Annotated in this window: 61 protein-coding genes; 37 read left to right on the forward strand and 24 right to left on the reverse strand. The window is 71.2% G+C overall.

What is annotated here, in order from left to right:
- The first annotated feature begins 381 nt into the window (after positions 1-381).
- On the forward strand, positions 382-1,689 hold the full coding sequence (locus tag AC0IY1_RS10735) for an MFS transporter (protein WP_082513227.1): 1,308 nt from the start codon (positions 382-384) through the stop codon (positions 1,687-1,689).
- A 103-nt stretch (positions 1,690-1,792) separates the two neighbouring features.
- Here AC0IY1_RS10735 and AC0IY1_RS10740 read toward each other — a convergent pair whose 3' ends face one another.
- Positions 1,793-1,990, reverse strand: coding sequence for a hypothetical protein (locus AC0IY1_RS10740; RefSeq protein WP_055957369.1), 198 nt, complete (start codon positions 1,988-1,990; stop codon positions 1,793-1,795).
- Positions 1,991-2,187: 197 nt separating this feature from the next.
- Between AC0IY1_RS10740 and AC0IY1_RS10745 the strand changes: the two genes are divergently transcribed.
- The 20 genes from AC0IY1_RS10745 (at position 2,188) to AC0IY1_RS10840 (ending at position 21,250) form a co-directional block, all read left to right on the forward strand.
- Positions 2,188-4,140, forward strand: a complete 1,953-nt coding sequence (locus AC0IY1_RS10745; RefSeq protein ID WP_055957366.1) for a hypothetical protein — start codon at positions 2,188-2,190, stop codon at positions 4,138-4,140.
- Between the two features lie 32 nt (positions 4,141-4,172).
- A complete protein-coding gene (locus AC0IY1_RS10750; RefSeq protein ID WP_055957672.1) occupies positions 4,173-5,483 on the forward strand; it encodes an MFS transporter in 1,311 nt (436 codons plus the stop codon).
- 90 nt (positions 5,484-5,573) lie between these two features.
- Complete coding sequence (flgB, locus tag AC0IY1_RS10755; protein WP_055957363.1) at positions 5,574-5,957, forward strand: flagellar basal body rod protein FlgB; 384 nt, start codon at positions 5,574-5,576, stop codon at positions 5,955-5,957.
- On the forward strand, positions 5,957-6,373 hold the full coding sequence (gene flgC, locus AC0IY1_RS10760; protein WP_055957358.1) for a flagellar basal body rod protein FlgC: 417 nt from the start codon (positions 5,957-5,959) through the stop codon (positions 6,371-6,373). Before flgB ends, flgC begins: the two co-directional genes overlap by 1 nt.
- An 8-nt stretch (positions 6,374-6,381) precedes the next feature.
- The gene (fliE, locus tag AC0IY1_RS10765; protein WP_055957355.1) at positions 6,382-6,726 is read left to right on the forward strand and encodes a flagellar hook-basal body complex protein FliE; all 345 of its coding nucleotides are present in this window, start codon (positions 6,382-6,384) and stop codon (positions 6,724-6,726) included.
- Positions 6,727-6,779: 53 nt separating this feature from the next.
- Positions 6,780-7,568, forward strand: coding sequence for a flagellar basal-body rod protein FlgG (gene flgG, locus AC0IY1_RS10770; RefSeq protein ID WP_055957351.1), 789 nt, complete (start codon positions 6,780-6,782; stop codon positions 7,566-7,568).
- Between the two features lie 127 nt (positions 7,569-7,695).
- Positions 7,696-8,178: a flagellar basal body P-ring formation chaperone FlgA gene (flgA, locus tag AC0IY1_RS10775; RefSeq protein WP_082513226.1), complete on the forward strand. Its 483-nt coding sequence runs from the start codon at positions 7,696-7,698 to the stop codon at positions 8,176-8,178.
- Positions 8,178-9,341, forward strand: a complete 1,164-nt coding sequence (gene flgI, locus AC0IY1_RS10780; RefSeq protein ID WP_082513225.1) for a flagellar basal body P-ring protein FlgI — start codon at positions 8,178-8,180, stop codon at positions 9,339-9,341. Before flgA ends, flgI begins: the two co-directional genes overlap by 1 nt.
- Before the next feature lie 380 nt (positions 9,342-9,721).
- On the forward strand, positions 9,722-10,252 hold the full coding sequence (locus AC0IY1_RS10785; protein ID WP_471769737.1) for a MotE family protein: 531 nt from the start codon (positions 9,722-9,724) through the stop codon (positions 10,250-10,252).
- The gene (gene flgH / locus AC0IY1_RS10790; protein ID WP_055957344.1) at positions 10,252-10,968 is read left to right on the forward strand and encodes a flagellar basal body L-ring protein FlgH; all 717 of its coding nucleotides are present in this window, start codon (positions 10,252-10,254) and stop codon (positions 10,966-10,968) included. Before AC0IY1_RS10785 ends, flgH begins: the two co-directional genes overlap by 1 nt.
- A 24-nt stretch (positions 10,969-10,992) precedes the next feature.
- Positions 10,993-11,487, forward strand: coding sequence for a flagellar basal body-associated FliL family protein (locus AC0IY1_RS10795; RefSeq protein ID WP_471769450.1), 495 nt, complete (start codon positions 10,993-10,995; stop codon positions 11,485-11,487).
- Positions 11,488-11,533: 46 nt separating this feature from the next.
- Positions 11,534-12,292, forward strand: coding sequence for a flagellar type III secretion system pore protein FliP (fliP, locus tag AC0IY1_RS10800; RefSeq protein ID WP_055957338.1), 759 nt, complete (start codon positions 11,534-11,536; stop codon positions 12,290-12,292).
- Positions 12,293-12,481: 189 nt separating this feature from the next.
- The gene (locus AC0IY1_RS10805; protein WP_082513224.1) at positions 12,482-13,237 is read left to right on the forward strand and encodes a nucleoside deaminase; all 756 of its coding nucleotides are present in this window, start codon (positions 12,482-12,484) and stop codon (positions 13,235-13,237) included.
- 91 nt (positions 13,238-13,328) lie between these two features.
- Entirely contained in the window at positions 13,329-15,026 is a 1,698-nt protein-coding gene (gene fliF / locus AC0IY1_RS10810) for a flagellar basal-body MS-ring/collar protein FliF (RefSeq protein WP_055957336.1), read from the forward strand.
- Positions 15,026-15,715: a hypothetical protein gene (locus AC0IY1_RS10815; protein WP_471769452.1), complete on the forward strand. Its 690-nt coding sequence runs from the start codon at positions 15,026-15,028 to the stop codon at positions 15,713-15,715. Before fliF ends, AC0IY1_RS10815 begins: the two co-directional genes overlap by 1 nt.
- Before the next feature lie 4 nt (positions 15,716-15,719).
- Positions 15,720-17,132: a MotB family protein gene (locus AC0IY1_RS10820; RefSeq protein ID WP_471769454.1), complete on the forward strand. Its 1,413-nt coding sequence runs from the start codon at positions 15,720-15,722 to the stop codon at positions 17,130-17,132.
- Positions 17,132-18,406, forward strand: coding sequence for a chemotaxis protein MotC (locus AC0IY1_RS10825; protein WP_471769456.1), 1,275 nt, complete (start codon positions 17,132-17,134; stop codon positions 18,404-18,406). Before AC0IY1_RS10820 ends, AC0IY1_RS10825 begins: the two co-directional genes overlap by 1 nt.
- Positions 18,403-20,157, forward strand: coding sequence for a flagellar hook-length control protein FliK (locus AC0IY1_RS10830; protein ID WP_471769458.1), 1,755 nt, complete (start codon positions 18,403-18,405; stop codon positions 20,155-20,157). The genes AC0IY1_RS10825 and AC0IY1_RS10830 overlap by 4 nt, the downstream gene beginning before the upstream one ends.
- The gene (locus AC0IY1_RS10835) at positions 20,111-20,749 is read left to right on the forward strand and encodes a transglycosylase SLT domain-containing protein (RefSeq protein ID WP_471769460.1); all 639 of its coding nucleotides are present in this window, start codon (positions 20,111-20,113) and stop codon (positions 20,747-20,749) included. Before AC0IY1_RS10830 ends, AC0IY1_RS10835 begins: the two co-directional genes overlap by 47 nt.
- Positions 20,750-20,893: 144 nt before the next feature.
- On the forward strand, positions 20,894-21,250 hold the full coding sequence (locus AC0IY1_RS10840; protein ID WP_055957323.1) for a cupin domain-containing protein: 357 nt from the start codon (positions 20,894-20,896) through the stop codon (positions 21,248-21,250).
- A gap of 27 nt (positions 21,251-21,277) precedes the next feature.
- Here AC0IY1_RS10840 and AC0IY1_RS10845 read toward each other — a convergent pair whose 3' ends face one another.
- Positions 21,278-21,496 (reverse strand): hypothetical protein, encoded by a 219-nt coding sequence (locus tag AC0IY1_RS10845; protein WP_146056414.1) that lies wholly within the window; start codon positions 21,494-21,496, stop codon positions 21,278-21,280.
- 501 nt (positions 21,497-21,997) lie between these two features.
- Between AC0IY1_RS10845 and AC0IY1_RS10850 the strand changes: the two genes are divergently transcribed.
- Positions 21,998-22,246: a hypothetical protein gene (locus AC0IY1_RS10850; RefSeq protein ID WP_471769462.1), complete on the forward strand. Its 249-nt coding sequence runs from the start codon at positions 21,998-22,000 to the stop codon at positions 22,244-22,246.
- Positions 22,247-22,419: 173 nt separating this feature from the next.
- On the opposite strand, the gene AC0IY1_RS10855 is transcribed toward AC0IY1_RS10850, so the two are convergent.
- From AC0IY1_RS10855 to motA, 8 genes are all read right to left on the reverse strand, one after another.
- The gene (locus tag AC0IY1_RS10855) at positions 22,420-23,103 is read right to left on the reverse strand and encodes a response regulator transcription factor (protein ID WP_055957318.1); all 684 of its coding nucleotides are present in this window, start codon (positions 23,101-23,103) and stop codon (positions 22,420-22,422) included.
- 356 nt (positions 23,104-23,459) lie between these two features.
- Complete coding sequence (locus AC0IY1_RS10860; RefSeq protein ID WP_245436323.1) at positions 23,460-23,876, reverse strand: hypothetical protein; 417 nt, start codon at positions 23,874-23,876, stop codon at positions 23,460-23,462.
- A gap of 35 nt (positions 23,877-23,911) precedes the next feature.
- A complete protein-coding gene (gene flhB / locus AC0IY1_RS10865; protein ID WP_055957312.1) occupies positions 23,912-24,973 on the reverse strand; it encodes a flagellar biosynthesis protein FlhB in 1,062 nt (353 codons plus the stop codon).
- 26 nt (positions 24,974-24,999) lie between these two features.
- On the reverse strand, positions 25,000-26,067 hold the full coding sequence (locus tag AC0IY1_RS10870; RefSeq protein WP_471769464.1) for a flagellar motor switch protein FliG: 1,068 nt from the start codon (positions 26,065-26,067) through the stop codon (positions 25,000-25,002).
- Positions 26,048-26,449 (reverse strand): flagellar motor switch protein FliN, encoded by a 402-nt coding sequence (gene fliN, locus AC0IY1_RS10875; RefSeq protein ID WP_055957308.1) that lies wholly within the window; start codon positions 26,447-26,449, stop codon positions 26,048-26,050. Before fliN ends, AC0IY1_RS10870 begins: the two co-directional genes overlap by 20 nt.
- A 107-nt stretch (positions 26,450-26,556) precedes the next feature.
- Positions 26,557-26,856 (reverse strand): hypothetical protein, encoded by a 300-nt coding sequence (locus AC0IY1_RS10880; RefSeq protein WP_055957304.1) that lies wholly within the window; start codon positions 26,854-26,856, stop codon positions 26,557-26,559.
- The gene (locus AC0IY1_RS10885; protein ID WP_103710732.1) at positions 26,840-27,772 is read right to left on the reverse strand and encodes a flagellar motor switch protein FliM; all 933 of its coding nucleotides are present in this window, start codon (positions 27,770-27,772) and stop codon (positions 26,840-26,842) included. The genes AC0IY1_RS10880 and AC0IY1_RS10885 overlap by 17 nt, the downstream gene beginning before the upstream one ends.
- 2 nt (positions 27,773-27,774) lie before the next feature.
- Positions 27,775-28,647 (reverse strand): flagellar motor stator protein MotA, encoded by an 873-nt coding sequence (gene motA / locus AC0IY1_RS10890; protein WP_103710734.1) that lies wholly within the window; start codon positions 28,645-28,647, stop codon positions 27,775-27,777.
- 150 nt (positions 28,648-28,797) lie between these two features.
- Here motA and AC0IY1_RS10895 point away from each other — a divergent pair, with 150 nt between their 5' ends.
- Positions 28,798-29,004, forward strand: coding sequence for a DUF3606 domain-containing protein (locus AC0IY1_RS10895; RefSeq protein WP_103710735.1), 207 nt, complete (start codon positions 28,798-28,800; stop codon positions 29,002-29,004).
- 10 nt (positions 29,005-29,014) lie between these two features.
- On the opposite strand, the gene dut is transcribed toward AC0IY1_RS10895, so the two are convergent.
- Together dut and AC0IY1_RS10905 are read right to left on the reverse strand one after the other, a co-directional pair.
- Positions 29,015-29,506, reverse strand: a complete 492-nt coding sequence (dut, locus tag AC0IY1_RS10900; RefSeq protein WP_471769466.1) for a dUTP diphosphatase — start codon at positions 29,504-29,506, stop codon at positions 29,015-29,017.
- Positions 29,503-30,390, reverse strand: a complete 888-nt coding sequence (locus tag AC0IY1_RS10905) for an HpcH/HpaI aldolase/citrate lyase family protein (RefSeq protein WP_471769468.1) — start codon at positions 30,388-30,390, stop codon at positions 29,503-29,505. The genes dut and AC0IY1_RS10905 overlap by 4 nt, the downstream gene beginning before the upstream one ends.
- A 338-nt stretch (positions 30,391-30,728) precedes the next feature.
- Here AC0IY1_RS10905 and pstS point away from each other — a divergent pair, with 338 nt between their 5' ends.
- The 6 genes from pstS (at position 30,729) to phoB (ending at position 36,367) form a co-directional block, all read left to right on the forward strand.
- Positions 30,729-31,766: a phosphate ABC transporter substrate-binding protein PstS gene (gene pstS / locus AC0IY1_RS10910; RefSeq protein ID WP_055957287.1), complete on the forward strand. Its 1,038-nt coding sequence runs from the start codon at positions 30,729-30,731 to the stop codon at positions 31,764-31,766.
- Positions 31,767-32,048: 282 nt separating this feature from the next.
- On the forward strand, positions 32,049-33,023 hold the full coding sequence (gene pstC, locus AC0IY1_RS10915; RefSeq protein WP_055957283.1) for a phosphate ABC transporter permease subunit PstC: 975 nt from the start codon (positions 32,049-32,051) through the stop codon (positions 33,021-33,023).
- A 33-nt stretch (positions 33,024-33,056) separates the two neighbouring features.
- The gene (gene pstA, locus AC0IY1_RS10920; RefSeq protein ID WP_471769470.1) at positions 33,057-33,950 is read left to right on the forward strand and encodes a phosphate ABC transporter permease PstA; all 894 of its coding nucleotides are present in this window, start codon (positions 33,057-33,059) and stop codon (positions 33,948-33,950) included.
- 52 nt (positions 33,951-34,002) lie between these two features.
- On the forward strand, positions 34,003-34,821 hold the full coding sequence (gene pstB, locus AC0IY1_RS10925; protein ID WP_055957279.1) for a phosphate ABC transporter ATP-binding protein PstB: 819 nt from the start codon (positions 34,003-34,005) through the stop codon (positions 34,819-34,821).
- Positions 34,822-34,907: 86 nt separating this feature from the next.
- Positions 34,908-35,633 (forward strand): phosphate signaling complex protein PhoU, encoded by a 726-nt coding sequence (phoU, locus tag AC0IY1_RS10930; protein ID WP_055957276.1) that lies wholly within the window; start codon positions 34,908-34,910, stop codon positions 35,631-35,633.
- A gap of 29 nt (positions 35,634-35,662) precedes the next feature.
- On the forward strand, positions 35,663-36,367 hold the full coding sequence (phoB, locus tag AC0IY1_RS10935; RefSeq protein ID WP_055957273.1) for a phosphate regulon transcriptional regulator PhoB: 705 nt from the start codon (positions 35,663-35,665) through the stop codon (positions 36,365-36,367).
- 57 nt (positions 36,368-36,424) lie between these two features.
- Here the strand turns inward: phoB and AC0IY1_RS10940 are convergent, their stop codons facing one another.
- The 3 genes from AC0IY1_RS10940 to AC0IY1_RS10950 all read right to left on the reverse strand — a co-directional run bounded on the left by AC0IY1_RS10940 (position 36,425) and on the right by AC0IY1_RS10950 (position 39,772).
- Positions 36,425-37,465 (reverse strand): matrixin family metalloprotease, encoded by a 1,041-nt coding sequence (locus AC0IY1_RS10940; RefSeq protein WP_471769472.1) that lies wholly within the window; start codon positions 37,463-37,465, stop codon positions 36,425-36,427.
- A gap of 92 nt (positions 37,466-37,557) precedes the next feature.
- Positions 37,558-38,370, reverse strand: coding sequence for an SDR family NAD(P)-dependent oxidoreductase (locus AC0IY1_RS10945; protein ID WP_471769474.1), 813 nt, complete (start codon positions 38,368-38,370; stop codon positions 37,558-37,560).
- Between the two features lie 73 nt (positions 38,371-38,443).
- Positions 38,444-39,772 (reverse strand): MFS transporter, encoded by a 1,329-nt coding sequence (locus AC0IY1_RS10950; RefSeq protein ID WP_471769739.1) that lies wholly within the window; start codon positions 39,770-39,772, stop codon positions 38,444-38,446.
- Between the two features lie 300 nt (positions 39,773-40,072).
- On the opposite strand from AC0IY1_RS10950, the gene AC0IY1_RS10955 reads away from it, so the two are divergent.
- Both AC0IY1_RS10955 and AC0IY1_RS10960 read left to right on the forward strand, forming a co-directional pair.
- The gene (locus tag AC0IY1_RS10955; RefSeq protein ID WP_471769476.1) at positions 40,073-41,092 is read left to right on the forward strand and encodes an alpha/beta fold hydrolase; all 1,020 of its coding nucleotides are present in this window, start codon (positions 40,073-40,075) and stop codon (positions 41,090-41,092) included.
- Between the two features lie 42 nt (positions 41,093-41,134).
- Entirely contained in the window at positions 41,135-42,004 is an 870-nt protein-coding gene (locus tag AC0IY1_RS10960; RefSeq protein ID WP_471769741.1) for an NAD(P)-dependent oxidoreductase, read from the forward strand.
- 13 nt (positions 42,005-42,017) lie between these two features.
- On the opposite strand, the gene AC0IY1_RS10965 is transcribed toward AC0IY1_RS10960, so the two are convergent.
- The gene (locus AC0IY1_RS10965; protein WP_055957258.1) at positions 42,018-42,377 is read right to left on the reverse strand and encodes a hypothetical protein; all 360 of its coding nucleotides are present in this window, start codon (positions 42,375-42,377) and stop codon (positions 42,018-42,020) included.
- A 152-nt stretch (positions 42,378-42,529) separates the two neighbouring features.
- Complete coding sequence (locus tag AC0IY1_RS10970) at positions 42,530-42,814, reverse strand: hypothetical protein (protein WP_471769478.1); 285 nt, start codon at positions 42,812-42,814, stop codon at positions 42,530-42,532.
- A 223-nt stretch (positions 42,815-43,037) separates the two neighbouring features.
- Here AC0IY1_RS10970 and AC0IY1_RS10975 point away from each other — a divergent pair, with 223 nt between their 5' ends.
- Positions 43,038-43,220 carry a hypothetical protein gene (locus AC0IY1_RS10975; RefSeq protein ID WP_471769480.1) on the forward strand — a complete coding sequence of 61 codons (183 nt, stop codon included), beginning with the start codon at positions 43,038-43,040 and terminating at the stop codon, positions 43,218-43,220.
- A 227-nt stretch (positions 43,221-43,447) separates the two neighbouring features.
- Here the strand turns inward: AC0IY1_RS10975 and AC0IY1_RS10980 are convergent, their stop codons facing one another.
- The 6 genes from AC0IY1_RS10980 to AC0IY1_RS11005 all read right to left on the reverse strand — a co-directional run bounded on the left by AC0IY1_RS10980 (position 43,448) and on the right by AC0IY1_RS11005 (position 45,775).
- On the reverse strand, positions 43,448-43,768 hold the full coding sequence (locus AC0IY1_RS10980; protein WP_471769482.1) for a hypothetical protein: 321 nt from the start codon (positions 43,766-43,768) through the stop codon (positions 43,448-43,450).
- A 40-nt stretch (positions 43,769-43,808) separates the two neighbouring features.
- Positions 43,809-44,027, reverse strand: a complete 219-nt coding sequence (locus AC0IY1_RS10985; RefSeq protein ID WP_103710754.1) for a hypothetical protein — start codon at positions 44,025-44,027, stop codon at positions 43,809-43,811.
- 16 nt (positions 44,028-44,043) lie between these two features.
- Entirely contained in the window at positions 44,044-44,229 is a 186-nt protein-coding gene (locus AC0IY1_RS10990; RefSeq protein WP_055957244.1) for a hypothetical protein, read from the reverse strand.
- A 92-nt stretch (positions 44,230-44,321) separates the two neighbouring features.
- Positions 44,322-44,501 (reverse strand): hypothetical protein, encoded by a 180-nt coding sequence (locus AC0IY1_RS10995; protein WP_471769484.1) that lies wholly within the window; start codon positions 44,499-44,501, stop codon positions 44,322-44,324.
- A 37-nt stretch (positions 44,502-44,538) separates the two neighbouring features.
- Positions 44,539-44,868, reverse strand: a complete 330-nt coding sequence (locus AC0IY1_RS11000) for a hypothetical protein (RefSeq protein ID WP_471769486.1) — start codon at positions 44,866-44,868, stop codon at positions 44,539-44,541.
- A 418-nt stretch (positions 44,869-45,286) separates the two neighbouring features.
- Positions 45,287-45,775 carry an Lrp/AsnC family transcriptional regulator gene (locus AC0IY1_RS11005; protein WP_055957238.1) on the reverse strand — a complete coding sequence of 163 codons (489 nt, stop codon included), beginning with the start codon at positions 45,773-45,775 and terminating at the stop codon, positions 45,287-45,289.
- Positions 45,776-45,917: 142 nt separating this feature from the next.
- On the opposite strand from AC0IY1_RS11005, the gene AC0IY1_RS11010 reads away from it, so the two are divergent.
- Positions 45,918-46,856, forward strand: coding sequence for a DMT family transporter (locus AC0IY1_RS11010; protein ID WP_471769488.1), 939 nt, complete (start codon positions 45,918-45,920; stop codon positions 46,854-46,856).
- A gap of 172 nt (positions 46,857-47,028) precedes the next feature.
- On the forward strand, positions 47,029-47,742 hold the full coding sequence (locus tag AC0IY1_RS11015; RefSeq protein ID WP_471769490.1) for a GntR family transcriptional regulator: 714 nt from the start codon (positions 47,029-47,031) through the stop codon (positions 47,740-47,742).
- Between the two features lie 112 nt (positions 47,743-47,854).
- On the opposite strand, the gene AC0IY1_RS11020 is transcribed toward AC0IY1_RS11015, so the two are convergent.
- Positions 47,855-48,256 (reverse strand): nuclear transport factor 2 family protein, encoded by a 402-nt coding sequence (locus tag AC0IY1_RS11020; RefSeq protein WP_471769492.1) that lies wholly within the window; start codon positions 48,254-48,256, stop codon positions 47,855-47,857.
- A gap of 190 nt (positions 48,257-48,446) precedes the next feature.
- Here AC0IY1_RS11020 and AC0IY1_RS11025 point away from each other — a divergent pair, with 190 nt between their 5' ends.
- The 3 genes from AC0IY1_RS11025 to AC0IY1_RS11035 are packed head-to-tail and all read left to right on the forward strand — an operon-like array spanning position 48,447 to position 52,988.
- Positions 48,447-49,631: an ABC transporter substrate-binding protein gene (locus AC0IY1_RS11025; RefSeq protein ID WP_471769494.1), complete on the forward strand. Its 1,185-nt coding sequence runs from the start codon at positions 48,447-48,449 to the stop codon at positions 49,629-49,631.
- A 13-nt stretch (positions 49,632-49,644) separates the two neighbouring features.
- Positions 49,645-50,514: a branched-chain amino acid ABC transporter permease gene (locus AC0IY1_RS11030; protein WP_055957225.1), complete on the forward strand. Its 870-nt coding sequence runs from the start codon at positions 49,645-49,647 to the stop codon at positions 50,512-50,514.
- Between the two features lie 5 nt (positions 50,515-50,519).
- A complete protein-coding gene (locus tag AC0IY1_RS11035; protein WP_471769496.1) occupies positions 50,520-52,988 on the forward strand; it encodes a branched-chain amino acid ABC transporter ATP-binding protein/permease in 2,469 nt (822 codons plus the stop codon).
- Positions 52,989-53,012 lie beyond the last annotated feature (24 nt).

Raw genomic sequence — 53,012 nt, forward strand, 5'->3', positions numbered from 1 at the left:
AGGGCAACGCCAACCAGCAGAACTTCCCCACCCAGCAGTACGGCCAGACCTCGGGCGGTAACCGCTGCTGATCGGACCCGCGAAGGAGACTCACATGCTGCTGAAAGGCTTCTCCTACGCCATGGTCGCGGCTTTTGCCGGCGGCCTCGTCTTCACCATCGTCGGCTCGGCTCAGGCCTATCTCAACCTGTAAGCCGTCTCGGACCGACGGACATCCTCACCGACCCGCCCGGCCTCCGCCGCGGCGGGTCGCGCCGTGTCCGCCCCGACGCGGCGATGTCCGACCGCCTCGCCCTCGTGCCGATCGCCGGCCCGGGAACACATTGACCGCAGGGACGTCACACCCGGTCACAGCGGGACCGGAACGGGCAACACAGAGCGATGGCGCACAGGGCGGGGCGAGGCGAACGGCAAGGTGACCGGCAAAGTGACCGGCAAGACGGTGAACCGGTCGGCGGACGAGGCGACCGGCAAGAGGCGGGGCACGACGCGGACGGCACCGCGAAGGACCTGCATCCGCGCAAGTTCGATCTGCTCAACCTCAGCCTGGTCGACGTGAACGGGGGGCTGCGGCCCTACCTCAACGTCTTCCTGCTGGTACACCGCGAGTGGAGCGCGACCACCGTCGGCCTCGTGACCACCTTGGCGGGCCTCGTCGGCGTCGGCCTGCAGGCACCGCTCGGGGCCGTGATCGACCGCGCGCGCGACAAGCGCCTGGCCATCGTGGCCGCCCTGATGGCGGCCTCGGCCGGAGCGGTGGTCATCGCGCTCTGGCCGCAATTCTGGCCGGTGCTCCTGGCCTTCACGGTCCTGACCGCGGCGGGCAGCAGCTTCACCCCGACCATCGCGGGCCTCACCCTCGGCATCTTCCCGAAGGCCCGCCTGTCGCGCCGGATGGGCCGCAACAGCGCCTGGTACCGGGCCGGCAACGTCGTCATCGCAGTCCTGATCGCGCTGGTCGGCTACGGCTTTCCCGACCGGGCGGTGTTCTTCCTCGTGCCCGCCCTGTCGTTCGCGGCTGCCGCGGCCGTCCTGTCGATCCCCCGCGACATCGTCGGCCGCGAGCTCGCCGAGGGGGTGAAGCCGAAGCCGCGCTCGGGCGCGGCCTTTAAGGTGCTCCTCGACAACCGCCCGCTCCTCGTCTTCGCCGCGTCGATCTTCCTGTTCCAGCTGGCCAACGGGCCGATGGCCTCCCTGGTCGCGCAGAAGATCTCCCTGGCGCACGAGAACTGGTCGGCCGCCATCACCTCGACGACCATCGTGGCGGCGCAGGCGGTGATGCTGCCCATGGCCATCCTGGTCGGACGCTTCGCCGACGGCTGGGGGCGCAAGCCGATCCTCCTGTTCGCCTTCGCGATGCTGCCGGTGCGGGCGCTGCTCTACACCGTGTCGGACGACGCCCTCTGGCTCTTCGCGGTGCAGGCCCTGGAGGGCGTGAGCACCGGCCTCTACAGCGCCATCAAGCCCCTGGTGATCGCCGACCTGATGGAGGACAAGGCCCGCTACAACCTCGCCTCGGGGGTGGTGGCCACCGTCCAGGGCGTCGCCATCGCCCTCTCGAACGTGCTGGCCGGCAGCCTCGTCGATGCCAGCGGCTTCACGGCGGCGTTCCTGGTGTCGGCAGGCATCGGCCTCGGCGCGGCCCTGCTCCTCACCCGCATGCCGGAGCCCTCGGGGCAGCGGGCCTGACGCGGTCCCGTCGCCGCCGGGGGCGATGCGCCAAACCTCCGGGACGCGAGCCCCGGGGACGCGAGCCTTGGAGACGCGAGCCCCGGGGACGCCGCGGCGGGGCTCAGCGCAGGGTCGCCGACTCGCCGGGCTCCAGCGGGCGGTCCTCGTCCGGCCCGCTCACGGCGTTCAGGCGCTGGAGATGCTCGAAGACATGGGCGAAGGCGTCCGTGACGGCCTTCTCGAAGCTGCCGTCGGACCGCCCCTGGGCGGCCTTCAGGGCGCTGAGCAGGGCTTGATGCGTTTCGGTGTCCCGCGACATGGCTGTCCTCCCGGCCGGACGGATGACCCGTCCGGGAGTGCAAGCGCCGGCATGGATCGCCGGTTCCGAGGGCCCGGACGCGCGCGGTCCCGAAGGCCCGATCGGCGCGGCGCGGCGCCTCGCGCAACTGTCATCGAACCTTGACCGTCGGCACCCGTTATCCGCCGGCCCCTGCAGGCCGGAGACACCCCCTCGGCATGCGTTCCCGTTCCCTTCTCCTCGGCACCGTCGTCATTCTCGCCGCCGGGGCCGGCCTCGCCGGGTTCGGCCGCGTCAGCTATGCGCCGACGCCGTCGCGCGAGGCCCTCGCGAATCCCGACCGCTACCCGATCTCGACGGCCTACGACGTCCTCGGGCGCCGCATCGGCCGGGAGGAGGCCGCGACCCTGCGCACCACCGAGGCGGGGCGCCGGACGCTGTCGCCCGAGGCCGGCGCCTTCGCCATCGACGAGGCGGTCATCGCCCGCGGGCGGGAGGCCTTCTACACCGAGACCTTCGGGAACGAGGTCTTCCTCACCGACGTGATGGGGATGCTCGACGGCGCCCTGACGCCCTACGAGGTCGCCCGCGCCGTGCTGCTGCTGGGCGGGAAGGCCACCAACAACCTCCAGGTCCGCGTCGCCCAGGACGTGCGGATCGGCGAGCGCCAGTGGCGCAAGGGCGACCTCGTCTCGACCGGGCTCGACGTCGAGGCGGGCGGCCTCGGCATCATCGGCCTGAAGACCTTCTACGACCGGGGCCACCTGCGCCTCGGCATCACCTGCGCCCTCTGCCACGCGGCCGTCGACCCCCAGTCCGGCAAGGTCGTGGAGGGCGCCCCGAACGCCGACCTGAATGCCGGGCTGCTCCTCGCCCTCTCGGCCAACGCCTCCGCCTACTTCATGCACGGCAGCATCGACCTCGCGGCCCTCGCGGGCGATCCGTCACGAACCGTTCCGACCGCCGGCGGAGGGAGCGCGGTGCTGCCCGACCGGGACAGGCTCGAGGCGGCGGCCAAGGTCGAGGTCGCGAGCTGGCCGCCGGGCAGCTTCGATTCCTCCGCCGACCGGGTGACGAACCCGACCTCGATTCCGTCGAGCTTCTCGGCCTACGGCGAGCCCTACAGCTGGAGCGGACGCGAGGCGGTCGGGCCCTTCCACGGCCTGTCGTCGTTGAACAACAACGTGCACGCGGCCAATTCGGACACGACGCAGCTCGCGGCCGCCGCGCCCTGGCTGTTCGGCATCGATCCGGACCTCTACCTCGGCATCCTGCTCCAGGGGGCGGCGAACCCGGCCCTGCGCTACGATCCGCAGGCGGCCCAGCGGCCGAGCGCGATCCTGGCCGCCTTCGACCCGACGCCGGCTTCGCCCGGCCTCAACCGCTACGCCGTCCTGCCGAGCTTTCCGGCGACGAACTACATGACCGATAACGGGCTCTTCGCCTCCGCGGCCGGGGAGCCGGCGAACTTCGCCAACAACGCCATGTCGGCCTTCCAGAACCTCCTGCGTCCGCCGCCGGCGCCGAAGGCACAGGCCGAGGCCGGCCGCGCGGTGTTCGCGCGGGCCGGCTGCGGCGGCTGCCATGCCGGCCCGGCGCTGACCAACAACCGGATCGTGCCCGTGGGCGAGATCGGTACCGAGCCGACCCGGGCCCGCGCGGGGGCCAAGATGGAGGCGCACCTGTCCGCCCCCGCGATGTTTGCGACCGACACGCCCTTCCCGCTGCCGGCCGACCCCAGGATCGTGCCGATCCCCCTGGAGGGCGAGGCCCTGAAGCAGGTCCAGCTCGGCTGGGCCCATGCCGGGACCGAGGGCGGCTACAAGGTCCCGAATCTCGTCGGCCTCGCCTGGTCGGCGCCCTACCTGCACGATGGCGGCGTGGCGGCGGGGACCGACCTCGCCGGCGCGCTCGGCGTGCCCGGCACCCTGGAGCGCGGTCGCGCGCCGGACCCGCGCAACAGCCTGCGCGCCCTGGTGGACCGGGATCTGCGCGGGCGGGTCGTGGCCGCCAACCGCGCCTCCGCCACGGCGCGCACGGCGCGGGTGACGGGAGAGGGGCACCGCTACTGGGTCGATGCCGCCGCCGGCTACGGCCCCGCCGACCAGGACGCGCTGCTGGGCTACCTGCTCTCCATCGACGCCCTGACGCAGGACGTGCCGGTGCCATGAGCCTGGCCGGGGACGCGCAACGGGAGACCACCATGCAGACGGCCGGGACCACCGAGGGGGCCCCGCGCCTCGAACGCAAGGCGGTCGCCGCCGTGGTGCTGGGCAACGCCCTCGAGTTCTACGACTTCACCATCTACGCCTTCTTCGCGAAGCCCATCGGCGAGGCGTTCTTCCCCTCGGCGAACGCCACCGACAGCCTGCTCGCCTCCCTGGCCCTGTTCGGCATCGGCTACGTCATGCGGCCCGTCGGCGGCATCCTCATCGGGGCCTTCGCCGACCGGGCGGGGCGCAAGCCCGCGATGCTGATCACCATCGCGCTGATGGCCATCGGCATGGTGATGCTGGCGGCCGCCCCCGGCTACGCCACCCTGGGGGGCTGGTCGCAGGTCATCGTCATCGTGGGCCGGCTCATCCAGGGGCTGGCCCTCGGCGGCGAGGTCGGCCCCTCCACCGCCTATCTCCTGGAGGCCGCCCCGGGACAGCACCGCGGCTTCGTGGCGAGCTGGCAGATCGCCAGCCAGGGCTGCGCCGCGCTGATCGCCGGCCTCGTGGCCTCGGTCCTGACCTACGCGGTCGGCGACGACGCCATGGCGAGTTGGGGCTGGCGGGTGATGTTCGCGCTGGGCATCGGCGTCGTGCCCGTGGGTCTGATCATCCGCAGCCATCTGCCCGAGACGGCCGGCGCGCGCGCCGACCCGGCCGCGGCCGAGTCCACCCTCGCGGTGGTCCGGCGCCTGGTGCGCGAGCACGGCCGGATGCTGGTCCTGACCTTCCTCATCATCGCGGCCTCCACCGTCTCCAACGCGGTGGGCACCAACATGCCGGTCTATGCCCAGGCCACCCTCGGCCTCACGGAGACGATCTCCACCGCCGTGCCCATCGCCCTCGGCCTCGCCTCCATCGCCTTCCCGCTCCTCGGCGGCTGGCTGGCCGATCGGTTCGGCCGGCGCCCGGTGATGATCTGGCCCCGCGCGCTCATCGTCGTGCTGACCGTGCCGGCCTTCGCCTGGCTCGTGCGCGACCCGACCGGCCCGTCGGTCTACGCCGTGACCTTCCTGCTCTCGGCCCTGTCCTCGATCAACGCGGCGGCGATCATCGTGGCGATTCCCGAGGCCCTGCCGCGGGCGGTGCGCAGCGCGGGGCTCTCCATCGTGTACGCCTTCTCGGTCTCGATCTTCGGCGGCAGCACGAACTACGTCGTGAACAAGCTCATCGCCCTCTCGGGCGACAAGCTCGCCCCGGCCTACTACCTCGTGGCCTTCAGCATCGTGGGCACGATCGCGGCCTTCCTCATGCCCGAGACCCGCGGCCGGGACCTCGAGGCGAACGCGGAGGCGCGCTGAGGGGCGGCCCCGGCGCGCCGCCCCCGTCAGCCTCGGACAAGATTGGCTCCCTAAAGCTTCGGTCATGAATGATCGGGACCGGAGCCGACCGTGACAGGCGTCTACCTCTTCGACTTGGCCTCGCAGCAGGCGCGCTACCTCGCGGTGCGTCAGTCGACCATCGCGAGCAACGTCGCGAACGCCAACACGCCCGACTACAAGGCCCGGGACGTGGTGCCGTTCTCCGAGGTGATGGCGCGCACGGCCTCCGCCGGCATGACCATGACGGAGAGCGCCCACGTCACCTCCGGCGAGAACCGCATCCCGACCAAGCCGGTCGCCGCGGCCGACGCCTGGGACGCGCTCTCGACCTCGAGCTCGGTGAGCCTGGAGCAGGAGATGCTCAAGGCCGGCGAGGTCAGCCGCGACCACAACCTGAACATGGGCATCGTCAAGGCCTTCGACCGGATGCTCAAGGCGGCGGTGAAGTCCTGATGATCGACCCCCTCGCCGCCTCCACCCGTCTCGCCAGCGCCGGCATGGAGGCGCAGTCCCTGCGCCTGCGCATCGCCGCCGAGAACGTCGCCAACGCGCAATCCGTCGGCGACGCCCCCGGGGCGGACCCCTATGCCCGCAAGACCGTGACCTTCCGGGCCGCCCTGGACCGGGCCGCCGGCGGCCCCACGGTGGCCCTGCGCAAGATCGGCACCGACGACGCACCGTTCCGCATCGAGCGCGACCCCGGCAATCCGGCGGCCGATTCCGACGGCAACGTGAAGATGCCCAACGTCAACGTGCTGGTGGAGATGGCCGACATCCGCGAGGCCAACCGCTCCTACGAAGCCAACGTCCAGGTGATCAAGCAGGCCCGCGCCATGGTCGCCAGCGTCATCGACCTCCTGAGAACCTGAGACCCGCGATGATCGAAGCCCTCACCTCGCTCGCCGCCTTCGACCGGGCCGCCGGCATCACCCGCACCGACTCGGCCGCGCCGCTGGCGCGCACCAGCTTCCCCGTGAGCCCGCCGACCGCCACGGCCGGTGCCGGCACCGATTTCGGGGACGTCATGGCGCAGCTCGCCAGCGGCCTGCGCACCTCCCTGCGCACCGGCGAGGCCACCGCCATCTCGGGCATCCAGGGCAAGGCCTCGACGCAGCAGGTGGTCGAGGCGGTGATGTCGGCCGAGCAGAGCCTGCAGACCGCCATCGCCGTCCGGGACAAGGTGGTCGCCGCCTATCTCGAACTCAGCCGCATGCCGATCTGACGATCCGATCGCGTGAAACCCCCTGCCAAACGCTTCGACGGGACCGTGACACCATGAGAGCGCTCGCCATCGCGGCCACGGGCATGAACGCCCAGCAGATGAACCTCGAGGTCATCGCCAACAACATCGCCAACCTGAACACCACCGGGTTCAAGGGCGCGCGGGCCGAGTTCACCGACCTGCTCTACCAGGCCGAGCGCCAGCAGGGCGTGCCGAACCAGGCCGGCCAGGAGCCGGTGCCGGAGGGCGCGATGCTCGGCCTCGGCGTGCGCACGGCCGCCATTCGCAACCTGCACCGGCAGGGGCCGCTCGCCAACACCGCCAACCAGCTCGACCTCGCGGTGAACGGCCGGGGCTACTTCCAGATCACCAACCCGAACGGCGAGATCAACTACACCCGCGCCGGCTCGTTCAACCGCAACAACACCGGCCAGATCGTCACCCTGGAGGGCTACGCCCTCGACCCGGCGATCCTCATCCCCAACGGGGCCGTCGACGTGGTGATCAACCAGTCGGGCCAGGTCTTCGCCAAGGTGGACGGGCAGGTGCAGGCGCAGAACCTGGGCCAGATCACGCTGGCGAACTTCGCCAACGATGCCGGCCTGGAGCCCCTCGGCAACGGCCTCTACCGCGAGACCGCGGCCTCCGGCGCCCCCGTCACCGGCGTGCCCGGCGACCCGAGCTTCGGCAAGCTGCAGCAGGGCTACCTGGAAAGCTCGAACGTCGATCCCGTCAAGGAGATCACCAACATGATCACGGCCCAGCGCGCCTTCGAGATGAACTCGAAGGTGATCCAGGCCGCCGACGAGATGGCCGGCACGATCTCCAAGGGCATCCGCTAAGCGCGTCGGGCGGCGCCGCCGCCTGAGCCCCACACCCCCACCTCCGCGCGGCGGCTACGGGCGGCATCGGCTCTCCGCCGGGGCCGCGGCCGCCCGTCCGGGCATTCTCCAAGGGCGCGACCACGTCATGGGTATTCACCTTCCGGGCCTGTCCCCGCGCAGCCGGTGCCGCCTCGCCGCCGTCGGGCTCGCGCTGCTGGCCGGGCCGGCCGCGGCCGAGGACCTGCTGCTTCCGGTGCCGACGGTGACGATCTATCCCGGCGACACCATCAAGCCGTCGATGCTGCGGATGCAGGCCTATCCGGAGACCTTCAAGGCCCGGACCGCCGTGGTCGACGCCGCCCTGGCGATCTCCGGGCGCGTCGCCAAGCGGATGCTGCTGCCGGGCGAGCCGGTGCCGGTCAACGCCATCGACGATCCCCGCCTCGTCAGCCGGGGCACGCCGACGCAGATCGTGTTCGAGGAGCACGGCCTGCTCATCACCGCCGTCGGCGCGCCGCTCCAGAACGGCGGCCTCGGCGACGTCATCCGCGTGCGCAACACCGACACCAACCGCATCGTCCTCGGCACCGTGATGGCCGACGGCCGAATCCGGACCGGGGACCATTGATGCGCCGCCACCTTCCCAAGATCCCGGCGAAGATCCCGGCCAAGTTCGCGGCCAAGTTCGCGGCCAGAATTCTGGCGCTCGTCGCAGCCCTCCTCCTCGCCCTGCCCACGCCCGCCCTGGCCGGAACCCGGATCAAGGACATCGCCACCCTCAAGGGCGTGCGCGACAACCAGCTCGTGGGCTACGGCCTCGTCACCGGCCTGCAGGGCACCGGCGACACCCTGCGCAACGCCCAGTTCACCGAGCAGTCGCTGCAGTCGATGCTGGACCGCATGGGCATCAACGTCCGCGACGCCCGCCTGCGCACCCGCAACGTCGCCGCCGTGATGGTGACCGCCGACCTGCCGCCCTACACGGGCACCGGCTCGCGCATCGACGTCACCGTGACCTCGCTCGGCGACGCCACCTCCCTCAAGGGCGGCACCCTGCTGATGACGCCCCTGATGGGCGGCGACAGCCTGACCTACGCGGCCGCGCAGGGACCCCTCGCGGTCTCGGGCTTCAGCGTCGGCGGCCAGGCCGAGACCGTGACGCAGGGCGTGCCGACCGCCGGGCGCATCCCCAACGGCGCCCTGATCGAGCGCGAGGTGCCGGGGACCTTCCGGGACCTGCCCGAACTGGTGTTCGAGTTGAAGAACCCCGACTTCAAGACCGCCACCATGGTGGCCGACGCCATCAACGCCTACGCCCTCGCGCGCTTCAACCGCCGGGTCGCGTCGCCGCGCGACCAGCGGGCCATCACGTTGCTGCGGCCGAGCAACATCGCCCAGACCCGGTTCGTGGCCGAGATCGGCGACCTCACCGTCAACCCCGACACCCCGGCCCGCGTCGTCGTCGATCAGCGCACCGGGACGGTGGTGATCGGCCGCAACGTCCAGATCTCCACCGTGGCGGTGACGCACGGCAACCTCACGGTGCGGGTGACGGAGGCCCCGGAGGTCTCGCAGCCGGCCCCGTTCTCGAACGGGCAGACGGCCGTGGTGCCCCGCACGGAGGTCGCGATCAACGAGCAGCCCGGCCGGATGGCGATCATCGGCGGCTCGGATCTCCAGACCCTGGTGCGCGGCCTCAACAATGTCGGGCTGAAGCCCAGCGACATCATCTCGATCCTCCAGGCGGTGAAGACCTCCGGGGCGCTTCAGGCGGAGCTCGTGGTGCAATGAGCGCGGTGACCGACCTGCCCCTGCCGCGCGAGGCAACCCGCCTCGTCGTGCGCCCGCCCGGCCCGACGCCGCCCACCCGCTGGCTCGCCCTGATGGCGCTGCGGGTCCTGCTGTTCGTCGGCCTTCTGGCACTCGCCTCCTTCGGCCTCGGTCCGGCCGGCGCCCTCGAGGGCGGCCGCCCGGCGATCTCCGGGCTGAACCCCGGCCCGCTGCCGAAGGCCGCGCCGAAGCCGGCCGCGCCCCGCCTCGCCGTCGCGGCCAAACCCGTCGCCGGGGTGGCCGAGCCGGTCACGGTCGTGTCCCAGCCGATCGAGACCACGGGGGCGATCGAGGCCAAGGCGTCCGACAAGGTGTCCGAGGTCAAGACGGCCGAGCCCAAGATGTCCGAGCCGGCACAGGTCGCCGAGGTCCGGGCTCCCGAGCCCGAGTTGGCGAAGCCCGCGCCGAAGCCGCCGGCCTATTGCGCCAGCATCGCGGACGCCGCCGCCGATGCGCGCTTCGCCTGGCAGAAGGAGCAGCTGGCGATCCTGGAGAAGCAGGTCGAGGAGCGGATCGCCGCCCTGGAGGCCAAGCGCGCCGAGTACGAGACCTGGCTCGCCCGCCGCGACGCGTTCCTGGCCAAGGCCGACGAGGGCGTGGTGGCGATCTACACCAAGATGCGGGCGGATGCCGCCGCCCTCCAGCTCGCCAACATGCCCGACGAGGGCGCCGCCGCGATCCTGACCAAGCTCAACGCCCGCACGGCGAGCGGAATCCTGAGCGAGATGGAGGCCGCGCGCGCCGCACAGCTGGCCCGCATGATGACCGAGATGGGCAAGACCGGCGCGTCCAGGACCGACCCGAGCGGCAAGACCGATCCGAGCGGCAGGACCGACCCGAACAAGAAGCCCCGCACGAGCGAGAAATCCTGATGCTTCCCAACACGTTCCGGGCCGGCCTGATCCTGGTGCTGGCGGCGCCCGCCCTCGGCGCCTGCAACACGCCGGTGGACCGGATCGGCCAGGCGCCGCTGCTGACGCCGATCGGTACCGGCCTGCAGCCGCCGCGCGAGGCCCTGCCGACCACCTACGGGTCCCTCGGACGCCGCACCTATCACTCGACCTGGGCGCCGGGCAGCGCCGAGATGTTCCAGGATCCGCGCGCCCGCAACATCGGCGACGTGATCACGGTCTCGATCCTCATCGACGACAAGGCGCAGTTCGGCAATTCGAGCGATCGCTCGCGCAGCCAGAAGTCGGGCCTCGGCTTCGATTTCGGCTACGGCGTCTCGGCCCTGAAGGACACGGCCACCGCCGATGCCGGCATCCGCTCCTCCACGGAGACTAAGGGCGCGGGCAACATCGACCGCTCCGAGGTGCTGCGCCTGCAGGTCGCCGCCATCGTCACCGAGCAGATGCCCAACGGCAACGTCGTGATCAGCGGTTCGCAGGAGGTGCGGGTGAACAACGAGGTCCGCGTCCTCACCGTGGCGGGCATCGTCCGGCCGCGGGACATCTCGCGCAAGAACACCATCGACTACGACAAGATCGCCGAGGCGCGCATCTCCTATGGCGGGCGCGGCCGCATCTCGGACGTGCAGGCGCCGACCTTCGGCCAGCAGGTCTTCGAGACCCTGGCGCCGTTCTGAGATCGGGCGAGGGGGAGCGGAACCATGGCAGCCAAGGACGACAAGACGGGGGCGAAGAAGGGCGGCGGCAAGGGCTGGATCCTGGCCCTCGCCCTGACCAGCCTCGTCGCCATCGGCACGGGCGGTGGCCTGGGCATGTACCTCCTGTCCACCGTCGAGAAGGCGGTGGACGTGAAGAAGAAGGACGAGGACGACAAGGCGGTGAAGGTCCTGAAATACACCGGCGACGTGGCCCTGCGCAGCGTCGGCTCGGTGGTGACCAAGCTCGCCGACAGCAACGATGCCTGGGTCCGCCTCGAATCCTCGGTCGTGTTCAAGACCGGCTCCGTGCCGAACCCGGACGTGGCGCTCGCCGAGATCCGCTCCGACATCGTCGCCTACCTGCGCACCGTCTCCCTGAAGCAGCTCGAGGGCGCCAGCGGGCTCCTGCACCTGCGCGAGGACCTCAACGAGCGGGTGGCCCTGCGCACGAAGGGGCAGGTCCGCGAGCTGATCGTCGAGATGCTGGTGGTGCAGTAGGGCGCCGTCGCCGGAGCCTCGTCACCCTCGGCCGCTGGGAAGAACCATGAAACCGCTCACCACCGCAGGCCTCGTCCTCGCCGCCGGCCTCGCCCTCACGGGGCCGGCGCTGGCCCAGTCGGCCACCGGCCTGCCCGCCCTCGATGCGCTGCTGCCGGCCGGCAACGGGGCGGCGAGCGGGCGCATCCTGCAGCTCGTGGCGCTGCTGACCGTGCTGTCGCTGGCCCCCGGCCTCCTCGTCATGGTGACGAGCTTCACCCGGTTCGCCATCGCGTTCTCGTTCCTGCGCTCGGGCCTCGGCCTCCAGAGCACGCCGGCCAACATCTTCCTCGTCAGCCTGTCGCTGTTCATGACCTTCTACGTCATGGCGCCGACCTTCGACCGCGCCTGGAACGAGGGCCTGCGGCCGCTCACCGAGAACCGGATCTCCGAGACGGAGGCCATCCCCAAGCTCGTCGAGCCGTTCCGGGAATTCATGACCCAGCACGTCCGCCCGAAGGACCTGCAGACCTTCACGGACCTGGCCAGCCGCAACATCCCGAAGGCCGAGGGCGGGGAGAAGATCGACCTGCGCATCCTGATCCCGGCCTTCATGATCTCGGAACTGCGCCGCGGCTTCGAGATCGGCTTCCTGATCGCCCTGCCGTTCCTGGTCATCGACATGATCGTCTCCACCATCGTCATGTCGATGGGCATGATGATGCTGCCGCCCACCGTGATCTCGCTGCCGTTCAAGGTGCTGTTCTTCATCCTGATCGATGGCTGGAACATGCTGGTCGGCGGCTTGGTGCGGTCGTTCTTCTGACGAGGCGCTCGTCCGCCGGTCATGACCTGCGGAACGACTTGTCGCTCCAACCCAATAAGGGATCGATTTGTTCCCTTAACAAGACTGAAACGCTGATGACCAGTACAGGGCCGACGCTCTGTTTTTCGTACTCCAAATCACCGGGGTCCTGTATCGTGCACCCGTGCGGTTGGATTGCGGAGATGTTTGATGTTTCAGTCCTGTTCCTGTTCGGCGAACCATTCCGGCGACTGCACGGGACCGGGCGACAGCACCGGACCGGGTGACTTCACGGGACCGGACGACCTGGGCCGGCGCGCCTTCCTGGCCAGTGCCGTCGGGGTCGGGATGTCCCTGGCCGTGGCACCCGGCGCCGTCGCGCAGGCGGCCCCGGTTCCCCCCGGCCGGACGGCGTTCATGGAGGAGGCGACCCGGCTCGCGATCGAATCCGTCGCGAAGGGGTGGGGTGGGCCGTTCGGCGCCGTGATCGTCAAGGACGGGGAGATCATCGGGCGCGGTCAGAATCGCGTGCTGCTGACCGGCATTCCGGTCTTCCACGCGGAGATCACCGCCATCATGGATGCCTCTGCCCGGCTCAACCCGAAGGCCTTGCTCGGCAGCGATTACGGCGCGGGCACGATCCTGGAGATGATCCCGCGTGAGCCCGGTTCGCCCGATCCGGTGGCCGAACGGGCCAAGATGCTCAAGGGCTGCGAGATCTACATCAACGGTGCGCCCTGCCCGATGTGCATGAGCGCCATCTACTGGTCGCGCATCGACCACGTCTACTTCGCGGCCAGCCTGGAGGACACGAGCAAGATCGGCTTCGACGACGCCTTTCAGTACGAGGATTTCGCCAAGCCCTGGGATCAGCGCCGCATCCGGGTCAGCGAGAACTTCGAGCGCGAGACGGGGCTGAAGGCCTACGAAGCCTGGATGAACAAGGCGGACCGCCACCCCTACTGATCGCGCGGCGGCGACGGCGCAATCTCCGCGCAAGGCTGGCGGGCGATGGGACGCTATCGGATCGCGGATCCGTAGCGGAGCAGCCCACCGAATGTCCGGTCTTCAGCACGCCGAACGGCTCTGGAACAACATCCTCGCGCTCGGCGGCCGGCGGATCGCCGCCCTGTCGCTGATCGGCGTGGTGGTCTTCCTCGCCGTCGGCCTCGGCGCCTTCTACCTCAGCCGGCCCGCCCAGGAGACGCTCTACACGGGGCTGAGCCGCGAGGATGTCGGCCGCATCGGCAGCGTGCTCAAGGACGCCAACATCCCCTTCGACGTCAGCGCCGACGGCGCGGCGGTGCTGGTCGCCTACGGCCACACGGCCCAGGCCCGGATGCTGCTCGCCGAGAAGGGCCTGCCGCAGAGCTCCAAGGCCGGCTACGAGCTCTTCAACGACCTCGGCTCCCTCGGCATGACCTCGTTCATGCAGGAGGTGACCCGCGTGCGCGCCCTGGAGGGTGAGATCGCCCGCACGATCCAGGGCATGAAGGGCGTCAAGGCCGCCCGCGTGCACATCGTCCTGCCCGATCGCGGCTCGTTCCGCCGCGACCAGCAGCCCCCCTCCGCCTCGGTGGTGGTGCGGACCGAGCCCGCCGACGACGTCAGCGGCGCCCAGTCGATCCGCCACCTCGTCGCCTCCGCGGTGCCCGGCATGAAGCCCGACCGCGTCACCGTGATCGGCTCGGACGGCTCGCTCCTGCTCTCGGGGGACGATGCCAATGCGGTGCCCACCGGCAAGATGGCGACCCTGGAGAAGACCATCGGCCACGAGGTCCAAGACAACATTCGCCGGACCCTGACTCCCTATCTCGGCGTCGGCAACTTCGAGGTCAGCGTCGCGGCGCGCCTGAACACCGACAAGACCGTGCAGAACGAGACGATCTTCAACCCCGACCAGCGCGTCGAGCGCTCGACCCGGGCCGTGCGCGAGACCGAGAACTCGCAGAACCGCAACGCCGCCCAGCGGCCCACCACCACGCAGCAGAACCTGCCCGACCAGCGCGCCCGCTCGGATGGCGGCGACACCGCCAGCAACGAGACGCAGAAGCGCGAGGATCTGACGAACTACGAGATCTCCTCGAAGACGATCCAGACGGTGAGCGACGGCTACAACATCAAGCAGATCTCGGTGGCGGTCCTCGTCAACCGCGCCCGCCTCACCGCCCTGGCCGGGCCGGATGCCAGCAAGGCCGCCATCGACGCGCAGGTCGCCGAGATCGAGCAGCTCGTCGGCTCCGCCGCGGGCTTCAACAAGGAGCGCGGCGACAACGTGAAGGTCGCCGCCGTCGGCTTCGTCAACGACGGGCAGCCCCTGGAGCCGGTGGCCCCCCTCAGCCTCACCGACGTGCTGATGCGCCAGTCGGCCACCCTGATCAACGCCGGGACCATCCTGCTGGTCGCGGGCCTGCTGATCTGGTTCGGCCTGCGCCCCGCCATGCGGGCCATCCTGGAGATCCCGGCCGCCCAGCAGGAGGAGGCCCGCGCCCTGGCCGCGGCGGCAGAGGCCCAGGCCCTCGCCGCAGCCGCGCCGAATGCGGCGCTCGCCGGTCCCAACGCCGCCCTCGGCGCCGATCCGGACGCGGTCCCGAGCCTCGCGGCGCCCGGCCAGAGCCCGGTCGCCAGCATGATCGAGGACCTCACCGAGAAACTGAATCGTTCGCCCCAGAAGAGACTTGAGCAGATGATCGAGGCCGACGAGGCGCAGGCCGCCGAGATCCTGAAGCGCTGGCTCCTGCGTGAGGCCGCGTGATGGCCCCCGCGATCGCCCGCCTCCTTCCCGATTTCTCCGACGCCGTCGTGCCGGTCCGCGGCGCTCCGGCCCCCCGCGCCGCCGCGCCTGCCGCTGCCGCTGCCGCGGCGCCCCGTCCCTCCGAAGGCCTCGCGGCCCTGCTGCGCCGGCCCGTGGAACCGCCGGAGGACCGCGAGGCCCTGCTCCGCGCCGCCGAGGCAAGGGGCCTGGAGCGCGGACGCGAACTCGGCCGGGCCGAGGCCGCCGCCGAATCCGCCTCGGTGATCGCCTGCCTGCAGGCGGATCACGAGGCCCGCCTCGTCGAGATGCGCCAGGCTTGGTGCGTGGACGAGGGCGACCGCCTCGCGACCGGTTTCTCCGACGCGCTCCAGGCCCTCGGCGCCGGGCTCACCGACCGGGTCGGGCATCTGCTCGTGCCCGTGCTGACCGAGGCCCTGCGCCGCCAGGCCGTCGACGAGCTGGCCCAGAGCCTCGCCCGCATCCTCGGCGATGCCCGTGCGCCCGTGCGGGTGAGCGGACCGGCCGACATTCTCGACGCCGTGGCGGGCAAGCTCGGCCCCTTCGAGGCCACCATCGCGTTCCAGCCCTCCGACGCCGTCGACGTCTCGGTGCAGGCCGACCAGACCGTGATCGAGACCCAGCTCGGCGCCTGGGGCCGCCTGATGACCGCCGCGGTCCAGGGAGCCTGACCCGATGGCGGACGAGGGCCACCACGAGATCATCATCATCAAGCGCCACGGCGACCACGAGGACGGTCACCACGGCGGCGCCTGGAAGATCGCGCTCGCCGACTTCATGACCGCCATGATGGCGCTGTTCCTGGTGCTGTGGCTGATCGGCTCCACCACCAAGGAGACGAAGTCGGCCATCGCCGAGTACTTCAACCCGGTGAAGCTCGCCGACGTGAGCTTCGATCGCAAGGGCCTGCGCGATCCCCAGAACAAGCCCGGCGAGCCCACGCCCGAAGAAGGCAAGCCCGACGGCGGCACCGGCGACAGCAGCGCCGAGGGCAAGGGCGGGAAATCCGACGCCAAGTCGGACGCCAAGACCGACGGCAAGGGCGCGTCCGGCCCGCCGGGCAGCCGTGCCCGCGAGGCGGCCCTGTTCCAGGATCCCTACGCGGTCCTGGCCAAGCTCGCCGCCGAGCTCGAACCCGGCCCGGAGACGGCCTCGGCCGACGCGGTGGTGACCGAGACCGGCGAGCCCGGCATCAAGGGCGGCGAGGCGGCCCGCGATCCCTTCGATCCGCTCTACTGGCAGGTGGCGCCGCTCGCCAAGACGCGCACCGAGCAGGCCGGGTCCACCGGCACGGTGACGCCCCTGCCGCAGGAAACCCGCCCCGACGTGCGCGCGGCCGCCCCCGGGGCGAAGCCCGCGGCGATCAAGGTCGCCTCGGCCCTGCCGGGCGAGGCCGACGCCAAGGTGATGGCCCTGCTCGCCAAGGCCGAAGCGCCCAGGGACGCGAAGGCGGAGGCCAGATCCGCCGCCGACAAGTCCGCCGTCGACAAGTCCGCCGCCGACAAGGCTGCCGTCGAGAAGGCTGCCGCCGACAAGGCCGCCGTCGAGACGGTGCCGGCGGGAGCCAGATCCGCCGAGGCCAAATCCGCGGATGCGGCCCGGCAGGCGGCCGATGCCGCCGAGACCGCGACGATGGCCGAGATCAAGGCCGAGATCGCCAAGGCCCTGCCGACGCAGGGCGGCGCTCCGGCGCCCCACATGGAGGTCCGCCGCACCGGCGAGGGCATCCTCATCAGCCTCACCGACGAGGTGAACTTCGCGATGTTCAGCGTCGGCTCGGCCGAGCCGCAGGCCAAGGTGGTGCGGGCCCTGGAGCAGGTCGCCCGCATCCTCAAGGACCGGCCCGGCCGGATCGTCGTGCGCGGCCACACCGATGCGCGCCCCTTCCGCTCCGAGGTCTACGACAACTGGCGGCTGTCCTCGGCCCGGGCGCAGATGGCCTCCTACATGCTGGTGCGCGGCGGCGTGCCCGATGCGCGCCTGGAACGCATCGAGGGCTATGCCGACCGTCAGCCGCGCAATCCCGCCGATCCGAAGGCGGCCGAGAACCGGCGCATCGAGATCCTGCTGCGGGCGCGGCCCGAGTGATGCGGGCCGCCGGGCTGCGCCGCGCGCGGATCGCCTGCCTCCTGCTCGCCGGCCTGGGCTTCGTCCCGGCCGCCTGGGGGGCGGAGTCCCACGGCGGGGGCGATCATGGCGCGGGTGGCGATCAGGGAGGCGGGCACGGCGCCGCCCCGGCCGCCCCGATCGAGCCCCTGCCGGTGGCCCCGCGCCCGGTTCCGGTGGAGCTGGTGCGCACGCTGCAGCTGCTCCAGGACCGGATCGCCCAGGGCTCGGCCCAGGCCCATCACGGCCAGCGCGCCTTCCTGTCCCTGGCGGAATCGCGCATGGTCGGCCTCGATCCCGAGGTCTGGGCCGACCCCGTCAGCGTGCACGCCGCGGTGACCTTCGGGCTCGGCGGCGGCGGGCCGGCGCTGCTGCGCCACCTCGTCGCGTCGGGCAAGGTGCCGGAGGCCGAGCGGCCGGTGGTGTTCGGCGCGCTCGCCTATCTCGAGGGACGCGAGAAGGAGGCCCGCGCCCTCCTCGTGAAGATCGACCCGCTCGTGGTTCCGGTGAGCCTCGGCGCGCAGCTCGCCCTGGCGCAATCCGCCCTGGTGGTGCGGGACGACCCCACCCAGTCGATCCGGCTCCTCGACCTCGCGCGCCTGCTCGCCCCCGGGACCCTGGTGGAGGAGGGGGCGCTGCGCCGCGAGATCTTCGTGCTGGCCCAGGCCAACGACCTGGTGAAATTCGAGACCCTGGCGGTGCAGTACCTGCGGCGCTTCCGCCACTCGGTCTATGCGGGCAACTTCCGCCAGCGCTTCGCCGCCGCGCTCACCCGCCTCGACTTCGCCGGCGACGACGTCCGCTTCGCCCGCCTCCAGGCCATGCTCGACGAGATCGAGCTCGAGGGGCGGCGGGAACTCTACCTCCTCCTGGCCCGGGCCGCCCTCGATCAGGGCAAGACCACCACGGCGGTGTTCTCCGCCGAGCGCGGCGTCACCCTGGCGGAATCCGGCTCGCCGGAGATGGTGCGCGCGCGCCTCTACCGGGCGGCGGCCCTCCTCGTCGTGGAGGGGCGCTTCGACGAATCCGTCGAAACCCTGCGGATGACCGACCGCGCCGTGCTGGACGCGGCCGACCGCGATCTCCTGGACGCCGCGCTCTCGACCGCGCGGGAGATCCGGGCCGGCCCGCCCGCCCCGATGCCGGTCCGGGCGGAACCGACGGGTCCCCGCGTCCTGCCGGTCGCGCCATCCATCGCCCGGGCGCAGGACGCCATCGGGCGCATCGACGAGATCATGCGCAGGAGCGAGCGTTGAATACCCTCGGTGCCACCTCTCCCGGTCCCCGCGCTCTGCCGGACGCGCCTGGCCCCCGCAGCGCGGGCGCGGAGACGCCGGAGGCGAGCCGCGACGCCTTCGGCGCCGTGCTCGGCGCCCTCGCGGGTGGACGCAACGCCGACGCGACGACCACGCCCGAGCCCGACCGTCCGGGACGCCGCCGCGACGACGAGGCCGCCCCGGCACCGCCCGGCGAGGAGACGGATCCCCTGGCCCTGCTCGCCCTCGTGGTTCCGACGGCCGTCCCCGCCGGCGCCCCGGCTCCGAAGCCGCAGGCGATCTCCCTCGAGACCCTGGTCGCCCGCGCCCTGCCGGCTCAGGCCCCGGGGCAGGCCGTGACCGCCGGGCCGGCGACCCCGCCCGCGGGAGCCGACGGCTTGGCCGGGACGGACCTGTTAGCAGGGACAGACCCGCTGGCCGGGACGGACCCGCTGGCCGGGCCGAACCCGCTGGCCGGGCCGAACCTGCTTGCCGGAACGGATCCGCGCGCGGCCGGCCTCGTGCCGCAGGCCGCGAGCGCCGAGGCGCGGCCCCGGATCGCCGTGCTCCAGCGCGAGACCCACTTCGCGCCGGTGCTCCCGAGCCTCGTCGGCGGATCGCCGGCGGCCGTCCCCGCGCCGAATGCGTCCGGCCTGCCGACTGCCGCGGCCCTCTTGCCCGATGCCGCGGGGGGCCAGGCCCCCGGCGGAGCCGCCGCTGCGGCCGGCCCGGGGCCGGGTCCCATCCTCCCGATACCGGCCCTGCCGTCGGCCGGCCCGGCGAGCCTGCCCGCATCGAGCGCTCCAGTCCCTCCGGAACAGCCCGCCGCGCCGCCGCCAGCCCTCGCGGCTCCGGTATCAGCTCCGGCGCCGGTCGCGCTCGCCTCCGCTGCCGCTTCGGCCACGGTTGCCTCTGCTGCTGCCGCTGCCTCTGCCGCTCCCCCGCGCGCACCTGGGTCGCCCACGGGCGACGGCGCGGCGCCCAGGCGCGATCCGGTCCGTGGCGGCGAGGGACCGGTCGCGGCCGAACGGCCCGCCGCGACGCCGTCGCCGATCCTGCGCGTCGAACCGGTCGCGGCGTCCGTCGAGGCCGGCACCGCGGCCGCGCGCGCGGCCCGGGGCGGTCTCGAGCCGGCCCTCCCGGGCGCTGCCGAAGCGAACCTGTCCACCACCCCGTCCCTGCCGGCCGGGGCCCTGTCCGGCCCGGCCGCCGCGCCGGCCCAGCAGGTGGCCGCGGCCGTCCTGGCGGAACTGCCGCGCGGACCGGCCGGGGCCGTCCCCGGCGCGTTGCCCGGAGCTCCGGCCGGGGAGGGACCCCTGAAGCTCCTCACGCTGCAGCTTCACCCGGCGGATCTCGGCACCGTGCTGGTGCGGATGCGCCTGCGCGACGGGCAGCTCGAGATGAACCTGCAGGCCAGCCGCGAGGATTCGGCGCGCCTGCTCCGCGAGGGCGGCGAGGTCCTCAACGACCTCCTGCGCCAGGGCGGCTACCGGCCCGAGAGCGTCACCGTCACCGTCACGTCGGCCTCGGCCGAGAGCCGGGGCGCATCGGGGAATCCAGGCTCGCAACAGGGACAGGGTGCACAGGGCTTCCCGGGTCAGGGCGAGTCCGGCGCGAACCAGGGCCGCCCCACCCAGGATCAGGCCGGGCGCCGGTCCTCCCCGGGCGGCGATCCGGCCGCCTCCGACCTCCACGAGCGGAAGCATGAGAGCCTTTCGAGCAGCCCTGATCGCAGCGGCGTTTACCTCTAACCCGGGCCTGGGCATCCCCGGGCTGGCCGTGCCCGGACCGGGCGCGGCCCTGGCCAACAGCGCCCCCCCGGTGCCGGGAAAGGCCGCGGCGCTGCCGGCCTCGGCCAATATCTGCGAGCGCGAGATGGCGGGGGCCTCGGCCAAGCACGGGGTTCCGCTCGGCGTCCTCTACGCCGTCGGCCTCACGGAGAGCGGCAAGCGCGGCTCGCTGCAGCCCTACGCCATGAACATCCAGGGCCGGGCCTATTTCGGCACCAGCGCCGCCGACGTGATGAGCCAGCTCGCCCAGGCGCGGGCGAGCGGGATCAAGCTCGTCGACCTCGGCTGCATGCAGATCAACCATCATTATCACCGCGAGAAGTTCACCAGCCTGGAGGCGATGATCGACCCGCGCCAGAACGTCGAGTACGCGACCCTGTTCCTGAAGCAGCTGAAGGCGCGCGAGGGCAGCTGGACCCTGGCGGTGGCGCGCTATCATGCGGGTCCGAACAACAATCCGGCCCAGAAGCAGTATGTCTGCCGGGTCATCACCAACATGGTGGCCACGGGCTTCGGCGCCTGGACGCCGGCCGCGCGCAGCTTCTGCCAGTAGGCCGCTGCTGACGGTCGCGCGCGCTCGCGAACGCCGCCGGACCGTCCCTGGCGACATGTCCGAGACCCCGGGGGGCCGGACGGCCTCCGGGCCCTGCGAAGTGGCTCCGACTTTGCGAGCGCCCCGGTTCAGGAAGGAACCCGAATGGCCTTTGTCTGCACCATCCCGGCGGTCGCCACCCTCCAGCAGGACGACGCGACCCTGCGCATCACGCGCTGGGATTTCGCCCCCGGCGCGGTCACCGGCTGGCACGAGCACGGCTGGCCCTACTTCGTCGTGATGCTGGTGGCCGGAACCCTCAGGGTGCATGACGGCGACCGGGTCACCGACAGCGCACTGGAGGCCGGACAGGCCTATAGCCGCCCGGCCGGCATCCGGCACGATGTGATGAATGGCTCCGACCACCCGATCGCCTTCATCGAGATCGAGGTGAAGCGTCCCGAGGCCCTCGTGACGCGCGCGGCGCCCGGCGCGGAGCCGTCCCTGCCCGCACGATCCTGAACGCTCGTCCCGGGCCCGGCCGGCCCGCTAGGCGGACGCGGCCCATCGCTCCTGCATCAGCTGCATCGACGGCGGCAGGCCGAGGACGCGGCGATAGACGGCGATGCGCCTCAAGGCCTTGCGCTGTTCCTCACCCGGTTGGGCCAGGTACAGCCGCTCGGCGGAGCCCAGCAGCATATCTGCGTCGCGGGCTGGCAGGACGGCCAGGGTATGTAGCGCGGGGAGAGCCGACTGGGACATACGCATGAAGGCGGAACGTCCGTCGTCGTCGCTTGAGACCGTCACGGATGTGTGAGCGGGGCAACATGGTGAACGAGTTCTCCAGCCCATCGGCGTTCGGGGCCGACGATGCGTCCGTGCCTGTCGGCTGAATCACCGCGCAGGCGCCGCGAGATCAGCGGCCGGTGCTCGAGGCCCCCGATGCAAGCACGGGGCGGCGCAAGACGCGGTGGATGCTGAGTAAAGCCGGGGCGTGTGCTGTTTCTCACCGGCAAACATCAAAATACAATTGATGCGCGCGAAAATTAAATTTGGCCGGCGGATTCCTCAATTTGACGACCATGCGTCCATGACATGGCTCCGGGCCCATATCCCCGGCGACCCCTCCTCTGGAGCATGCGCTATAGTGGCTGGACTTCTCAAGGCGCGCATTATGGTGCGTTGCAAAATCAGCAAGTCGCAGCGCACAAAAATGTGGTTCTATCTCCTCAACGGCAGGCACGTTGCCAGCCAAACCGGAGATTTCAGATGCGCGCGACCCGCCTCTTCGCCTTGACCGTCCTCGCCTCCGCCACCTTCGCCACGGGCGCGGCCATGGCGGGTGAGGCCCTCTACCTGACGCCCCCGCTGTTCCGCGAGCAGGCGCGCGACACCCAGCAGGTGCGCAGCCTCGGCGACCTGACCACCACGCCTCAGCCCGTCGCTCCGACGAAGTCCGGCACCGCCGCGCAGAGCGCGCAGGCCGGCAGCGAAGTCGAGACGACCGGTTCTTTCTGAAGCCGCGACCGACGGCCTGGACCCTGCGGTCCGTCCGCTGACGTCGTCGAACACGGGCTCACTGAGCGATCCCCCCGGGATCCGCCTCGGTGGGCCCGTTGCGTTGCAAACCCAGGTCGCGCGGGCGCCCTTGATGCGCGCGGGTCAGGCGCCGGTCGCTCGCCGCGCCGGCCTCAGCCGACGAAGGTGTAGCCCATGAAGCGCTTGGCTTCGATCGGGTCGTAGCCGAGGCGCTGGCTGAGCTTCTTGCGCAGCTTGCTGACGTGGCCCTCGATGACGCTCTCCTCGACGCCGTTGCTGTAGACGCCGTAGACGATGTTGTAGATCTGCGACTTGGTCATCCGCCTGCCCCGGTTGCGCACCAGGCACTCGAGGATGTGGCGCTCGCGCCGCGGCAGGGGCAGCACCTCGCCGTCCACCTCGGGGTCGCGGCCGTCGAAATGCACCTTCAGGCGCTCGGGCTCGGGCGGCGCCTCGCGGACCGGGCCCGCCTGGGCATTCACCCGGCGCCAGATCGCCTCGGAGCGTGCCAGGATCTCACGGATATGGACGGGCTTGGGCAGCACGTCGTCGATGCCCGCCTCGAAGAGTTGCAGGGTCTGGTCGAGGGAGCGCACGTCGCTCAGAGCGATGATGGGCGCGCGCGACAGCTTGCGGATCAGGGTGGCGCACTTCGCCCGGCCCTCGAAATCGCCCAGGAGGAAGCCCTGGATCGCCTCGCGGTCGACCCGGGAGGAGGACTGGAACCAGTGGGTGAATTCCTGCGGGTCGAGGCCGAGGGAGGAGATGCCCTCGCGGTCGAAGCTCGCCTTGTAGCCGGAATTCACCGAAGGCCGCTCGTCGACCAGGACATACATCGGCAATCTCCGGATGATCTTGCGACGGTCAGGGTGTGTGCTGGGTTACGGTCGGGAAGCGAAACAATCAGGGGTCGTTGCGGAGCCTGCACTTCACTCCGCAAGTTCACTCCTCAAGTCCAGCCCGACTGATCGAGTCGCCCATCATTCAGCAATGTCGGGCATCGCCGGCGCCGTCAATGACGTTCGGATCACACGCAGATGTGATCGCGCGATCGGCGCGTCGGCAAACTGTCGCGGTGCGGGTGAGGGGCGGCGCGGCCGGACCCGTTCGGTCCTGCCAGGTCGATTCTGCGGGGTCGATCCTGCCGGGTCGATTCTGCGGAGTCGAACCAGGCTGTCCGCCCGGTCGTCGCTCAGGCGGCGGCGCGGGTCAGGCGGGCCTCGGCCAGGGCCGTCTCGAAGCCGTCGAGGCAGAAGCTCGGGCCTTGGTCGGCCAGGATCCGCTGGATCGCGACGCCGACGTAGACGCCGTCGAGGATGAGCTTGAAGAACACCGTCACGGGTTCGCTGACGAACTCCATGTCGAGCACCACGGTGAGCGAGCGGCCCCAGTCGAACCGGACGTCGGCCCCATCCGCGTAGGCGATGGTCGCTTCCTTGAAATACGGCTCGGCGGAGGAGGCGACGAGGTCAGCGATGTTCCCGTGCCGGGCGGCCTGCACCCAGCCGATCAGGATGCCGCCGTCGAGGAGGCACAGCTCGGCGATGAAGTCCCGGATCGCGTTGGCGAACACGCGCTCGGCATCGGCGAGCACGTCCGGGACGTCCACGGAGAGGGCTCCGGGGGAAGAGGACGCTTCGGTCATCAGCGAGCCTTCGAGAACAGGAAGAACAGGATCTGAGCCACTGCGCTGTAGAACTCCGCGGGAATCATCTGGTCCACCTCGACACTGTCGTACAGGGACCTTGCGAGAGGCTTGTCTTCCACGACCGCAATGCCGTTCGCTTCGGCGATTTCTCTGATGCGGAGCGCCACGAGGTCCTTCCCCTTGGCGAGAACGAGAGGCGCAGGTTGCTCATCTCGCGCATACCGGAGTGCGATAGCGTAGTGCGTCGGGTTCGCGATGACCACAGTGGCCTGCTTCACGTTCGCAAGCATCCGCTTGCGGGAGCGGTCCTGGGCCAGGGAGCGCAGGCGGCTCTTCACCAGGGGATCGCCCTCGGTCTGCTTGTGCTCGTCCTTGAGGTCCTGCTTCGACATCCGCAGCGAGCGCTGCCAGCGCAGGCGCGACCAGACCAGGTCGATGGCCACGATGACGATGGTGGCGATGCAGACGACCGAGACCAGCCGGATCGAGACGGTGAGGATGAGATCCGGGATCTGGCTCGGGTCGGCGAACATGGCACTCACGGCTTTGCGGCCCTCCGAGCGCAGGAGCAGCAGGCAGACGAGACTGATGCCTAAAAATTTAAGGACCGATTTCAGGAACTCGACCTGACCCGATTTTCCGAAGATTCGTCCCCAGCCCGCGGCCGGCGAGATGCGCGACCATTGCGGACGGATGCGTTCGCCCACGAGGCTCGGCACGTTCTGGATCAGGGCGGAGACGAGGCCGCAGAGTCCGAGAATCAGGACCACAGGGATCAGGAAGCGCGCGGCCGCCATCGCGGTTCCTTCGAGAATCCGGGCGACGTCCTGGTTGTTCTCCAGGGCGAAGTCGCGGGGATGGTCGAGGAAGGGCGCGAGCGACTGCAGCAGGGGCGTGACCGCGTCGCGCACGACGAAGCTGAGGACGATGAGCAGGCCGAGGATGGAGGCGAAGATCGGGGCCTCCCGGGAGAACGGGACGTCGCCCTTCTCGACGGCCTCCCGGATCTTCCGCTCGGAGGCGGCTTCGGTCTTGCTCTCCTGATCCTCGTCGGACATCGCGGTGCCGGGTCAGGCCTCCGTCCCTAGCGGACGAGGGCCTCGACCTCGTCCCCGGAATTGATTTCCAGCTCGCCGCGCCCGGCCATCTCGAGGGCGAGGTCGGTGATGCTGCGGCGGGCCTCCGTCACGTCCTTCTGCGCCGCCGGCTCGCCGCCGTTCAGCTCGTGCTCGACCATGCGGCGGACGCGGGCGGAGAGGGCGCTGAGGATGACGCTGCGGAACTCGGCGTCGGTGCCCTTGAGCGCCAGGATTAGGCGGTCGTTGGGCACGGCGTCGAACAGCGTGGTCCGGGCCCGGGGCTGGAGCTTGACGATGTCGTCGAAGGTGAAGAGCAGGCCCTTCAGGATCTCCACGGATTTCGGGCGCGACTCGGACAGGCTGGTGAGCACCTCGTCGATCTGGGTCCGCTCCATCTTGTTGATGATGTCGGCCATCTTCGCGTGGGTGTCGGCGCCGCCGTTGCGGGCGCCGCTGGCGAGCAGGTCCTCGTGCAGGGCGCGCTCGACGGTGGCGATGACCTCGTCGCAGACCGGCTTGAAGCTCAGCATCCGCCGCATCACCGTGTTGCGGGTGGGCTGGGGCAGGTGGGCCATCACCTTGGCGGCCGCCGCGGGCTTCAGGCGGGACAGCACGAGGGCCGCGGTCTGGGGGTGCTCTTTGATCAGGTAGCTCGCGATCACGCCCTCGGAGACCGTGGTCAGGCGCTCCCAGACCGAGCGCGTGGCATCGCCCCGGACATCGGCCAGGATCTCGGCGACCTGGTCGGCGGGGAGCAGGCCGGTGAGGAGCTTCTCCACCTCCGACGCGGTGCCGACGAGGCGCCCATCCGCGGCGAACTCGTGCGAGAACATCTCGACGATGTCGTCGAGCTGGTGGGCGCTGACGGTGCCGAGCTGGGTCGCGGAGCGCGTGATGCGCCGGATCTCGTCGGGATCGAAGTATTTCAGCAGGCGTCCGGCCGCCGGCTTGCCCATGGCGAGCAGCAGGGCCGCGACCTCGTCCACGGGGTTGAGGTGCCGGAGGACGCCCTGCGTCCGGTGGGGGATCGGCACGCTCGCCACGGGTTCGTCCTCAGCCGTTCTGGCCGGCATCGGCCGGGCCGACGATCTCGGTCAGGGAGACCCCGAAGCGGGAATTGTCCTCCTCGACCACGACGATCTCGCCCCGGGCCACGACGCGGCCGTTGACGGTGACGTCCACGGGCTCGCCGACCCGGTGGTCGAGGGGCACGATGGCGCCGCGCCCGAGCTTCATCAGGTTGGCCACCGGCATCGTCGCCGAGCCGAGGACCACCTGGATCAGCACCGGGATGCGCAGGATCGAATCGAGGTTGCGGCCATCGCCGATCCGCGCGTCGCCCGCCTCCGGCCCCGCGGAGGCGACGCCGGGTGAGACGGTCGGCGAAACGGTCGGAAAGACCGGGGCGGTGCCGGTGGACGCGAGGTCCGCATCGTCGAAGGGGCTGTTGCTCATCGTCCGCTCGTCAGGGGCTGCAATCGAACGTCAGGGGAAGAGTCGTCTGGCAGCGGAAGGGAAAGGATCGGGGAAAGTCGGCCGGGGCGCAAGCCGATCGGCCGGCCTCAGCCGAGTTGGGTGGCGCGTGTGGCCGCAAGATCGCGTCGGCTGGCCTCCAGCTCGGCGAGGGTCTGGCGCGCCTCGCCGATGCGCTGGTCGAGGGCCTCCAGGATCTCGCGTCCCTCGGTGCTGAAGTTGCGGACCGCATCGCCCGCCTGGGCCAGGGCCTGGCCCGACTGCGTCAGGATGCGGCCGTACTCGGCCTGGGTCCGGTCGAGGCGCTTCAGCTTGAGGTACATCGGCACCACGCAGGCGCTCGTCGCCACCAGGGCCACGAGCAGAATGGTGTCAACCCACGGTGTCATCGGGTGTGCCTTCCTTGTCCTGTGCGATGGCCTCGTCGACCCGCAGCACGTAGGAGCCCTGGGCCTGGCCCATGTGGCACCAGAACAGCGGGCGGTCATTGCCCTCGAGCTTCACCCGCGTCGACGGCGTGGCGTCGAGGCCGATGATCTGGCCGACCTTGAGATCGGCAATCTCGCCCAGCGTCAGCAGGCGCTCCTCGAGCACCGCCCGCAGGGTGACCTCCGCCTTCTGGACCTCGGCGGCGATCTGCTGCGTCCATTTCGGGTCGCGGGCGGCCGTGTCGCCGGTGAGCACCTTGGACAGGGCCGGCCGCATCGGATTGATCACCGACTGGGGCAGGATGAGGAACATCTCGCCGCCGCGGTTGAGCGCCTGGATCGTGAACTTGGCCTCCACCGCCTTGTTGTTGCGTCCGCCGATCACGGCGAATTCCATCCGGGTCTCGGTCCGCTCCAGGCGGAACGGCGTCGCGGAGACCAGGGAGAACGACGATTCGAGCGCGCGGCCGACCTGTTCGAGGATGGTCTGCGCCAGCCGGATCTCGAGGCTGGAGAAGGCGCGCTCGTCCTCCACCGGCGGCTCGCCCCCGTCGCTGCCGAACAGGGCCTCCACCATGGTGAAGAGGAAGTCCCGGTCGAGGCCGACCAGGATGTGGCTGTCCCATTCGGGGGCGTGGAAGATGCCCGCCACCGCGTTGTTCTCGTAGGCGTCGAGCATCTCGCCGAAGCGGCCGCTCGCGAAGCCGTTGAAGGCGAAGTAGACCGGCGAGGCGACGAGGGGCTTGAGGTTGTCCGAGCAGCCCGAGGTGAGCCGGTCGAACACCACGTTCAGCATCGGCATCCGGTCGAGGGACAGGCCCCCGGCCTCGATCAGGCGGGCGCGGATGTCGGCGGCGTTCCCGGTGGGGCCGTCCATGCTCAGGCGGCCTCCCGCTGCGCGCCGCCGGTGACGGTGGCGTTCTCGACCTCGTCGATGGTCGGACGGTCGCCGAGCGAGATGCCCTTGCGTCCGTGCTCGACGGCGATCTGCGGCACCGCTCCGCTCATGTAGGCGATCAGGCTCTGCTTCACGATGATGTAGACGTGGTTCTGCTTCTCGCGAATGGTCTTGATCTTGATCGCGAACGGGGCGAGCACGCCGTAGGACATGAACACGCCGAAGAATGTCCCCACGAGTGCGGCGCCGATGAGGCCGCCGAGGATCTGCGGCGACTGGTCCAGGGCGCCCATCGCCTTCACGATGCCGAGCACCGCCGCCACGATGCCCAGCGCCGGCATCGCCTCGGCCACCGTGGTCACGGCGCCGTAGGGCTTGAGGCGGTCCTTGCGGTAGCCGCTGATCTCCTCGTCCATCAGCGCCTCGATCTCGTGGGCGCGGGCATTGCCGATCAGGATCAGGCGGGCATAGTCGCAGATGAACAGCACGAGGTCGGCGTTCTTGGCCACGTCCGGGTAGGCCTTGAAGATCTCCGAATTGGCCGGGTCGTCGAGATGCGGCTCGACCTCGTTGCGGGGCTTGGTCTTCAGCTCGCGGATCAGGGCGTGCAGCAGGCCCAGGAGGGCGAGGTAGTCCTTGCGCTTGGGCACCTTGCCGGTGAGCGCGTCGAGGCTGGCCTTGCCCGTATCGACCACCGTCTTCATCGGGTTGGCCATGACGAAGGTGCCGGCGCCCATGCCGCCGATGATGACGAACTCCCAGGGCTGCCAGAGCACGACGAGGTGGCCGCCCATGGCGACGAAGCCGCCGAGCATGCAGCCGATTGCGATGACGAGGCCGATCAGAACGCCCAAGGCTCAAAGCCTCCGATGGGGATGTGGAATCCGATGCCGTCGACCTACGCAGGATGGCTTGCGCGGGGCTGGATGGATGAGGCGCGGGAAAACGCACCGTCGGCCGGGCCGCGCGTTAGGGAGGGACCCGACACCGCAGCGAGACACGCCATGAGCAGCAGCGCGACCCCCGACAACGACCACGAGCCCGCCACCGTCAACGTCTCGGAGCCCTGGACCCTGGCCTACTGGGCCCGCCGCTTCGAGGTGCCGCGCGAGGAGGTCGAGGCCGCCGTGGCCGCGGTCGGCCACGAGCCCGAGAAGGTCGCCGCGCGGCTCGGCCGGCCCTGGCCGTTCGAGGGCAGCGGCATCGTGTGAGGCGCAGGCCTCAGCGGCGCCCGGTGGAGCCGAAGCCGCCGGTGCCGCGGCTGCCGGCTTCCCCGGGCGCCGCCGCGTCATCGGCGCCCTCGCGAATCGTCAGCGTCGGCCGGGTCACGCGGGTGAAGACGAGCTGGGCGATGCGGTCGCCGGGCGCGATGCGCAGGCCGGCCCCGCCGGGATTGCGGTTCCAGGCCGAGATCATCAGCGGCCCCTCGTAATCGGCGTCGATCACGCCGGTGCCGTTGCCGAGGACGAGGCCCTCGCGATGGCCGAGCCCGGAGCGCGGGAAGACCAGTCCGCACCAGCCCGGGTCGCGGATGGCCAGGCTGAAGCCCGCCGGGATCAGGGCTGGCGGGCCCTGGGGCGCCAGCTCGAGCCCGGTTTCGAGGCAGGCATGCAGGTCGAGGCCCGCGGCGGCCGCCGAGCCCCAGCGCGGGAAGCCCCAGCCGGAGAGGCGTCCGTCGAGGAGGCGGATCTCGACGGCGAGGGCCGCGCTCACGCCGTCCGGGCCGCGATGGCGTCGGCCAGGGCCACGGTCCGCGTCGCCTCCGCGGCGTGCAGGCGCTCCACCATCTTGCCGTCGAGGCCGATGACGCCGCGGGCGCGGTTCTCCGGCTCGGCGAAGGCGGCGAGGATGCGCCGGGCCCAGGCGATCTCGGCCGCGTCGGGGCCGAAGGCGGCGTTGGCCGGGGCGATCTGGTCGGGATGGATCAGCATCTTGCCGTCGAAGCCGCAATCGCGGCCCTGGGCGCACTCGGCTGCGAAGCCCTCCGCATCGCGAAAGTCGTTGTAGATGCCGTCGATCACGTCGATCTCGTAGGCGCGCCCGGCGGCGATCACGCTCATCAGCCAGGGCAGCAGGGCCGGGCGGCCCGGCACGCCGAGGCGCAGCCGGCTGGCCTTGGCGAGATCGTTCGGCCCCACCATGAGGCAGGCGAGCCGGGTGTCGACGTCCCGGGCCGAGCTGGCGATGTCGGCGAGGTGCAGGATCGCCATCGGGCTCTCGATCATCGCCCAGGTCCGGGTCCGGTCCGGGGCGCCGAGGCGGCGCAGGCGCGAGCCCACGGCCACCAGGGCATCCGCCCCCGTCACCTTCGGCACCACGATCGCGTCCGGCCCGGCCGGCGCGATGGCGGCGAGGTCGTCCTCGCCGTAGGGCGTGTCGAGGGCGTTGATCCGCACCACGACCTCGCGCGGCCCGAAGCCGCCCTCGGACACGGCGCGGGCCACGGCCTCGCGCGTCGCGGCGCGGGTCTCGGGTGCCACCCCATCCTCGAGGTCGATCATCACCACATCGGTGGGGAGCGTGCGCGCCTTCACGAGGAGGCGCGGGTTCGACCCCGGCATGGCCAGGACGCTGCGGCGCGGGCGGATCTCGGTCATGGGGCATCCCTTGAGGCACGGTCGGGGATCGGGCGCCGCACGTCCGCACCCGGCGGCGCGCCGTCCCGATCGAGGCCTCGACCGGCAGCGACTCGCCCGCGGCCCCGGCGATAGCCCCCGGCGAACCCCGATTCAAGGCGGCGACGCCGGCCGGTCGCCGGCCCGTCATCCCCGGAAAACCGCGCCGGCCGCCGCCGTCCCGCCCGCGTCCCGGGCTTTGTCATCGAACTGTCGTGCAATCGTCATACCGCCTTGGTCCAACCGACCGTATGGCGCAGTGCACAACGGCTCACGGGCACCGCCCGCAGGCCGATGCGCGCTCCTCGAGGAGACCACAGATGAAGTTTACGACCCTCGCCGCCCTCGTGGGCCTCGGCCTCGCCACCCTCGCCCCCGCGCAGGCGGCCGAGATCACCGGCGCCGGCGCCACCTTCCCGTTCCCGATCTACTCCAAGTGGGCCGAGGCCTACCGCAAGGAGAGCGGCCTCGGACTGAACTACCAGTCCATCGGCTCGGGCGGCGGCATCAAGCAGATCCAGGCCAAGACCGTCGATTTCGGCGCCACCGACGCGCCGCTGAAGGGCCCCGCCCTGGACAAGGACGGCCTCGTCCAGTTCCCGACCGTCATGGGCGGCGTGGTCACCGTGGTGAACATCCCGGGCATCGAGCCCGGCAAGCTGAAGCTCACCGGCGAGGTCATCGCCGAGATCTATGCCGGCAAGATCGCCAAGTGGTCGGACGCCAAGATCGCCAAGCTGAACGAGGGGCTGAAGCTCCCCGACGCCAACATCACCCCGGTCTACCGTTCGGATGCCTCGGGCACGACCAACATCTTCACCACCTACCTGTCCCAGGTCTCCGAGCCCTGGAAGAAGGACTACGGCGCGGCCACCACGATCAGCTGGCCGGTGGGCCAGGGCGGCAAGGGCAACGAGGGCGTCACCGCCACCGTCAAGCAGGTCCCGAACGCCATCGGCTACGTCGAGTCGGCCTACGCCAAGCAGAACAAGCTGAGCTACGCCCTGATCCAGAACAAGGCCGGCAAGTTCCCGCAGCCCGACGACAAGGCCTTCCAGGCCGCGGCCGCCAGCGCCGACTGGAAAGCCGCCCCCGGCTTCGGCATCTCGCTGACCAACGAGGGCGGTGAGGGCGCCTGGCCGATCACCGCCGCCACCTTCATCCTGGTCCACAAGGACCCGGCCGACGCGGCCCGCACCGCCGAAGTGCTGAAGTTCTTCGACTGGGCCTACAAGAACGGCGACAAGCTCGCCACCGACCTCGACTACGTGCCGCTGCCCGACAACGTCGTCAGCCAGATCCACGACGCGTGGAAGGAGATCAAGGGCAAGGACGGCAAGCCCGTCTTCAACATGTAAGCCCGTCTTCAACAGGTAAGCCCGTCTTCACCCTGTAAGCCCGTCCTCGACGGGTGAGGCCGAACCCCGCGGGCGCTCCGCCCGCGGGGCCAGGGGGGCGACCCACCGCGCCCCCGTGACAGCGACCGACGTACCCGGCGTCGCGATGCCGGGCTCCCCCTTCGCCACCCCCTTTCGCCACCCCCTCCGTTTCGCCACCCCCTGGCAACGAACCGGTGATCCCCTCTCGCGCCGGCGACCGGCGCAGGGTAGGACGCCGCCCGGTGAAGAGAAGACATTCGGATGGCCGCCTTGACTGACCAGATCGCCCTGACGCGGGACCGCGCCTCGGCCCGCAAGACGCCCGGCGGCCTCGGCGACAGCCTGTTCCGCGCGGCCTCCTACGGCGCGGCGTTCCTGGTGCTCCTGGTCCTCGCCGGCATCCTGGCCTCCATCGCGTACGGCGCCTGGCCGGCCTTCCAGCAATTCGGCTTCGGCTTCATCACCTCCACCGTCTGGAACATCGGGCAGGAGCAGTATGGCGGCCTCGTGGCCATCGTCGGGACCCTGGCCTCGGCCGTCCTCGCCCTGCTGATCGGCGTGCCGCTCTCGCTGGGCATCGCCATCTACCTGACGCAGCTCTGCCCCGGCTGGGCCCGCAAGCCCGTCTCGATGACCATCGAGCTCCTCGCCTCGGTGCCGAGCATCATCTACGGCATGTGGGGCCTGTTCGTGTTCGCCCCGCTCTTCGCCCGCTTCGTGCAGGTGCCGGTGTCGAACCTGGTCGAGGGCATGCCGATCGTCGGCACCCTGTTCTATGCCCGCGTCCCCTCGGGCGTCGGCATCCTCACCGCCGGCATCATCCTGGCGATCATGATCGTGCCCTTCGTGGCCTCGATCACCCGCGACATGCTCGATCAGATCCCGACCGTGCTGCGGGAGAGCGCCTACGGCATCGGCTGCACCACCTGGGAGGTGGTGCGCCACGTGCTGGTGCCCCAGGCCTCGGTCTCCATCATCGGCGCCATCATGCTGGGCCTCGGCCGGGCCCTCGGCGAGACCATGGCGGTGACCTTCGTGATCGGCAACGCCAACCGCCTCTCGGGCTCGGTCTTCGACCCGGGCTCCACCATCGCCTCGCGCATCGCCAACGAGTTCAACGAGGCCGACGGCCTGCAGCTGAACTCCCTGATGGCGCTCGGCTGCATCCTCTTCGTCATCACCTTCTTCGTCCTGATCATCGCGCGCCTCCTCACCCGCCGCGCGAAGGTCGCCTGAGGCCAGCCTCACCGAGACGTCAGGAGCCGCATCATGGACGCCGCGAACCCCCTCGCCACCACCGCCGCCCCGGTCCGGGTCAGCCGGGTCCGTTCCGGTCGCCGGATCGCCGACCGGGCGCTGATCCTGGCGAGCACGATCGCCACGCTGGTGGGCATCGTCGTGCTCGGCTCGATCCTGTTCATGCTGGTGGTCGAGGGCATCCAGGGCTTCTCGCCGACCCTCTTCACCGCCCCGACGCCGGGGCCCGGCTCCGAGGGCGGCGGCATCGCCAACGCGATCCTCGGCAGCCTGGTGATGACCCTCCTGGCCATCCTGGTGGCGACGCCCGTGGGCGTGATGGCGGGGACGTTCCTGGCCGAGTACGGCCGCAACTCGAAGGTCGCCGACGTCATCCGCTTCCTCAACGACATCCTGCTCTCGGCGCCGTCGATCCTCATCGGCCTGTTCGTGTACACGCTGATGGTGCGCCCGATGGGCTCCTACTCGGGCTGGGCCGGCGCGGTGGCGCTGGCCATCATCGCGACGCCGGTGATCGTGCGCACCACCGAGGACATGCTACGCCTCGTGCCCTCGACCCTGCGCGAGGCCGGCGCGGCCCTGGGCGCCCCGCCGTCGATCGTCATCAAGAGCATCACCTGGCGCGGCGCCAGCGCCGGCATCGTCACGGGCATCATCCTGGCGCTGGCCCGCATCGCCGGCGAGACCGCGCCGCTGCTCTTCACCGCGCTCAACAACAACAGCTGGTTCGCCCCCAACCTGATGGGCGGCGTGCCGAACCTGCCCGTGATGATCTACCAGTTCGCCCTCTCGCCCTATGCGAACTGGCAGCAGCTCGCCTGGGCCGGCGCCCTCCTGATCACCGTCACGATCCTCGCCCTCTCGATCGTGGCCCGCTTCGTCATCAAGACCGAGCGGTCGCGCTGACCACCCGCGCGCCGCCTGTCCCCGCTCCTTCGACTGATAGGATCTTGAACCGATGAACGCCGCCCCCGGGATCACGTCCGCGCAGCTCACCGGACGCCACAAGGCCGACGAGTCCTCACCGGTCCGCATCGCCGTCAAGGACCTGAACTTCTATTACGGCAGCTTCCACGGCCTGAAGTCGGTCAACCTCAACTTCCACGACCGCCAGGTCACGGCGCTGATCGGCCCGTCGGGCTGCGGCAAGTCCACCCTGCTGCGCACTTTCAACCGGATCTACAGCCTCTATCCGGACCAGCGCGCGGAAGGGGAGATCCTCCTCGACGGCCAGAACGTGCTGGATTCCAAGGTCGACCTCAACGAGCTGCGCTCGCGCATCGGCATGGTGTTCCAGAAGCCGACCCCGTTCCCAATGTCGATCTACGACAACGTCGCCTTCGGCCTGCGCCTCTACGAGAAGCTGCCCAAGGCCGACCTCGACGTGCGCGTCGAGGAATCCCTGCGCAAGGCCGCCCTCTGGGACGAGGTGAAGGACAAGCTCAAGCAGTCCGGCATGGGCCTCTCGGGCGGCCAGCAGCAGCGCCTCTGCATCGCCCGCACGGTGGCCCAGCGCCCCGAGGTGATCCTGTTCGACGAGCCGACCTCGGCCCTCGACCCGATCTCCACCGGCCGCATCGAGGAGCTGATCGAGCAGCTGCGCTCGGAATTCACCATCGTCATCGTCACGCACAACATGCAGCAGGCGGCGCGCATCTCGCAGTTCACCGCCTTCATGTATCTCGGCGAGCTGGTGGAATTCGGCCCGACGACGCGCATCTTCATGAACCCGGAGAAGCGCCAGACGCAGGACTACATCACCGGCCGCTTCGGCTGATCCTCCGCCGGCCGGGATCGGCCCGCGCCCCACATCACCGCCAGGGCGGGCACCGGACAGGCGGGCCCGATCGAGGAGCGAGACCCATGCCCGACCACATCGTCAAATCCTACGATACGGACCTTGAGGACCTGCGCCGCTCGATCTCCGAGATGGGCGGCATCGCCGAGAAGATGATGACCGAGGCCGGCGAGGCCCTGGTGCGCCGCGACGCGCCCCTGGCCCAGGCGGTGATCGCCGCCGACACCCGCCTCGACACCCTGCAGCGCGAGATCGAGGAGCGGGCGATCCTGCTCATCGCCCGGCGCCAGCCCCTGGCCATCGACCTGCGCGAGACCGTGACGGCGATCCGGGTGTCGAACGATCTCGAGCGCATCGGCGACCTCGCCAAGAACGTCGCCAAGCGCGTCGTGGCGATCGCCGACCAGATCCAGCCGCAGAAGATCGTCATCGGCGTCCAGCACATGAGCGACCTGGTGCAGGAGCAGCTCAAGGACGTCCTCGACGCCTATGCCAGCCGCGACATCAAGGCGGCCCTCGGCGTCTGGGAGCGCGACGACGCCATCGACGCCCTCTACAATTCCCTGTTCCGCGAGCTCCTGACCTACATGATGGAGGATCCGCGCAACATCTCGTTCTGCACGCACCTCCTGTTCGTGGCCAAGAACATCGAGCGCATCGGCGACCACACCACCAACATCGCCGAGACGATCCACTACCTCGTCACCGGCGAGAACCTGCTGGCCGAGCGCGAGCGCCCGAAGAACGACGCCTCCAACTACGCCACCGTGGACATGCCCGGCGCGGCCTGACCCCGTGCCGGTCTGATCGAAAGCGCACGATGAGTACGCGTATCCTGATCGTCGAGGACGAGGAGGCCCTGACCCTTCTCCTCCGCTACAACCTCGAGGCCGAGGGGTTCATCGTCGACTCGGCCGCCCGCGGCGACGAGGCGGACCTGCGCCTGCAGGAGCAGGTGCCCGACCTCGTCCTGCTCGACTGGATGCTGCCCGCCCTGTCGGGGATCGAGCTCTGCCGCCGTATCCGCGCCCGGCGCGAAACCGAGCGGCTGCCGGTCATCATGCTGACGGCGCGGGGCGAGGAGGGCGACCGCATCCGCGGCCTGGGAACCGGCGCCGACGACTACATCGTCAAGCCGTTCTCGGTGCCCGAGCTCCTCGCCCGGGTCCGCGCCCTGCTGCGCCGGGCCAAGCCCGCCCACGTCGCCAACCTGCTGGTGGCCGGCGACATCGAGCTCGACCGGGTCAGCCACCGCATCCGCCGGGAGGGCCGCGAGATCCATCTCGGGCCGACCGAGTTCAAGCTCCTCGAGTTCCTGATGCAGAGCCCCGGCCGGGTGTTCTCCCGCGAGCAGCTCCTCGACGGCGTCTGGGGCCACGACGTCTACATCGACGAGCGCACCGTCGACGTCCATGTCGGGCGCCTGCGCAAAGCCCTGAACCGCCCGCGCCAGAGCGACCCGATCCGCACCGTGCGCGGCTCGGGCTATTCCTTCGACGAGATGTTCGAGACCGAAGCCGAGTAGCCGGGCCGAGTCGCTGGGCTGAGCCAAGTCGCCGAGCCGAGTGGCCGGCCCCGCCGCTCAGGCGAACATCATCGTGTCGGTGGGCAGGTGGACGGTGAAGGCCTTGCCCTCGTCGACCCAGCCCGGACCCGCGACGCCGTGATTGATGCCGTTGGCCTCCTCGGCGCTGCCGGCGAAGTGATGCTGGCCGGTCTGGGTGTTGTAGAAGCGCTCCAGGGTCAGGCCGCCGGGGGCGCTGGCATCGGCGTAGGCCTCGAAGGCCACGCCCTCGTACTTGTAGCTCGGCGCGGTCTTCAGGACCTGGTCCCGCTCGGACACGCTTGTCGTGAAGAAGTGGGCGTTGGAGACCGTGTCGAAGAACCGGAACACGTCCACCGTGTCGGCGCCCTTGGCCGGGGCCGCCCAGGCAGTGCCCTCGTAGTTGAACCACGGCAGCGTCTGCTGGATCTGCGCCTTCTCGGCGGTGCTCGTCGTGTAGAAGTGATCCCCCGTATGGGTGTCGTAGAACCGGTACACCGCCGTGACCGCCGGGGCGGTGGAGGCGGCGACCGGGCTCGACGGTGCGGCCACGGCCACCACCGGAGCGCTCGGCGCGCCGTACAGGGCCTGGATTCCGGCGAGGTCGCCGGCCGCCAGGGTCTTGATGCTGGTGTTGAGGATGGCGTTCATCACCTCGGGCTTGGTGTTGTAGTGATCGAGGCCGAGCGCGTGGCCGATCTCGTGCAGCGCCACCAGGGAGAGATCGACGTTCTGGGTGCTGACCACCCGCCCGCCGGAGGCGGCGTGCCAGCCCTCGCCGCTGTCGAAGGTGATCTCCACCGACTGCATGCGCTGGCCGCTATAGGTATAATGGGCATAGCCCAGGGTGTTGCCGAGCCCGTCGATTCCCCCGAGGGTGACGTCGATCTGGGCGCTGGCCGTCGTGGCCACCTGCTGGAACGCGATGTTGGCGGCCGCCGCCCAGGTGGCGAAGGCGGCCTGGAGAAGGCTCACGAAGCTGGTGGGAATCGTGCCGTCGACGGCCCAGGTGACGGTACCGCCGCTCGTGCCCGCCGCGCCCGTGCCCCAGCGCGGACCTTCCAGCGCATAATCCCCCATCGCTTGGCCCTCCCGTCTCTTCGGGCCAGGGTCGGCGGCAGAGGTTGCGAAATCCTTACCGCACCCGCCGCCGCGCACCGGGCGGCGCGTCCTCAGACGATGCTGCGCACCACGCCGCCATCGACCCGGAGGGCCGCGCCGCTGGTGGCGCTGGCGGCCGGGCTGCAGAGGTAGGCGACCATGCTGGCCACCTCCTCGACGGTGGCGAGACGACCGATCAGCGAGGTCGGGCGGTGCTCGGCCACGAAAGCCCTTCCGGCGGCGTCGAGGTCGACCTCGCCCCCGGCTCCGCCGTCCTGCCCCTGGGCCATGCTCTTCATGAACTCGGCGACGCCCTCCGACAGGGTCGGCCCCGGCAGCACGCTGTTCACGGTGACGCCGCTGCCCGACACCGTCTCGGCGAGTCCCCGCGCGACCGCGAGCTGGGCGGTCTTGGTCATTCCGTAATGCACCATCTCCACCGGGATGTTCACGCCGGATTCGCTGGAGATGAAGACCACCCGGCCCCAGCCGCGCTGGACCATGCCGGGGGTGTAGGCCCGGGCGAGGCGCACGCCGCTCATCACGTTGGTGTCGAAGAACCGGTGCCAGTCCTCGTCCGAGATCTCGAAGAAGGGCTTCGGCTCGAAGATGCCGGTGTTGTTCACCAGGATGTCGATGTCCGGCAGGCCGGAGACCACCCGGGCCGCCCCGTCCGGGTTGGCGACGTCGCCGGGTGCCCCGATGAAGCCGGCATGGCCGGTCTCGCGCTTGAGGCGCTCGACGGCGTCGCGCACCCGCTCCTGCGTCCGCCCGTTGATCGCCACGTTGGCCCCGAGCTCGCCCAGCGCTTTGGCGATGGCGTAGCCGATGCCGCTGGTGGAGCCGCTGACGAGGGCGCGCTTGCCGGACAGGTCGAGGTTCATGGGATCGTCCTTGGGAGAGGCTCTGCCCGGGTCAACGCGCAGGACGGGTCCTGGTGCGATCGCGGCGGACGCGTCAGGCGCCGGGCTGGCGCCGCAGCACGCTGGTCACCGCCCCGAGGCTCGCCAGCGCGACGGCGCACCACAGGGTCGCGGTCACCGGTCCCGCCGGCGGGCCGCCCTGGTGCAGGCCGAAGATCACCGCCACCAGGGCCGCGCCGAAGGATTGCCCGGTGAGCCGGGCGGTGGATTGCATCCCGCTCGCCCCGCCGCTCCGGTCCCGCGGGGCGCTGGTGATGATGACCTTGTTGTTGGGCGACTGGAACAACCCGAAGCCGAGGCCGCACAGGGTCAGGCGCCAGGCGATGTCGGGATGCGACGCGCCCGCGGGGAGCAGGGCGGTCGCCGTCAGGCCGGTGGCCATCAGGGCGAGGCCGAGGCCGCCGAGCAGCCCCGGGGCGTAGCGGTCGGCGAGGCGCCCCGAGATCGGGGCCATCAGGGCGATGGCCAGGGGCCAGGGCGTCATCAGGAAGCCGGTCTGCGTCTCGGAGAGGTGCAGCACGTCCTGGAAGTAGAAGGGCAGGGCGACGTAGGCCATCATCTGGGCCGCGAAGGAGGCGACGGAGCTCGCCATCGACAGGGCGAAGGCGGGGATCCGCAGGAGATCGACGGGCAGGAGCGGGCGCGCCAGCCGGGTCTGGGTCCAGACGAAGACCGCGCCGATCGCCAGGGCCGCCCCGATCTCGGCCAGCGCCACGCCCCGGGTCGCCGGGTCGCCGAGTCCGTCGACCCCGATGATGAGCAGCCCGAAGGTTACGGCGTTCAGGAGGGCGCTGCGGATGTCGAAGCGCCCGCCGTTCCGCGGCGTCACCGGCAGGGTGCGGGCGCCCACCGTCAGGGCGATCAGCCCCACCGGCAGGTTGACGAGGAACAGCCACGGCCAGCTCGCCACCGACAGGATGGCGGCCGCCACGGTCGGACCGGCGGCGGAGGCCATCGCCACCACCAGGGCGATGTTGCCGACGCCGCGCCCGATCATCCGCTGCGGGTAGATGAAGCGCACCAGGGCGGTGTTCACACTCATGATGCCGGCGGCCCCGAGCCCCTGCGCGATCCGTGCGGCCACCAGCGCCTCGAAGCTGGGCGCGAAGGCGCAGGCGACGGAGGCGGCCGTGAACACGGCGAGGCCGGCGAGATAGATCCGGCGATAGCCCAGGATGTCGCCCAGGGCGGCCAGGGGCAGCAGGGCGGCCGTCACCGCGATCTGGAAGCTGTTGGTCACGAAGATCGCCGCGGAGGGCTCGACCCCGAGGTCCTTGGCCATCACCGGCAGGGCGACGTTGACGATGGCCCCGTCGAGCACCGCCATCGTCATGGCGAGGCCGATGGCCAGGAGCGCCAGCATGCGCTCGCGCACCGGAATCCCGTCCGTCCCGGGCTCCGGCGCGGTCTTGTTCGGGAGATCCCGGCTCCCGGATGGGTCTCGGCCCTGGGTTGGGGCTTCGTCCAGGCGGGAATGTCGGCCGCGCGGATCCTGGCCGGGAGCGTCGGTGGTCATGGCCGAGCCCTGGGACGCTGCGTCGGAAATCGCAAGGGCCGGGGAAACGCGGCGTGTCCTTTGTCACGGGGAGCGAGCGACGCCGGGGCGGAACCTGCGCTATGTCAGCTCGGTGCGTAAGACTGCGCGCCGTTGCCGGGATCCCACATGGACGCGCTCCTCAAACTCTCCGCCCTGCTGCTGGCCGCCCAGCTGTCCGTGGCGCCCGCCACGGCGCAGCCGACGTCCAACGAGACGGCGCCCCTGGGCATCGCCCTGGAGGGCTTCGCCTACCCGTATCCGGTGTTCTACCTCGAGCGGATGCGCGACGGCGAGCGCCAGCGCCTGGCCTACATGGACGTGCCCGCGCAGGGCCAAGCCAACGGCCGGACCGTCCTGCTGCTTCACGGGCGCAATTTCCCCTCGAGCTACTGGCAGCCGGTGATCCAGGCGCTGACCCGCACGGGCTATCGGGTGCTGGCCCCGGACCAGCTCGGCTTCGGCAAGTCGGCCAAGCCCGTGGGACCCTACACCTTCGACGCCATGGCGGCCGACACCGTGGCGCTGCTCGACTCCCTCGGGCTGGCGCGGGTCGACGTGGTGGCCCATTCCATGGGCGGGATGCTGGCGGTGCGCCTCGTGCGCAATGCCCCCACCCGGGTCAACAGCCTCGTCCTCGAAGCGCCGATCGGCCTGGAGGATTACCGCTTCACGGTGCCGCCGGTCTCCGACGCCACCCTGCTGCGCCTGGAGGGCGATGCCACGGCGGAGTCCTACCGGCGCCAGCTGATGACGAACTACGCCCTCTCGCTGCCGGCCTCCGCCGTCGAGCCCTTCGTGTCGCTGCGCGAGCGGGTGAAGGGCTCGGGCGAGTATCCGCGCTGGCTGCAGTCCTTCGTCAATTCCTACCAGGCGATCTGGGGGCAGCCGGTGGTGCACGAGATCCCGCTGATCCAGGTCCCGACCCTCTTCATCATGGGCGAGAACGATCACAACGCGCCCGGCAAGCCCTTCGCGCCGGAAGCCCTCCGGGCTGGCATGGGGCACAATGCCGAGCACGCGCGGACGCTGGCCGGCCAGATGCCGAGCGGCCGCGCCGTGGTGCTCCCGGGGATCGGGCACCTCGTCCACATGGAGGCGACGGACCAGTTCAACACCCTGACGCTCGAATTCCTCGACGGTCACTGAGCGCCGGGCCAACCCGACGGGAGAGACGACATGAGTGTGAGCATGGATGTCGGCGTGATCGGCCTCGGCCGGATGGGCCGCGGCATGGCGGCGAGCCTGGTCCGGGCCGGGCACAGGGTCCGGGTCTGGAACCGCTCGCCGGGCGCGGCCGAGGGGCTCGCCGGCGTGACGCCGGTGGCGCAGGCCGCCGAGGCCTTCGCCGGAGACGCGGCCATCACCATGCTGGCCGACGACGCGGCCCTGCGCGCGGTGATCGTGGAAGGCGGCCTCCTCGACGGCGCCGCCCGCCCGGGCCTGCATCTCTCGATGAGCACGATCTCGGTGGCCCTGGCGCAGGATCTCGCCGCCATCCACGCCCGTGCCGGCGTGCCCTACATCGCCGCTCCGGTCTTCGGACGTCCGGACGTCGCCGAGGCCGGAGCCCTGAACATCGTGGCGGCGGGCGACCCGGGAGCCATCGACCGGGCCGAACCGCTCCTCGCCGCCATGGGCGCCCGGACCTGGGGCTTCGGACCCGAGCCGCACCGCGCCAATGCGGTCAAGCTCGCGGGCAACTTCATGCTGATCGCGGCGATCGAGGCGATGGGCGAGGCGGCGGCCCTGGCCGAGGGCCACGGCGTGACGGGGGCGGACCTGCTCGACCTGCTCACGAACACCCTGTTCGCCTCGCCGGTCTACAAGAACTACGGCCCGCTCATCGCGGCGCGGCGCTACGAGCCGCCGGGCTTCAACCTCAAGCTCGGGGCCAAGGATGTGGGCCTCGCCCTCTCGGCCGCGGGCGCGGCCGGGGTGCCGATGCCCTTCGCCAGCGTGCTGCGCGACAACCTCATCGAGGCGATGGGGCACGGCGACGCCGAGAAGGACCTCGCCGCCCTGGCGGAGGTCGCCCGCCGGCGGGGCCGGACCGCCTGAGACGAAGGCCGCCTCAGCGGTTGAAGACGAACAGCGACACGCCGACCACCACCGGCACCAGGGCGGCGAGGCCGATGAACAGCGGCATGATCCAGCCGCTGCCGTTCTCCGGCCTGGCGGCCTCCCGGGCCTTGGGCGGCGCGGCCTCGGTCTTCCGGGCGAGCGCCACGCGGTCCGGCGTGGGAGCATTGCCGGCCGCCTCGTCGTCGGTGCCGAGCTGCGACAGGCCGGGGTCGTAATGGGCGACCTTGTCCCCGGTCCGGCCGCTGTCGATGTCGGCCTTCAGCATGGCGGTGGTGGGCCGCTCGGACTCGGGCGGCGTCTCGACCGCGAGGTTGCCCGGGGTCGGGGGTGTTTCGGATCGTAAGGTCATGGGGGGCTCCGTGTCGGGGGCGTACCTGTGGGGGAGCAACGCGCCATGGCGTCACCCGTTCGCCGCCCGCTCTGACGCAGGACCGCTCGACGCTTCGGGGCCCCGGACCGTGTCCGGGGCCCCGCTTCGGGAAGAGCCGGGTGGGTCTTCGCTCAGCGCCCGCCGCCCCCGCCGCCGGCGCTCCCGTTCGGGATCGCCCGCTCGGGCAGGTTGGCGTTGCCGCCGGCGGCCGAGTCCGTGGTGATCGTGTCGGCCCCGTTCGCGCCGCGGGCGATCACCACGTCCGGGTCGTTGCCGGTGGTGTTGGACTGACCTTCGACGATGACGCCGCGGCCGCCGGGGCCGCGCTCGGGCGCCAGCCCGGTCTGCGCCGCGGCCGGCAGGGCCAGGGTCGATACGAGGCAGGCGGACGCGATCAGGGGCGTAAAGAACTTCATCACTCTCTCCGTGGCTGGGATCTGCAACGGCAACCCGGCCTGATGCACCCCGTTCCGAAGTAAATGCCTCGGTGAAGACCTTCGTACTGATCCGTACGTTCGCCAAAGCGCCTTTCAAATGCTTGTGGGGAACAGCCGTCGACGGACGGACTTCTTCCCAGAAGCAAGCATTTTCCAAGAATTTTCCAAGACGCGAGCATTCTCGACATCGCAGGAGCGAGCCATGGCCCAGGACGAGCCCACCACGCCCGGTGACACGAAGCCCGGTGACGAGGCGACGCCCGGCACCCCGGGGACCGGCGAGAACCTCTGCCGCCGCTGCCACGGAACCGGAGCCCTGGAGGCCAAGCCCTGCCCGGACTGCCGGGGCACCGGCAAGATCACCAGCGGCATCGGGGGCGGCTAGGAGGCGCCGCACCCGCGCGACGGCGCCGCCGAAAGGCTCGACGTAACGCGTGAGCGGGCGCCGCGTGATCCGGTTCGGACCGCGCGGCGCCCGCTCGGGCCGTTACTGGAGCAGGCCCGTGGGGCCGACCGTCGCCCCGGCGCCCCTGCGGGCGGGAACGACGAGGCTGCCGACCTCATCGACCGGGTTCACGGTCGCCCCAGTCCAGCCAGGGCAGGCTTGCCCGGCTAGGACTTTTCCGGGCTGGCAAGGCTGCTCTGGGCACCCGACAGGTCGGTCTTGCTGCTGGCGAGCCCGGTGGTGTTCCCGGCCGGACCCGACTCGATCGCGTCGGCCGGAACCTCGCGGTTGGCGACGTGGTCCTGGTACTGCTCGGTCTGGACCATCTTGCTGTCGAGCCCGCGCGCGTCGTTGTGCCGGGACTTGTCGCGATTGCTCAGGACCATGTTCTCTTCCAGGATCCCGTCCGGCAGGTCCGTCATCGCGCCGCTGCCCGTGCCCTTGCCCTGCGCGGCCGAGCCCATCTTGTGTCGATCGGCATTCGCCATCCTGGCGTCTCCTTGGCTGTGTCTCCGACGGGAATTCGGCTCAGTGCGAGCGATCGGCGGACTTGCCCGCCGCATCGTGGGCGTGATGGCGGTCGCGCTCGCCCCCGCCGCCGGAGACGTGCGAGCGGGTGTCGCTGGTGGGGCTGCCCGGCGCCGGGCCGTCGTGGTCCACCGCCTGCGGCTTCGACGCGTCCTGGTGGCTGGAGCCGGGGCCGCCGTGGTGACGGTCGGCCGCGGGCGTCTTCTTCGCCGTGCTCATCAGCGATCCTGGCTCATCAGCGATCCTGTTGGTAGCCCTGGTTGGTGGTGTTCACCTTGGAATTGCCCGCCTGACCGACCTTGTCGGGGTTCTGGGTCTGGCCCGAGCCCTTCGGACCCGTGGCGAGGGGTGCCTCCGGCGTGCTGCCGGGGCCCTTGTGGGACTGGTTGGCGGGGGGAACGGGCGGTGCCTTCGCCGTCATGCCGGGCTCCTAACAGTGATGTCGAATGGGTCAACAAACAATCTCGCCGGATCACATCTGTTCCGGGTCGGTCAAACTTTGGCGCTGGCAGGCTACAGCGTCCGAATTTTCTCCTCGATACGCTGCGCTTCCTTGTCGTCGATCTCGACCGGACGGCCGCTGTCGTCGGGAATACCTTCGCCGGTCTGGGCGATGGTGGTGTCGCGCGGTCGTGAATTGGGGCCGGTCGAGTCCGGTTTCTCCGAACTCGGCGCGCTCGTGTCACGCTCCATGGTACGCTCCTGCCTGTGCGATGGGTCGCCGTCCGGTTCAGGCCTTCCCGGGCGTGTCATCCTTCCGGGTCGGGCTCGGATCCGAGATCCGGCGCAGGTTCTCGGGCGGGGTCGCCGCCTCGACCTCCTCGACGCTGGCGATCGATCCCCCCGAGACCGCATCGAGGCGCGGGAAGTCGGAGGCGATCCGCGCGGCTTCCGCCTGGCCGCCCGGGTCCGATTGCAGCGTGTGCTGCAGGCGATCCGGCAGGCCGAGATCCCGGGGGTCGTCCTGGCCCAGATCCTGGCCGTTGCGGTCGGTATAGGGGTCGAAGTCGCGCAGGTTCGGTCGGGAGGGGGCGTCCGACGGCTTGCGGGTGTCGTTCATCGCGGGTCTCCGAAGAAAGGGACAGGACAACAGGATCCCAGGATCACAGGACGGAAACGATCTCGGGATCGGATGGCTGCCGGTGACCGTGCGGGTCGCACCGGAGCCGGGTTTCAAGTTTGCCGGCGTGTCGCGAGGGGGGCTTCGGGCCTTCCATCATCGCCAAGCTCCCTCCGTGACTGGCCTGGGCCGGGTCGCGCGAGACCCGTGCGCGGTACGCGTCCGCATCCGTGTCGACGTGGCGCCGCGCGACGGCGGTTCGAACGCCCGGTCGCACACCCTCGGTCTCACGGGGCGGTTCCGAGGGGACAACCCCGGCGGGATCGCTTTGTTTCGCCTGCGTCAGCCGGGCCCCGTCCGCGAAGACCCGTCGGGTGTCCACCGCGACGGCGTCGCGTTCCCGAAGACGGAGCCTTCCTCAGCGCCGGAGGTGGCCGAGGGGCAGGGCGGTCGTGTACTTCACCTGTCCCAGGGCGAAGCTGGAGCGGATGCTCGCGACGCCGGGGATGCGGGTGAGGTAATCGAGCACGAGCTTCTGGAACTGGCCCAGATCCTCCACCACGACGCGCAGCATGTAGTCGGCCTCGCCGCTCATCAGGTAGCACTCCATCACCTCGGGACGGTGTCGCACCGCGTCGTCGAAGGCCTTCAGCGCATTCTGGGTCTGTTTCTCCAGCGTGACGTGGACGAAGACGTTGACCGCCAGCCCGAGGGCGATCGGATCGGCCACCGCGACGGAGCGCTGGATGATCCCGCTGGCCTTCAGGTCGTTGATCCGGCGCCAGCAGGGCGAGGTCGAGAGCCCGACCTCCTGGGCCAGCTCGGCGACGCTGATCTCGCTGTCGCGCTGCAGACGTTCGAGGATGCGCAGGGAAGCGTCGTCCAGCGTGATCGACCTTGGCGGCATAATCTGTCCCCGAACCGAGGAGAGCGGCATGTCTGTCCGATCTTCCCGCTCTAACCGGAAAACCAAGACGAAAATACCGGGTGTTCGGTCATAAACATCCTGGGCCGCGGGCTCGTCCGCGCTCTGTCCGCGGACCCCCGTCATGGTCGATTCCTACGCGCCGCTGTTGGCCTCGCCGCCCATGGCGCCCGCCCGTCCCCGCCTCGCGGTGCCGACGGGGGTCTGGCTCGGCCTGATGGTCCTGCTCTGGGGCCTGAGCTGGCCGGCGATGAAGCTCTGCCTCGACGCCGCTCCGCCCCTCTGGCTCGCGACCCTGCGCTTCTCCAGCGCCGGCGCGGTCCTGTTCGGGTTCCTCGCCCTCAAGGGCCGCCTGCGCTGGCCGCCCCGGGCCGACTGGCCGGTGCTCGCCAGCGTCGGGTTCCTGCAGATGATGGCCTTCACGGCGCTGGGCCTGATCGCGATGCGCCACACCGATGCGGGCCGGGCGGCGCTGCTGGCCTACACCACACCGGTCTGGGTCCTGCTCGGCGCCTGCCTGGTCCTGCGCGCGCGCCCGTCGCGCCGGCAGGGCGTCGCGATCCTGTTCGGTCTCGTGGGCGTCGCCGTGGTGTGCTCGCCCATGGGCATGGACTGGACCGATCCCGACGTGCTCCTGGGCAACAGCCTGCTGCTGGTCTGCGCGCTCTGCTGGGCCGGCGTCATCCTGCATGTCCGGCATCACCGCTGGCACGCGCATCCCCTCGACCTCGCGCCCTGGCAGATGCTGCTGGCCGCGGTCCCCCTCGCCGTCGCGGCCTTCGCGGTCGAGGGGCCGCTCGCGGTCGCGTGGTCGCCGCGCCTCGTCGGGCTCTTGGTCTTCATCGGCCCCGTGGCGACGTCGCTGTGTTTCGTGATCTTCACGACGGTCGGCCGGCGCATCGACAGCTTCACTATGGCGAACGCCACCCTCGGGGTCCCGGCGGTGGGCCTGCTGTCCTCCGCCCTGCTCCTGGGCGAGCGCCTCGGTCCCGCCCTGCTGGTCGGCCTCGGCTGCCTCGCCGCCGCCCTGGTCACCGCGGCGCAGGATGCGCGCCGCGCCTGACCGGGATCGGTCGGGCACGTTCCCTCCGGATCGGGCCACTCCCGAGCGGTGCGGGCACATCCCTTGCAGTTTGGGCACGTCCTTTGCGCATCGTCGGCCGGAGGTGCGGGAACCGATCTGGTCCCACTCGTGCTTCCGCAGCCGCAACGGGCACGGGACGGATCGAAGCGACATGCAGGACGACGAGACGCGGGTGGAGAGCCGGGACCGGGTGGGCTCGATCTGCCGGTCCCTGCGCCGGGCGATCGTCGAGCGGGCGATCATGCCCGGCGACCGTCTGCCCGAGGACGCCCTCGGGGAGCGCTTCGGCGTCAGCCGCACCATCGCGCGCCAGGCCCTCGGGCAGCTGGCGGGGGAGGGGCTGGTGGAATTGCGGCGCAACCGCATCGCCGTGGTGGCGACCCCGAGCTGGGCGGAGGCCCGCGACACCTTCGACGTCCGCATCAGCCTGGAGCGCCTCGTGGTCGCCCGCCTGGCCGGACGGCTGACGCCCGACCAGCAGGCCGCGCTCCACGCGCATATCGGCCAGGAGGAGGCGGCCCAGGGCGGGGCGGACGGCGCCTCGATTCGGCTCGCCACCGAGTTCCACCTGCTGCTCGCCCAGATGACCGGCAGCCCGGTGCTGGAGCGCTACGTGGCCGAGCTCGGCTACCGCTGCGCCCTGGTGCTCTCGCTCTACAGCCGCCCGCATTCCGCCGAGTGCGGGGTCAGCGAGCACCGTGCCCTCGTCGCCGCCCTGATCGCCGGCGAGCCCGCCCGGGCCGTGGCGCTGATGGACCACCACCTCGACGCGGTGGCCGAGCGGGCGCGGATCGTCGCGGCCCCGCCGCGCGAGCGCGACCTCGGCCGCCTGCTCGCCCCCTATATCGAGCCCGTGGGGGGCTGAGGGGCCCTCGTGCCCCATCCGCCGGATCCCGTCGGGATGGCGGATGGGGGCTTCGTTCAAGGGCCAACGGGCTTGCTGGTCCGGGGACCGCTGCGATCGGGTGCGGCCCGGATCAGGTGTTCAGGCCGTGCTTTCTGAGGAGGCGCTCGGCGCTGTCGTTCCAGACCTCCATGGTGACGATCAGGCCGTCCCGCACCGTGAAGCGGTCGACGTAGCGGTTGCCCTCGAACGGCGTCCCGTCCGGCCAGGCGCCGTAGAGCGTGCCGAGGCTGTAGACCGTGGTGACGCCGTCGCCCGGCACCACGTCGAGGCGCTCCATCCGCTTCTTCACCCAGGCGTAGCGCCCGGCATTGAAGGCCGTGACCTCGCGCGGATGCTTAAAGCTGCGCCCGCCGGTGAACACGATGGTGATGCCCGGCGCCATGTAGGTCGCCGCCCGCTCGGGGTCGGGCACCATCGAGGCTTCAAGATAGGCGGTGACGTTGGCCGCGTCGCGGGCTGTGGTGTCGGTCATGATCGGCTCTCCGGGGACACGCCCCTCCCTGCCGCAAACGCCGCCAAAGTGCATGCAACAAGTGTATGCACTTTGGCGCTTGGGCAGGCACGCGGCGGCGTTGCGCAGAAATCCCTGAGCAAATTCAAGGCCAAGGCGGCTGGCATGGGGGTTGCGGAGTGGCCGGCGAAGCATCCGCCGGAGAGACCCCATGCCCAGCCGATCGACGCCCCTGACCCGCCGCCTCGCCCTTGGGGCGTGCCTTGCTCTCGGGCTCTCCATCTCCGGCACGGCCCGGGCCGTGGAGCCGATCCGGATCGGCCTCGTCACGGCCCTGAGCGGGCAGTCGGCGAAATCCGGCGAGGCGATCTCCCGCGGCATCGGCCTGGCCATCGACGAGATCAACGCCGGCGGCGGCGTGCTCGGGCGGCCCCTGGAGCTGGTGGCGCGGGACGACGAGGCCAATCCGTCGAAGGGCGTGCTGGCCGCCCGCGAGCTGATCCAGCGGGTCGGCGTGGTGGCGCTGGTCGGCGGCCTCGACACGCCGGTCTCGATGGCGCTGGTGCCCATCGCCAACCAGATGAAGGTGCCGTTCCTCAGCCCCTGGGCCGCCGGCACCGGCATCACCCGCAACGGCGCGGCCGACAACTACGCCTTCCGGGTCTCGGCCGTGGACGCCCTGGTGGACGAGGCCCTGGTCACCTACGCGGTGAAGACCCACGGGGCGAAGAAGCCCGGGATGATCCTCGTCAACAACGCCTGGGGCGAGTCGAACCAGCAGGGCCTCACCGCGGCGCTGAAGGCCGCCAACCTGCCGGCCGCCGGCATCGAGAAGTACGAGGCCGCCGACCTCGACATGGTGCCCCAGCTCACCCGCCTGCGGGAGGCCGGCGCCGACACCCTGTTCCTCGTCGGCAATGTCGGGCCCTCGGCCCAGGTGGTGAAGTCCCTCGACCGGATGGGCTGGAGCGTGCCGGTGGTCTCGCACTGGGGCCCGGCCGGCGGCCGCTTCGACGAGCTCGCCGGGCCGAGCGCGGCGAAAGTCCACTTCATCCAGACCTTCACCTTCGCGGGCAACACCAGCCCGAAGGCCCTCGCGGTCCTCGACGCGCTCAAGGCGAAGTATCCGGCGATCCAGTCGATGGCCGACGTCACCCCGGCGGTGGGCATCGCCAACGCCTACGACGCCACCCACCTGCTCGCCCTGGCGATCCAGGCCGCCGGCTCGACCAAGGGACCGGAGGTGCGGGACGGCTTCTACAAGGTCGCGACCTATCTGGGCCTGATCAAGACCTACGACAAGCCCTTCGCGCCGGGCCAGCACGACGCCCTCGGTCCGCAGGACTACGTCTTCACCCGCTTCCGGAACGGCGAGATCGTCGCCGTCACGAACTGAGGGAACGGGGCCGATGCTCACGGGAACGCTCATCACCGGCCTCGGCCTCGGCAGCATGTACGGGCTCGTGGCGCTCGGCTTCCACATCACCTACGCCGTCTCGGGCACGGTGAACTTCGCGCAGGGCAGCGCCGTCACCCTCGGGGCGGTGCTGGGCTACACCCTGGGGGTGACCCTCGGCTGGCCGATGCCGGCCGCGATCCTCGGGGCGCTGCTCGGCTGCGCGGTCCTCGGCGTCACGGTGGAGCGGCTGCTGGTGCGGCCCTTCGTCGAGAAGGGCTCGGAGGCCTGGCTGCTCGCCACCGTGGCGGGCGGCATCGTCCTCGACAACGCGATGCTGTTCACCTTCGGCAAGGAGCCGCGCAGCCTGCCCTCGTCGCTGGCGGTGACGCCGGTGGAGATCTTCGGCACCGGCATCTACCCGCTCCAGCTCCTCATTCCCGTGGTCGGGCTCTCGGTGGCGGTGGCGATCCAGACCCTGTTCCGCCGCACCGATCTCGGCCGGGTGCTGCTGGCGGTGGCGCAGAACGCCGACGCCGCGCGGCTGATGGGCATCGACGTCCGGCGCACGGTGGCCTGCGCCTTCGCGCTCTCGGCGCTCCTCGCCGGGGCCGCCGGACTCCTCATCGCGCCGCTGTTCTCGGTCTCTGCCGAGATGGGCGCGCTGTTCGGGATCAAGGCCTTCGCGGTGGCGATCCTGGGCGGCATCGGCTCGGCCACCGGCGTGGTGCTGGCGGGCCTGCTCTACGGCCTCGTCGAGGCCGGGGTCACTGCGACGCTGGGCTCCACCTACACCCAGCTGGTGGTGTTCTCGGTGATCATCCTCGCCCTGGCCCTGCGCCCCGACGGGCTCCTCGGCCGCGCCGCCATCAACAAGGTCTGAGCCCGATGCACCGCCTGCGCGCCCCGGCCGCGATGCCGCTCGCCATCCTGGCCCTGACCCTGGCGGGCCTCGCCCTGGTGGGGCTGACCGGCGGCTACAGCCACTTCGTCATCGCCCTGGTGGCCCTGACCACCGTCGCCGGGACCGGGCTCAACGTCCTCCTCGGCCTCACCGGGCTGATCTCCTTCGGGCATGCGGGCTTCTACGCCGTCGGCGCCTATGCGAGCGCGATCCTCACCGGGGCCGGCCTGAGCTTCTGGCTCGCCCTGCCGGCGGCCAGCCTGCTCTCGGGCCTGGTCGGGGCGGGGCTCGCGGTGCCGGCCATGCGGGTGAAGGGCCCCTACCTGGCGATGGTCACGATCGCCTTCGGCGTCATCATCGAGCATGCCCTGATCGAGGGCGGGTCGCTCACCGGCGGCCAGAACGGCCTCGTGGTCACAACCGGGCCGAGCCTGTTCGGCGTGCCCTTCGCCGAGCGCGAGCTGGCGTTCCTCGCCGTCCTCGCCGCGGGCCTGAGCCTCTCCGGCTTCCACCGCCTCGCCCGCAGCCGCCTCGGCCGGGCGATGCGGGCGGTGCGCGACGCCGACGTGGCGGCCGCCTCCCTCGGCTTCGACCCGGTGCGGGTGAAGACCCTGGCCTTCGCGATCTCGGCGGCGCTGACGGGCCTCGCCGGGGCGGTGCTGCCGCCCCTGATGCTGTTCATCGCCCCGAGCTCGTTCCCGTTCTCGCAGTCGATCCTGTTCGTGCTCTCCGTGGTGGTCGGCGGCGCCGGCACCGTGCTGGGGCCGCTGTTCGGCGCCCTCGTCACCGTGCTGCTGCCCGAGACCCTGGCGGGGCTCGCCGAGTACCGCCTGCTGTTCTTCGGCCTCGCCACCCTGGTGGTGCTCTGGCTGGTGCCCGCGGGGATCGTCGGCAGCGCGGCGCGGCTGCTGCCGCGGCCGCGGACCGGCGCCCGGCCGCCGGCGATGGATTTCGCCCGGCTCATCGGGCAGCGCGGGGCGCAGGCCCTGGTGATCGAGGGCATCGGCATCCGCTTCGGCGGCATCCGTGCGGCCGAGGGCGTCTCGGTCCGGGCGGAGGCCGGGGCGGTGACGAGCCTGATCGGCCCCAACGGCGCCGGCAAGACCACCGTGCTCAACATGATCTCGGGCTTCTACCGGCCGCAGGCCGGGGCGATCCGCCTGGGGGAGCGGGACCTCGCCGGGGCCCCGGCCCACGCCATCGCCCGGGCCGGCATCGCCCGCACCTACCAGACCACGCGCCTGTTCGGCTCGCTCGGCGTCCTCGACAACGTCGCCCTGGCGTTCGAGCCGGGCCGCCTCTGGCGCCGCTCCGGCGCGCAGGACCGCGCCGCCGCCGCGGCCCTGCTGGACTTCGTCGGCTACGCGGGCGACCTCGACCGGCCGGCCGCGGAGCTGCCCCATGTCGACCGCCGCCTCGTGGAGATCGCCCGGGCCCTGGCCGGCCGGCCGCGCATCCTCCTCCTGGACGAGCCCGCCGCCGGCCTGACCCGGGCCGACACCGACGCGCTGGGCGGCCTTCTGCGCCGGATCGCCGGGCAGGGCATCGCCGTGGTGCTGGTCGAGCACGACATGCCCCTGGTGATGGGCGTCTCGGACGCGATCCTGGTCATGGATGCCGGGCGGCCGATCGCCCACGGGACGCCGGCCGCGATCCGCCACGACCCGGCGGTGATCCGCGCCTATCTGGGCGGGGCCGACACGCCGGCCCGGCCCCGCGCCGCCGCCTGGAAGCCGCCGGCCGACGCGGTGCTCTCGACCCAGGGCCTCACGGCCGGCTACGGCGCCGCCCCGGTCCTCGACCGCGTCGCCATCGAGGTCCGCCCCGGCGAGACCGTGGCGCTGCTGGGCGCCAACGGCGCCGGCAAGTCGACGACCCTGCGGGCGCTCGCCGGCCTGCTCCGGCCGGTCTCGGGCGGGATCGTGCTGGACGACCGGGCCATCGCGCAGCTGCCCGCCCACACGATCGCCCGCCTCGGCCTCGCCCTGGTGCCCGAGGGCCGGCAGGTCTTTCCCGAGCTGACCGTGATTGAGAACATCCGCCTCGGGGCCCATGGCCGCACGGCGCCCATCGACCCGGCCGAGATCGAGGCGCTGCTCACCCGCTTCCCCCGCCTGCGCGACCGGGCGACGAGCCGGGCGGGCCTGCTCTCAGGCGGCGAGCAGCAGATGCTGGCGATCGCCCGCGGGATGATGGCGCAGCCGCGCATCCTCCTCCTCGACGAGCCCTCCCTCGGCCTGGCGCCGGCGATGATCAACGCCCTCTACGCCGTGGTGGCGGACCTGCGCGACCAGGGCGTCACCATCCTGATCGTCGACCAGATGGCGGCCCTGGCCCTGACGGTGGCCGATCGCGGCTACGTGCTGGAGCAGGGCCGCGTCGTCACCGCCGGCACCGCCGCCGAACTCAGCGCCGATGCCGGCCTGGAGGCCGCCTATCTGGGGGCTGCCTGACGGGGCCGACGGCCGGGCCGGCGT

It is taken from the genome of Methylobacterium sp. AC690 (genome assembly GCF_979256535.1).

What these genes read in the sequence shown, in the direction of transcription:
- flgI (WP_082513225.1), top strand. Translation starts at nt 8,178, where the DNA reads ATGCGCCGCCACCTTCCCAAGATCCCGGCGAAGATCCCGGCCAAGTTC.
- AC0IY1_RS10975 (WP_471769480.1), top strand. Translation starts at nt 43,038, where the DNA reads ATGGCCCAGGACGAGCCCACCACGCCCGGTGACACGAAGCCCGGTGAC.
- flhB (WP_055957312.1), bottom strand. Translation starts at nt 24,973, where the DNA reads ATGTCCGACGAGGATCAGGAGAGCAAGACCGAAGCCGCCTCCGAGCGG.
- AC0IY1_RS10970 (WP_471769478.1), bottom strand. Translation starts at nt 42,814, where the DNA reads ATGAAGTTCTTTACGCCCCTGATCGCGTCCGCCTGCCTCGTATCGACC.
- AC0IY1_RS10980 (WP_471769482.1), bottom strand. Translation starts at nt 43,768, where the DNA reads ATGGCGAATGCCGATCGACACAAGATGGGCTCGGCCGCGCAGGGCAAG.
- AC0IY1_RS10850 (WP_471769462.1), top strand. Translation starts at nt 21,998, where the DNA reads ATGCGCGCGACCCGCCTCTTCGCCTTGACCGTCCTCGCCTCCGCCACC.
- AC0IY1_RS10735 (WP_082513227.1), top strand. Translation starts at nt 382, where the DNA reads ATGGCGCACAGGGCGGGGCGAGGCGAACGGCAAGGTGACCGGCAAAGT.
- AC0IY1_RS10820 (WP_471769454.1), top strand. Translation starts at nt 15,720, where the DNA reads ATGGCGGACGAGGGCCACCACGAGATCATCATCATCAAGCGCCACGGC.
- AC0IY1_RS11030 (WP_055957225.1), top strand. Translation starts at nt 49,645, where the DNA reads ATGCTCACGGGAACGCTCATCACCGGCCTCGGCCTCGGCAGCATGTAC.
- pstC (WP_055957283.1), top strand. Translation starts at nt 32,049, where the DNA reads ATGGCCGCCTTGACTGACCAGATCGCCCTGACGCGGGACCGCGCCTCG.
- phoU (WP_055957276.1), top strand. Translation starts at nt 34,908, where the DNA reads ATGCCCGACCACATCGTCAAATCCTACGATACGGACCTTGAGGACCTG.
- AC0IY1_RS11035 (WP_471769496.1), top strand. Translation starts at nt 50,520, where the DNA reads ATGCACCGCCTGCGCGCCCCGGCCGCGATGCCGCTCGCCATCCTGGCC.
- AC0IY1_RS11010 (WP_471769488.1), top strand. Translation starts at nt 45,918, where the DNA reads ATGGTCGATTCCTACGCGCCGCTGTTGGCCTCGCCGCCCATGGCGCCC.
- fliF (WP_055957336.1), top strand. Translation starts at nt 13,329, where the DNA reads ATGTCCGGTCTTCAGCACGCCGAACGGCTCTGGAACAACATCCTCGCG.
- AC0IY1_RS10965 (WP_055957258.1), bottom strand. Translation starts at nt 42,377, where the DNA reads ATGACCTTACGATCCGAAACACCCCCGACCCCGGGCAACCTCGCGGTC.
- AC0IY1_RS10895 (WP_103710735.1), top strand. Translation starts at nt 28,798, where the DNA reads ATGAGCAGCAGCGCGACCCCCGACAACGACCACGAGCCCGCCACCGTC.
- AC0IY1_RS10940 (WP_471769472.1), bottom strand. Translation starts at nt 37,465, where the DNA reads ATGGGGGATTATGCGCTGGAAGGTCCGCGCTGGGGCACGGGCGCGGCG.
- fliE (WP_055957355.1), top strand. Translation starts at nt 6,382, where the DNA reads ATGATCGAAGCCCTCACCTCGCTCGCCGCCTTCGACCGGGCCGCCGGC.
- AC0IY1_RS10955 (WP_471769476.1), top strand. Translation starts at nt 40,073, where the DNA reads ATGGACGCGCTCCTCAAACTCTCCGCCCTGCTGCTGGCCGCCCAGCTG.
- flgC (WP_055957358.1), top strand. Translation starts at nt 5,957, where the DNA reads ATGATCGACCCCCTCGCCGCCTCCACCCGTCTCGCCAGCGCCGGCATG.
- flgG (WP_055957351.1), top strand. Translation starts at nt 6,780, where the DNA reads ATGAGAGCGCTCGCCATCGCGGCCACGGGCATGAACGCCCAGCAGATG.
- pstS (WP_055957287.1), top strand. Translation starts at nt 30,729, where the DNA reads ATGAAGTTTACGACCCTCGCCGCCCTCGTGGGCCTCGGCCTCGCCACC.
- pstB (WP_055957279.1), top strand. Translation starts at nt 34,003, where the DNA reads ATGAACGCCGCCCCCGGGATCACGTCCGCGCAGCTCACCGGACGCCAC.
- AC0IY1_RS10945 (WP_471769474.1), bottom strand. Translation starts at nt 38,370, where the DNA reads ATGAACCTCGACCTGTCCGGCAAGCGCGCCCTCGTCAGCGGCTCCACC.
- AC0IY1_RS10785 (WP_471769737.1), top strand. Translation starts at nt 9,722, where the DNA reads ATGTCCGAGCCGGCACAGGTCGCCGAGGTCCGGGCTCCCGAGCCCGAG.
- AC0IY1_RS11005 (WP_055957238.1), bottom strand. Translation starts at nt 45,775, where the DNA reads ATGCCGCCAAGGTCGATCACGCTGGACGACGCTTCCCTGCGCATCCTC.
- AC0IY1_RS11025 (WP_471769494.1), top strand. Translation starts at nt 48,447, where the DNA reads ATGCCCAGCCGATCGACGCCCCTGACCCGCCGCCTCGCCCTTGGGGCG.
- AC0IY1_RS11015 (WP_471769490.1), top strand. Translation starts at nt 47,029, where the DNA reads ATGCAGGACGACGAGACGCGGGTGGAGAGCCGGGACCGGGTGGGCTCG.
- AC0IY1_RS10825 (WP_471769456.1), top strand. Translation starts at nt 17,132, where the DNA reads ATGCGGGCCGCCGGGCTGCGCCGCGCGCGGATCGCCTGCCTCCTGCTC.
- AC0IY1_RS11000 (WP_471769486.1), bottom strand. Translation starts at nt 44,868, where the DNA reads ATGAACGACACCCGCAAGCCGTCGGACGCCCCCTCCCGACCGAACCTG.
- phoB (WP_055957273.1), top strand. Translation starts at nt 35,663, where the DNA reads ATGAGTACGCGTATCCTGATCGTCGAGGACGAGGAGGCCCTGACCCTT.
- AC0IY1_RS10855 (WP_055957318.1), bottom strand. Translation starts at nt 23,103, where the DNA reads ATGTATGTCCTGGTCGACGAGCGGCCTTCGGTGAATTCCGGCTACAAG.
- AC0IY1_RS10835 (WP_471769460.1), top strand. Translation starts at nt 20,111, where the DNA reads ATGAGAGCCTTTCGAGCAGCCCTGATCGCAGCGGCGTTTACCTCTAAC.
- AC0IY1_RS10950 (WP_471769739.1), bottom strand. Translation starts at nt 39,772, where the DNA reads ATGCTGGCGCTCCTGGCCATCGGCCTCGCCATGACGATGGCGGTGCTC.
- AC0IY1_RS10885 (WP_103710732.1), bottom strand. Translation starts at nt 27,772, where the DNA reads ATGGACGGCCCCACCGGGAACGCCGCCGACATCCGCGCCCGCCTGATC.
- AC0IY1_RS10870 (WP_471769464.1), bottom strand. Translation starts at nt 26,067, where the DNA reads ATGCCGGCCAGAACGGCTGAGGACGAACCCGTGGCGAGCGTGCCGATC.
- fliP (WP_055957338.1), top strand. Translation starts at nt 11,534, where the DNA reads ATGAAACCGCTCACCACCGCAGGCCTCGTCCTCGCCGCCGGCCTCGCC.
- AC0IY1_RS10740 (WP_055957369.1), bottom strand. Translation starts at nt 1,990, where the DNA reads ATGTCGCGGGACACCGAAACGCATCAAGCCCTGCTCAGCGCCCTGAAG.
- AC0IY1_RS10840 (WP_055957323.1), top strand. Translation starts at nt 20,894, where the DNA reads ATGGCCTTTGTCTGCACCATCCCGGCGGTCGCCACCCTCCAGCAGGAC.
- pstA (WP_471769470.1), top strand. Translation starts at nt 33,057, where the DNA reads ATGGACGCCGCGAACCCCCTCGCCACCACCGCCGCCCCGGTCCGGGTC.
- AC0IY1_RS10745 (WP_055957366.1), top strand. Translation starts at nt 2,188, where the DNA reads ATGCGTTCCCGTTCCCTTCTCCTCGGCACCGTCGTCATTCTCGCCGCC.
- AC0IY1_RS10815 (WP_471769452.1), top strand. Translation starts at nt 15,026, where the DNA reads ATGGCCCCCGCGATCGCCCGCCTCCTTCCCGATTTCTCCGACGCCGTC.
- AC0IY1_RS10960 (WP_471769741.1), top strand. Translation starts at nt 41,135, where the DNA reads ATGGATGTCGGCGTGATCGGCCTCGGCCGGATGGGCCGCGGCATGGCG.
- AC0IY1_RS10805 (WP_082513224.1), top strand. Translation starts at nt 12,482, where the DNA reads ATGTTTCAGTCCTGTTCCTGTTCGGCGAACCATTCCGGCGACTGCACG.
- AC0IY1_RS11020 (WP_471769492.1), bottom strand. Translation starts at nt 48,256, where the DNA reads ATGACCGACACCACAGCCCGCGACGCGGCCAACGTCACCGCCTATCTT.
- AC0IY1_RS10880 (WP_055957304.1), bottom strand. Translation starts at nt 26,856, where the DNA reads ATGACACCGTGGGTTGACACCATTCTGCTCGTGGCCCTGGTGGCGACG.
- AC0IY1_RS10750 (WP_055957672.1), top strand. Translation starts at nt 4,173, where the DNA reads ATGCAGACGGCCGGGACCACCGAGGGGGCCCCGCGCCTCGAACGCAAG.
- flgA (WP_082513226.1), top strand. Translation starts at nt 7,696, where the DNA reads ATGGGTATTCACCTTCCGGGCCTGTCCCCGCGCAGCCGGTGCCGCCTC.
- AC0IY1_RS10845 (WP_146056414.1), bottom strand. Translation starts at nt 21,496, where the DNA reads ATGCGTATGTCCCAGTCGGCTCTCCCCGCGCTACATACCCTGGCCGTC.
- AC0IY1_RS10905 (WP_471769468.1), bottom strand. Translation starts at nt 30,390, where the DNA reads ATGACCGAGATCCGCCCGCGCCGCAGCGTCCTGGCCATGCCGGGGTCG.
- AC0IY1_RS10995 (WP_471769484.1), bottom strand. Translation starts at nt 44,501, where the DNA reads ATGGAGCGTGACACGAGCGCGCCGAGTTCGGAGAAACCGGACTCGACC.
- AC0IY1_RS10795 (WP_471769450.1), top strand. Translation starts at nt 10,993, where the DNA reads ATGGCAGCCAAGGACGACAAGACGGGGGCGAAGAAGGGCGGCGGCAAG.
- AC0IY1_RS10985 (WP_103710754.1), bottom strand. Translation starts at nt 44,027, where the DNA reads ATGAGCACGGCGAAGAAGACGCCCGCGGCCGACCGTCACCACGGCGGC.
- flgH (WP_055957344.1), top strand. Translation starts at nt 10,252, where the DNA reads ATGCTTCCCAACACGTTCCGGGCCGGCCTGATCCTGGTGCTGGCGGCG.
- fliN (WP_055957308.1), bottom strand. Translation starts at nt 26,449, where the DNA reads ATGAGCAACAGCCCCTTCGACGATGCGGACCTCGCGTCCACCGGCACC.
- AC0IY1_RS10990 (WP_055957244.1), bottom strand. Translation starts at nt 44,229, where the DNA reads ATGACGGCGAAGGCACCGCCCGTTCCCCCCGCCAACCAGTCCCACAAG.